This is a genomic window from Streptococcus suis (assembly GCF_016775005.1).
In the GTDB taxonomy this organism is placed as follows: domain Bacteria; phylum Bacillota; class Bacilli; order Lactobacillales; family Streptococcaceae; genus Streptococcus; species Streptococcus suivaginalis.
The window spans coordinates 57,672-115,342 of record NZ_JAEUXI010000002.1; the positions used below are offsets into that span (position 1 = coordinate 57,672).

The window sequence follows — 57,671 nt, forward strand, 5'->3', positions numbered from 1 at the left end:
GTTTTCCTCGGTTGGAACCATACGATCGTTCTTAGCATCGTAGCGAGCTGGGTGGAACTTGCTAGTGATTTTCTTGATGTTGGCACCGCCACGGCCAACGATGGTACCGATGGCATCGACGTTTGGATTGTGGCTTCGTACAGCGACCTTGGTGCGGTCACCTGCCTCACGCGAAACACTCATGATTTCAACCGTTCCATCATAGACTTCTGGAATTTCTTGTTCCATGAGACGCTTGATCATCTCTGGATGGCTACGGCTTACGAAGACATTCACACCACGACCATTGTCCTCGACTTTATAAACATAGACTTCGATACGGTCATGAGATTGGAAAACTTCGCCTGGAATTTGGTCTTGTTTGGACAATTGTGCTTCGATCGTCCCCAAATTTACGTAAATGAAGCGATTGTCAAAACGTTCTACGGTTCCAGACATGATTTCACTTTCGTGTGCCTTATAAGTATTGTAAGTAATGGCACGTTTTTGCTTGCGCATTTTTTCCATAATGGTCTGTTTTGCAGACTGGGCTGCAACACGACCAAATTCAGCTGGAGATTCCGCAAATTTGATTTTATCCCCCAATTCATAGGCTGATGAAATCGCTAGGGCATCTTTCAAACTGATTTCCAAGCGGCTATCAAATACTTCATCAACAACTTCACGAACTGTATAGACTTGGAAGTCTCCTTTTTTCTCATCAAACTCGATGGCTGCTGATTCAGACTGACCATAACGGCGTTTGTAAGCAGAACGCAAAGACTCCATAACAGCTTCGACAATGTCTGCTTTATTAATACCCATGTCTTCCTCGAGAACGCGGAAGGCTTCTAGCATTTCTTTACTCATGATGATTTCCTTTTGTAACAAAAGGTCCTTTCTTACTTAAATTTTTACGGCCAAACGAGCCTTAGCAACAGTTGAATACGGGATGGTCACTTGTTTCTTACGAGTCTTATCTAGGTACTCTAACTCTAGCTGCTCGCCATCAAATGACAGGAGTGTTCCTTCAAAAATCTTAACCTTGTCAATAGCCTGATAAAGTTTGACATGAATATACTTCCCAACAGCCTGCTCAAGAGCAGCAGCTGTTTTTAAGGGACGTTCCAAACCTGGACTGGTCACTTCCAACATATACTGTTCAGGGAAGGGATCTGGTTGGATGGTATCCAAGATGGGACTAATCAACTCTGATAAATCTGCCGTGTCCTGCAAACTAATGCCACCTTCCTTGTCTATAAAGATGGATAGCACATAGTCCCCACCCATCTTACCGTACTCAACATCCACTAGTTCATAGGGCGCCTGAATCACTGGCTCAATGGTTTGGGTAACGATTTCTACAATACTGGTCATCTTTACCTCCTTTTTCTTAACACATAAAGGGCTGACTGACGTCAACCCCTTTCCACTTTATTTCTATCCTAAATTCTACCACAAAAGTGGCAAACTGTAAAGGAAAACGATAAATCACCAACCTGTAAACGTTTTTGCTTGGAATTTTTATTTGCTTATCTAAACAAACTTCCACCCAAAGATGCCCTGCCTTCATTTCCTTTCCAAACAGTTCCTCTTTCCGTTTTCCTCATCCAGCAATAGAAAACAAAAAGGATTCTCTAATGAATCCTTTTATTGAAATTGCGCTTCAACGCGGTAGATGACCTGACCTTTTTTCGAGAATTTCTCTTCGTACTCCGTCATGACATTACCTTCAAAATCACTGGCGTGCAAATCCAACCAAACTTGATTGAGAATCATGCCGTATTGTGAGAAACTTGCTAAACTGTATTCAAACAAGCCTCGGTTATCTGTTTTAAAATGAATTTCACCCTTATCAGGCAGGATTTCCTTATAGGTATCCAAGAAAGACTTGTAAGTCAAACGACGCTTTTCATGGCGTTTCTTGGGCCATGGATCTGAGAAATTCAGATAAAGACGGTCAATCTCTGCAGGACTAAAGTAATTGGTCAAACTTGATCCATCCACCTGTAAGAGTTTGATATTAGGCAAACCTGCTTCTACGACACGGTCCAAGGCATAGGACAAGACCGTCAACTGAATATCAATCCCAATATAGTTGATATCTGGATTTTGAGCAGCCATTCCCGTAATGAAGCGCCCCTTCCCTGAGCCAACTTCAATATGAATCGGATGATCATTGCCAAAAATGTCAGCCCATTTTCCCTTGCAATCCTCTGGATTTAGGATAACATACTGAGGATACTGGGCCAATAATTCCGGTGCCCCTTTGCGGTTTCTAACTCTCATCTTCTATGACAAACCCTTCTTTAAACATACGAAGCGCATAAATTTCCTTGTTGGCCGCTTCCATATTATAACTTTCTACGTGTTTGGTGATTTGATTGAGATAACCCAACTGACCATACCAATACACCTTTGCCAAAACGGTCTTGTTGTATTTATAACCGTAGGACTTCAACCATTCTTTCCAAGCCTGACGTGGCACATAATGGGTCAAGAGATAGGCCACATCCATCATGCGGTCAGTGACACAGGCTGTCTCCCAGTCTGTCAAATAGACCAAGCCACTCGTGGTCTCAACCCAGTTCTTATGATGGAGATCTCCATGAACAAAAGTTGCCACTTCCTGATGGAAGGCTGGTAAATTCGCCAAGAGTTCACGGCAGATAGACTGCAAGTAGGTGTTCTTAGACAGACGGGCTGGCGCCTCCTTCTGCCATTTTTCCACCAAATCTCTCGGACTTTGGTAGCTGTAATTGAGCTGCAAGGCTTGGTTGAGCAAAATGCGTGAATAATGCAAGCGCACCAAAATCTGCCGAACCTGCTTGCTAGACATATCCTGTCTTTCAAGGGTGCGGCCTGTCAACCATTCTTGCTCCACCCGATTCCCAAATCCAACCTCACGATTGGTCGAAATAACGGGTGGAGTAATCTGCTCTCTCGCTAAGGCAGTCACAATGGGAGGCATTTCGTATTTTACAAATACAGGCGTTCCGTCTGACCGAAGGCCCTTAAATGCTTTACCACTATTGCCTGCAATAGATTGTAGTTGAAGACCACTCGTATCAAACTGCATGCCATTCCTCCTTCAAAAATTCTTTACTATTTTACTAGTTTTCATGCTGTTAGTCAATCAATTTCTTCGTTTTTATCGTCAGATAGAAATAGTTTAGGAACAATCCCCCCAAGAGTAAGACAGCAAACATGGTCCAATCTCTTTGTACAAGCAGAAAGACCAAACAATTGATCCCCAGCAAGACATTCAAAACCAAACTCACTAATTGTCGAAAAGCACCAGCTTTTTGGCTATGGTCCAAGGGAAAAAGACTGGTTAAGGGGTGGTAATCGTAACTGTGATAAAGGGCTAGCAGTTGGAACAAAAGGAGATAGTGAAAGAGCAAGGCTAGTCCAACTGCCAACCAAGAAGGACTGACAAAGACCAAAGCCAATACCCCTAGCAAGACTAAGCGCAAGCTAATCACCAGAAAATCACCCTGGCGAACAAAAGCTCTCAAAAAGAGAAAACCCCAACCTGACTGATCTAGACCCGTCCATTTTTTAAGCCAGGTCACCAGTATTTTCCGCGGTTTTACAGAAGATATCAGGCCTTTTACATGGGTAAAGTTTGAGAAAAATGCTAGAACTGCTTGTTTTCTCCCTCTTTCACTGGAGATCGTCGCTGTCCAATCCAAGCCCTGACCTTGCAGCAACCGACTAGCTTGCCAATTGTGATAGCCAACCTTTACCCCTAAAAAGAAAAGAATCCAAAGCACTACAGCCCAGATTGGCCAAAAAATTTTCAATAACAAGGGAACAAGCAACAACTGACCCAGGACAAATACACTTCCCCAAACCAAACTCGCTCGCCGACTTGCTTCTCTGACTTCTTGAACCAAGGTCTCCTCTTCAACCAAGAGATAGTGTCGGTCTGCCGCTTCAATGTAGCTTGCGATTCTACCTGAAAAGAGCAACAAGAGACTGATTCCCAAAATCCCTAAAAAAATCCACAAAGCTGGAACAGCTTCAGACAGCATCAGGCTACGATACTGAAGAGAGGCAAAACCGAGTAAAAACAGTAGAGCTAATACAAAGTGATCATTGAGCACATAAGGGATGTAAGAAGAAATTTGCTTCCAAAATTTCCTCCGTCTCCCAGCAAAGACTTGCTTCATCCTGTCACCCCACTCGCTGTAATGGTCAAATAAATGTCATTCAAGCTAGCGTCTGGCATGTCAAATTGCTGCCGCAGGCTACCCAAATCCCCATCTGCAATTACTTGCCCACTATGGAGCACAACAAATCGATCACACAATCTCTCAGCAGAGTCAAGGACGTGGGTTGACATTAAAATCGACCGCCCTAGCGCCTTCTCTTTTTCCAACAAGCTGACCAAGTCCGAAATCGCCAACGGATCCAAACCTAAAAACGGCTCATCCACAATTAGGAGAGAAGCTTCTAGCAAGAGCGCACAGATAATCATCACCTTCTGCATCATCCCTTTTGAAAAGGTAGATGGGAACCAGTCCAACTTATCCTGTAATCGAAAGAGTTGCAACAAACCATCCGCTTTTTGCCACATAGCTTCTTTATCTAATTCGTAAGCCAAAGCCAGCAGTTCAATATGCTCCCGCAAGGTCAGTTCCTCATACAAAATCGGACTCTCTGGTATATAGGCAATTTGCTTGCGATAGGCTTTTAAATCTGATGACAATTCCAAGTCATTGACCTTGATGGTGCCACCATAGGGTTGCAAGAGGCCTATAATTTCCTTGATCGTCGTTGATTTCCCCGCACCATTTAAGCCAATCAAGCCAACCAATTCACCGTCGCCCACCTGAAAACTAACATCTTTTAAGACTGGAATATTGGCGTAACCGCCCGTGAGATTTTTAACTTCTAACATACATTTCTTCCCGTAATTTGATATAATTATTATACCAAAAATTCCTGAAAGAGGTTTGTTTATGTCAGATTGTATTTTTTGTAAGATTGTTGCTGGAGAGATTCCAGCTGCCAAAGTCTACGAAGACCAAGAGGTACTTGCTTTCTTGGACATCACCCAAGTCACTCCTGGCCATACCCTGGTTATTCCTAAAAAACATTTCCGCAATCTCTTGGACCTGGATGGCCAAACCAGCACAGCCATTTTCAGCAAAATACCTCTCATCGCCAATCAATTGAAGGACAAACTTGGCGCCAATGGCATCAACCTCCTCAATAATAGCGAAGAAGCTGCGGGACAAACCGTCTTCCACACCCATTTCCATCTTCTGCCACGGTTTGATGACCAAGATGGCCTGGCAATCACATTTGCAACCAATCAACCTGATTTCTATGAACTAGGTCGCTTGTCCCAACTCTTACAGATTGGAGAGTAATATGAAACTATCTCACCTTATCGCAGGAATCGGCGCTGCAAGCATCGCCTTCCAAGTTGTGTCCAACCGCAAAAAAATCCAGGCTGAAGCAAAAGAAACCTTGGATTTGGTTACCGAGTTGACACAAGAAAAAGAAGCCATCCAGCAGCACCTAAACACCATTTTATCCTACCGCCAACCCTTGCAAGACATGTCCCAGGACTTAACCTACAAGTTACGGACCTATCAGCAAAGCATTGCCGGAAACCTGGAAGAAATCAAAAAACATCTCCCCGCAACAAGCGAAAACCAAGAAAACCTTGTCCAATGACAAGGTTTTTCTTATTCTGAACTTGATTCTGTCGTCTCTTCGCTACTGCTGGTTTCTGTACCACTTGTCGAGCTAGCTTCCGTCTCAGCAGGAAGTCCGTAGCCCTCCAAGACGATTTCATTGGTATAGGCATCCAGTACAGTTACTGGACTTGGCAACCAATTCATCTCTTCATAGACCTGAATATTGGTCACAACTTCTGTCACCGTTGCAAGCCCCAATGATTTTTTCAGGATATTTTGCATTTCATAGACATGCTCACTGGTTGGAATTTGGTATGAAACACCATCGATCATCGCATCTTGCCCCGTCAACTGGTAGGACTCAATGGTTGTCAGCGAATCCCGATAGCCTAAGAGGCTTGGGATGGTCGCAGTGGAGATTTCAATATCCGTCCGCATGTTGTTGGAAATCGCATCCAAAATCTTCTTATACTGGGTAAAACCTTCCAGCTTAAGTAATTTTTTTACGATTGCCATGATAACTTCCCGCTGGCGTTTCTGCCGACCATAATCACCCTCTGGATCATCATAACGCATTCGAGCATAGACTAAGGCCTGGTCACCATTTACTAACTGAACACCAGGTGCAACTGTCGCAGTATAAGCAGGCTCATACTCATCAATTGAGATGGTAAAACCCAGGGTATTGTTAACTGTGATACCACCGACTGCATCGACTAACTCCACCAAGCCGTCCATATTGATTTCCACGTAGCGATTGATGTTGATGTCCATCATTTTTTCGATGGTCGCCACAGCCATCTCTGCCTGACCATAGCTATAGGAATGGTTGAGTTTTTCAATCGCTCCGCTTGATGTTCCATCACCATTTGCAATTTCAACCATGATATCGCGTGTCAAACTCATCATAGTCGTTGTTTTGGTCTGGGGATTAACTGTCAAGAGAATCATGGAATCACTACGCCCCTCTTCCCAGTTACCTCCTCGAGTGGCCTGATCCATGTCAACCCCCATCAAGAGAATGGTCAATGGTTCAGTCGCTTCAATCACATCATACTCTTCATCTGAGTTATTGAGGGTTTTAAATGTTTTTGAAATGGCATCCGTAGAATAATTTAACAAGGTGGTCCCATAAAGGGCACCTGCTCCAACTGTCAGGGCAATGATCAAGCCCAACATTCCAGCAATTTTGAATCCAATTTTCTTCATAAAGATTTATAGGAGCTTGCCCATGTAATAGAGGTCAAGCCATTCTCCTTCATCAGTTCTGGCACCCCGTTTTTGAGTGCCTTCAATTTCAAAGCCAAATTTTTGATACAAATGGACAGCTGCCTGGTTTCTAACCTGAACGGTCAACTCCAACCGACTCAACAAGCCCACTTCTTTGGCCCATAGGTTAACTTCTTCTAGGAGTATGGAACCAATGCCATGACCCCAATACTCTTTTTTTATCGCAATAAAAATCGTCCCGATATGGCTGACCCGAAACTGACGAAAGGATTTGACAGAAATGGCCCCAATCACTTCTGAGCCAACCTTCGCCAAGAGACATAGCTCTCGAGGATTTTCAATCCCAGCCTCAAAAATAGTCTCCATCTGCTCTTGACTAAATCTAAAGCCCGTCTCATCCATCACCAAGAAATCTGTTTCAAGAGCCACCTGATTCATAAAGTCAATAAAGGCTGCTGCATCTGCAGGTTCCGCCTCGCTAAAATAAATTTCTTTCTTAATCATACTGAACCTCCTCTGCTAGACGCTCACTCTTTGGACCATGTGGTTGGAAGGTTAAACGACGACCGTTCTCTTCTTTCTCGATTCGAATGAAGAGGTAGTCATCCAATAAGCTAGAATCAAGCAAATCCCCCCACTCAATGACCGTCACGCCATTTCCATAGAGAAAGTCATCCAAATCGATTGAATCAGGATCATCACCAATGCGGTAAACATCTAGGTGATAGAGAGGTAGGCGCCCCTCGTACTCCCTCACGATGGTATAGGTTGGACTTTTAATCATCTGTTTGATATCAAGCCCTAGGGCCAACCCCTTGGTAAAGGTTGTTTTTCCTGCCCCCAATTCACCAGATAAAACCAAAACCTGATTAGGCTGAAGGACTCTACCGAGCTTCTCTCCAATTGCCACTAATGTCGCTTCATTTTGACTATACATACCCATCATTATATCATAAGAGGACCTTTTTGTCATTTTCTTCCCAAAAGAAAAACTGGGACAAGCCCAGTTTGTCAAGAATATTGCTTACAAAATTGCAAGGATGATAAAGTTGAGGATAAAGAGACCAGTTGCTCCCCAAAGGATTGGGTGAATTTCTTTAGCCTTACCTGTTGATACTTTCACCAAGCAATAGAAGATAAAGGCAGCTGCAATACCGTATGAGATAGAGAAGCAAAGTGCCATGAAGAAGGCTGCGAAGAAGGCTGGAAGGGCATCTTCAAAGTGGCTCCAGTCAACATCCAAGAAGGATGAAACCATCATCACACCAACGATAATCAAGGCAGGAGAGGTTGCCGCAGCTGGCACAATACCGATAAATGGCAAGATAAGGATAGAAAGTAAGAAGAGCACCGCTGTCGTAACAGCTGTCAAACCAGTACGACCTCCCGCAGAGATACCTGCAGCTGACTCCACATAGGTTGTTGTATTAGAAGTTCCAAAGAGTGCACCGATTGAGGTACCGATTGCATCTGCAAAGAGCGCCTTGTCCATTTTAGAGTTAAAGCCTGTACCATTTTCGAGGGCTTTCTCATCTTCTGCTGAGAAAATTCCAGTCTTACGACCTGTACCGATAAAGGTACCAAGCGTGTCAAAGGTATCTGACAAGCTGAAGGCAAAGATAGTCATCAAAACAAGTGGTAGACGGCTTGAGTCAGCAAAGAGCGAAGATAGACCACCAAAAGCTGCTAAGAAAGTCGTACCTAGCTCCGCAAAGGCTGTACCGATATTATTATTTGCAAAATCAATGGTAGAAAGGTCTACAACACCCGCTGGAATACCAGCCAAAGTTGTTGCGACGATTCCAATCAAAATTGCACCACGTACATTCTTAATAACCAAAACAGCTGTCAAGAGGAGACCGAACACTGTCAAGAGAACACTTGGATCTGTAAAGGTCGAAATCCCTGGTACAACACCACCGCCTGCAAATACTGAAAAGACCCCGTTTGAGAAGGTTTCAGCAGTTGCATCCGCAGGAGCAACTCCGTTAACTGTAATAATGTCAGAACCAGATGTCAAGAAGGTAATCAAGTTTGAATTTTTAAAACCAAGATAGGCAACAAATACCCCGATACCACCACCAATTGCATGTTGCAAACTAACTGGAATAGCCTTGATAATGCTCTTACGAACCTTTGTAACAGTAATAAAAACATTAAACAGACCGCAAAGGAAAACCATTGCTAAAGCTTCTTGCCAAGTAAAATCAAGACCAATAACCACTGTATAGGTAAAGAAGGCATTTAGCCCCATCCCTGGTGCCAATGCATAAGGAACATTAGCAAATAGCCCCATAACTAGTGTAGAAACTGCACTGGCAATAATTGTTGCCAAGAAAACAGCTTGAGATGGCATCCCTGCAACACTTAAGATGCTTGGGTTGACAAACAAGATATATGACATAGCGAAAAAAGTCGTAAGACCGGCCATGATTTCAGTCGAAACGGTCGTACCGTGTTCTTTTAACTTAAAAAATGAATCCATTTTTCAATTTTCTCCTTTAATTTACGAACGATACTTGTATTATAAACAAAAAACGATAGCCTTTCAAGTGGTTTGTTCATGAAAACGTTTGATTTTTATAAAAAATAAGAAAAAACCGAACGTTATTCAACGAAACTGAGATTGAACTGCCAACTTTTGCCCCTAATCTTAAATTTTGATATACTGTTAGGAATGATTTAGAAAGGCAAGCCATATGAAACAGAAACTAATTGCCCTCGATTTAGACGGTACCCTTCTTAACAAAGATAGCCAGTTATCCAATTACACTATTTCTACTATTAAAAAGGTAAAAAAAGCAGGACATAAAGTCCTCATCGCCACAGGTCGTCCCTACCGCATGGCAGTTCACTACTACCAGCAATTGGAATTGGACACCCCAATGATTAATTTCAATGGTTCCCTGATCCATCTTCCACAGCAAAAATGGCAGTGGGAAAAAAATATCCTCATCGACAAGTCCTACCTCTTAACCTTTCTGAAAGAAGAGGAACGGTTCCAGGCAGATTTCATCGCTGGTGAATACAAGAATAAATTTTTTATCACTCAAAGCCACTTGGACAAGATTGATCCAGGACTTCTGGGTGTGGACCAAATCACACCTGAGACCCTTATCAAACCTGAACTCGTCACAGAAGACCCTCATTCTATCCTGATGCAGACCCATGCAGAGGATAAATTTGCCCTAGCTGAAGAGATGAAGGCCTTCTTCAACAACGAACTAGAAATCAATACCTGGGGCGGTCCGCTCAATATCCTTGAAACCTGCGCCAAGGGTGTCAGTAAGGCAACTGCTTTGTCCTACCTGCTCGACCTCTATCAAATGGATCCCAAGGATCTAGTTGCATTCGGGGACGAACACAATGATATTCAAATGCTCCAGCTAGCTGGTAGGGGCTATGCCATGAAAAATTGTAGTCAGACCTTACTTCCTCATGCAGATTATCAAACCAGCTTCACCAACGACCAAGACGGTGTCGCAAGAGAATTGGAAGCTCTATTCCTATAATATAGAAAAAGCAGCTCAGTCACACTCTTGATTCTTTCAAGAATAGGCTGATAGCTGCTTTTTTATTATTCCGTTGTCAAACCTGCAGTCGCTGTAAGGGATTGATCATCAACAAAAACGGTATAAGTTTGCCCCTCTTCCATATCTGCCAAGCTAACTAAAGGCTTGGCTGGCTGTATAAGCCGCCAACTGATTGCCTTCACTATCTAGAACACGAATGTTTGAACCAACAGTACCGTTCAGCTCTTTCACCAAAAGAGATGCCTGACTAGAATCACTGCCAAACCCTTGTGCCATACCGGACCAGCCGACGATGATCGCATCTCCTCCTGTAATAGCCGCATGGCCTTCATAGTCCAAGGCACCATTACCAGGATTCAGTGCTCCACTTACGAAAATCTGCCCGTCATTTATAAGAAGATTACCATTTGAATCTAATCCATCTCCTCCAGCTTGTACGGTCAACTCCCCTCCATCTATAGTCAAGGAAATTCCTGCATAAGCTGAGGCGTTGGCTGCGTTGATGGCATCATCACTGGCTACAAGATTCAAGCTGCCTCCCATGATGTGAATGGTTTTTTCCTTCCATGGCTTCGGTCGATTGGGTAATCGTAATTTCTCCGGTGTTCACAATCAGGGCATTGGAAGCATGAATCCCATCATCTCCTACTTGTGCGGTCAACTGAGCCTGACCCACATAGAGATTACCCAAGTTAACATCCTCTGCATTATTCGAATGCAGACCATCATGGCCTGCTGCAATCGTTACGGTTGCATCTTTGATGTTTAGGGCATCATTTCATTGATTCCATCTCCAACCGCCTCTAACTCCAGATGACTTCCATAGATACAGACATCATCATTGCCCTCGATAGCATTATAGTAACGACCATTGACAATCAAACTGCCGCTACCATTAATGGTCAAATCACTTTTAGAAAAAATAGCCGCATCCAATTTCGTATTGCTGTTTGTCGCAGCATCCGAAATTGTGTTGGTCGTTCCATCTGCTAATGTGAGAATCACCTTATCCGCTTCTTCAACATAGATCGGAGCCGTTTCAGCACTCATCTCGACACCATTTAAGACAAGCTGTACTTGGTCAGCATCTGCTGCCTTAACACTGATCCGGATCGTATCCGAGCTTCCTGAAATAAAATGGGTATCTGCTACCGAAATGGTTAGTTCTTGTCCGTTCAAACTAGCCCCTGTCCCCGAAATCGTCACTGTTTCCCCTTCCAAGTCAATCTTAGTTGCCTGGTCGCTATCGTAACTGGCATCAAGATCCCTATCTGAAAAATACTGGCTAAGATTGGTCGTCGATGAAGCTGTTGAATCGCTTACGCTTGATGACTCTTGACAGGCAGTCAGTAAAAAACCTGAAACTATCAAACTGATCAACCATGCATTTTTTTCATTTTCATTCTCTTTCCTCAACTTCCAAAAAAATTCCCTCAAATACTACTATTTTCAGCTTAAAACAAGCTAAAATTGCACATTTCTAGCGCAACATTTCAGAAAATTTTCCCTCGGATGTCACAAAATTGCTTGACAAATTCATTGAAAACGTTTTATAATGTTACAGTTCGAACATGAAAACCCCTTCAAGGGTTTTTACATGAACAAGAAAAATTTAGGAGGAACAATAATGAGTATTGGAATCATTATTGCAAGTCATGGCGAATTTGCTGCTGGTATCCATCAGTCAGGTTCAATGATCTTTGGCGAACAAGATAAAGTACAGGTTGTTACTTTCATGCCAAGCGAAGGACCAGATGATTTATACGCTAAGCTCAATGCTGCTGTTGACGCATTCGATGCCGATGATGAAGTTTTGGTGTTAGCTGACCTTTGGAGTGGGTCACCATTTAACCAAGCAAGCCGCGTAGCTGGTGAAAACCCAGATCGTAAGTTTGCCATCATCACAGGCCTCAACTTGCCAATGTTGATCCAAGCCTATACAGAGCGTATGATTAACGCTGAAGCAGGCGTGGAAGAAGTTGCGGCAAACATTATCAAAGAAGCCAAGGATGGTGTGAAGGTTCTTCCAGAAGAACTTCAACCCGCAGAAGCTGCTCCAGTAGCTGAAGCAGCACCAACTGCTCCACAAGGTGCGATCCCTCCAGGGACTGTTATCGGAGATGGCAAGCTGAAAATCAACTTGGCTCGTATCGACACTCGTCTCTTGCATGGTCAAGTTGCGACTGGTTGGACCCCTGCTTCTAAGGCAGATCGTATCATCGTTGCTTCAGATACAGTTGCTAAAGATGAATTGCGCAAACAACTCATCAAACAAGCTGCTCCTGGTAACGTGAAAGCGAACGTTGTCCCAATCAAGAAATTGATTGAGGTTTCTAAAGACCCTCGCTTTGGTAACACACATGCCTTGATTCTCTTCGAAACACCACAGGAAGCTCTTGAAGCAATCGAAGGTGGCGTAGAAATCAAAGAATTGAACGTCGGTTCTATGGCTCACTCAACTGGTAAAACAATGGTTAACAACGTATTGTCAATGGACAAAGATGACGTTGCAACCTTTGAAAAATTGCGTGACTTGGGCGTTGAATTTGATGTGCGTAAAGTACCAAACGATACTAAGAAAGACTTGTTTGAGTTGATCAACAAAGCAAACGTTCAATAATACAATCTGATTTAAGAAAGGATTTCAACATGGATATTACACTTATTTCCGCAATTCTTGTTGTCATCGTTGCCTTCTTCGCAGGTCTTGAAGGTATCCTTGACGAATTTCAATTCCATCAACCATTGGTAGCTTGTACCCTTATCGGTCTTGTAACTGGTAACTTGGCTGCAGGCGTTATGCTCGGTGGTTCCCTACAAATGATCGCTCTTGGTTGGGCGAACATCGGTGCAGCCGTTGCACCAGACGCAGCACTTGCATCTGTTGCTGCTGCTATCATCATGATCAAAGGTGGCGACTTCTCAGCAGAAGGTATTGCCGTTGCAACAACAACTGCTATTCCTCTTGCCGTTGCTGGTCTTTTCCTTACAATGATCGTGCGTACTATCTCAGTTGGTTTGGTTCACGGTGCAGACAATGCTGCTAAAGATGCAAACTTTGCTGCGGTAGAACGTTACCACTTGTTCGCTCTTCTTCTTCAAGGATTGCGTATCGCAATCCCTGCAGCACTTCTTCTTGCAATGCCAGCTGAAGCTGTTCAATCTGTTCTTGAAGCAATGCCAGAATGGCTCAAAGGCGGTATGGCTGTCGGCGGTGGTATGGTTGTTGCCGTAGGTTATGCTATGGTTATCAACATGATGGCAACTCGTGAAGTATGGCCATTCTTCGCCCTCGGATTTGCCTTTGCTGCTCTCAGTGAATTGACTCTTATCGCTCTTGGTGTTATCGGTGTAGCAATCGCTCTTATCTACCTCAACTTGTCTAAACAAGGTGGTTCAGGAAACAGCAGCGCTTCTTCAAATGACCCAATCGGCGACATCCTTGAAGACTACTAAGAGAAGGGAGATTTAACCATGTCAGAAAAAATTCAACTTTCCGTAAGCGATCGTAAAAAAGTTTGGTGGCGTTCAACCTTCCTTCAAGGTTCTTGGAACTACGAGCGTATGCAAAACTTAGGTTGGGCATATGCAATGATTCCTGCTATCAAAAAACTCTACACGAAAAAAGAAGACCAAGCAGCTGCTCTTGAGCGTCACTTGGAATTCTTCAACACTCACCCATACGTTGCTTCACCAATCCTTGGTGTAACACTTGCCCTTGAAGAAGAGCGCGCAAACGGTGCTGCTATCGATGACACAGCTATCCAAGGGGTGAAAATCGGTATGATGGGACCTCTTGCTGGTATCGGTGACCCAGTCTTCTGGTTTACTGTTCGCCCAATCCTCGGCGCCCTCGGTGCATCACTTGCACTTTCTGGTAACATCATGGGTCCAATCATCTTCTTCTTTGGTTGGAATGCAATCCGTATGGCTTTCCTATGGTACACACAAGAATTTGGTTACAAAGCTGGTAGCGAAATTACCAAAGACATGTCAGGTGGTATCCTTCAAGATATTACTAAAGGTGCATCTATCCTTGGTATGTTCATCCTTGCAGTTCTTGTTCAACGTTGGGTATCTATCAACTTCACCATTGATCTTCCTGCAAAACAATTGTCAGAAGGTGCTTACATCGTCTTCCCAGAAGGTACTGTAACAGGTACTGAGCTTCAAGGTATCTTGGGCGATGCTCTCAGCGGACTTAGCCTTTACCCAACTCAAGCACAAAGCTTACAAGGCCAGTTGAACAGCTTGATTCCTGGTTTGATGGGACTTCTCCTTACTTTCCTCTGCATGCACTTGCTTAAGAAGAAAGTAACACCAATCACAATGATTATCGGTCTCTTCATCGTAGGTATCATCGCTCGTTTCTTCGGAATTATGTAATCAATAACCCCGCACCCGCGGGGTTTTATGGTATAATAAAGCCTAGAAAAGAGAGAAAAAACTATGGCACAATCCTTAAATTCACGAGTAGAAGTTCAAGCAACCGGTGTTTCTTATATGGGGTTCGGAGGAAAAGTTGGAAAATTCTTAGTCGGAGATAAAGCAATCGAATTTTATCCCGACAGCAATGTCGAGCGCTATATCCAGATTCCCTGGGATTCCATTCAATCCATCGGAGCTAATGTACACCACAATAAAGTCAGTCGGCATTTTGAAATCTATACAGAAAAAAGCCGTTTCCTCTTTGCCTCATCTGACTCAGGGAAAATTTTAAAAGCTGCCCGTCAGCACATTGGTAATGACCGTGTGATCAAACTACCAACCCTAGTCCAGCTCATCGGCAAAAAACTGGCTTCTATATTCAAAAAATAAAAGAAGAATCAAGTTGATTCTTCTTTTATTTTGTATTATTTTTCTTTCCGACGACGAAGAGCTACTGCTGCTCCAAGTGTCATCAATCCCATACCTGTCAACAATAGACTCTCTACACCTGCTGTATTTGGCAGTACCTTCGCAGCTGATTTTTCCTTGTCGGTTCTCTCTGTTGTTTTCGTACTCGGTACTGGCTTCAGACTAGCTGGATTCATACTTGGAAGGTGATGATTTGGTGCATAATTCGGTACCAATCCGCCATCAAAAGTCGGAACTTGATGTGTCAAGCTTTCATTGAGCGTCAAACCACCCTCGAAGCTTGGAACCTCATGCGTCAGGTTTTCGTTCAGACTCACTCCCCCATCGAAGGCTGGAAGTTCGTGGACCAGGTTCTCGTTGAGGGTCAAACCACCGTCAAAGGCTTTCGGACCTTCATTAAGGAGCCCCTTCCCTTTTTCTGTCACTTCAGCTGACTGGTTGCCCTGCTCTGCTTCTGCAAATACACCTCGAAGCAATTCAATCAATTCTTCGCCTTCTGCTAGATGAGATGCCAACTGAGTTGGTGTTCCTGATGCCATGACGCGGTTTGCTTGGTCACGGAATTGATTCAGATAGGCAGGCCATTCTTCCCCAGCCAGTCGCGGAATATAGCCCTCTAACTCACTTACAATGTCACGTAAACGAGCTACTGAGACTGCATCTAGACTTGGTTGTTCAGTTGCAGTTCCAGAAGCATTGTCACTCGTTTGGTTACCTGTGCCTTCATTTTCACCTGAACCTGTTTGGCTGCCTGAGCCCTCACTTGCCCCTGAATCTGTTTGGCTGCTTGTCCCCTCACTTGCGCCTGAATCTGCTGGTCCCTCTGAAGTGGTTAAACCTGATAACCATTCTTCAAACAGGGCAACCACTTCATCTACTTGTTCTTGGTTCTCCGCTGTCCGAGTAGCCGCTGCCGTTTCGAGTAATTCAGCCAGTTGTCCAGCTTGTGCTTCAGATAGTTTTTCCTCCTCCAAGGCTAGGGCAATTGCTAGAACTTCTTCCAAAGCTGCCAGGTCTAATCCAGCACCTTGTCCTTCTTGTTCTGAATTACTGTCACTTGAGCCGGAGTCACCGCCTTCTGCAGGAGCTGGAGTGCTGCTGTCGCCTGAGCCAGTGTCACTGCCTTCTGTTGGAGCTGGAGTGTTGCTGTCACTTGAGCCGGAGTCACCGCCTTCTGCAGGGGCGGGAGTGCTACTGTCACCTGAGCCAGTGTCACCGCCTTCTGCAGGGGCGGGAGTGCTGCTGTCGCCTGAGCCAGTGTCACCGCCTCCTGCAGGGGCGGGAGTGCTGCCGTCACCTGAGCCAGTGTCACTGCCATCTGTAGGAGTTGGAGTATTGCTCTCACCTGAGCCAGTGTCACCGCCTTCTGTAGGAGTTGGAGTGTTGGTGTCGCCTGAGCCAGAGTCACCACCTTCACTTGGCTGATCTGCGGTACCACTACCCCAATTTCGAAACATCTCTACATTGGCTTTGGCTTCTTTATATTGCTCGAGAATATCTTGGTCATTATCATTTGCAGCTAATAAGTCACGTGAAATACCATTAAAATCGAGTAAATAATCAATCCAATCTTGACTAGTTTCGTCTAATAATGCCAAATATCCTTCCAGCTCTTCGGTGTATTCTGCCAAGAGCCTTTTAGCTTCCTCAACAGAAATTGCCTCCTCACTAGCATCGCCCACTGGCGCTGGATCTTCTAGCGCTTTTTCAACAATCAAAGCTGACATATCAGCCAAGGCTTGCTTAATAGCAGGTATAGATGGCACCGACTTAGCTAACTCTGTTTCAAACGCTGTTTGCTTAGAGGCAAAGGCTTCTGCATCACTCACTTTTGTGCTATCAGCAGCAAGTCCCACCAGGCGCTCTTTTTCAATTACAAGGTCTCTAAAATACTCATCCTTGGTCAAGACACGCGCATTTTCGCCAAACAATTCAAAAACATCTAAAAAGAGTTGTTTATTCGCATTGGCAGGATCCACCGACAGGGTTAAGGCGTGCTTGCCTGCTCTTAACTGATCTAGGGTAAAAATGCGCTCCTGTCTTTGTCTGGTTTGATCTGCTGGGATAAAGAGACTGAATTTGCCTTCGCGACCAAGACCGAGCTTCTCATTATAGGCGATCACTTCACCATCCAATTCCACCAGAAAATCGGCATGGGCATTATGGCGCTCCGAATACATATCCACGCCAGTCCCTTCAAAATATAGGGTTACAGATCGATCGTTTGTACCAGAGGTATAACGACCAGTATTTCCAAATTTCCCTTGACCGGTTTCAGAAGTCCAAGAACCTGTAAATACCAGACTTGTATGGTTATCATCCACAGATACCTTATCCAAACGTGGTAAGACACCTGCTAAATGAACCGTTCCCGCGCTTGAGTTGAAGAGAAGATGCTCTCCCTCCTTCTCTCTTAATCCTGTAATTTTTTGCCCGTAGTCCGCATCCTTGACCTGATAAATCGCTGAGTTGTGGCTGGTCTGTGCAATAAACTTAGCATAGCTACCATTTTCCAAAGCTAAATCTGGCTGACCAATTACTGCAACCGCGCGGTTAAAGAAGACCTCAACAAAATTATCCTTGGATTCACCTGCATGTGCCACTCGAGCAATGGTCAGTGGCTGCACAGCTTGTGTTGGATAATTTTTGAAGTAACGAGTTGAAAGCGGATTATCTGTCACACCAGAATTATCCGACACAACATTTGGATTGTTGTAAACAGCCAGATCACCCAGAGTCACTCGTCCCTTGCTGCTATCCCTAGTTCCGAATAACACGCTAGATTGGTCCGAAACCAAAATCAACTTATCAACATTCTGTTGGATGTTACGAGTTGTAGAGTTTCGCCCATTGACAAAGAAGCGGGTGCGATTGCCTGTTTTCAAATAGGTTAGCGAGGACCATTCCCCTAACTGAGGTTTCAAAACCGTTGTCATATAGGCTGCATCAAGGTAAGGGCTTCCGTCTTTTTTCCCCTCCATGCCAAAATGCATCTGTTCTCCGTTCATGAAGGCAAAGATACGGTAAAAGTTATTATCATCTGTGTGGACCTTAAAAACATCCACTTGCTGACCAGCTTCAATCTGGTCAACCTTGACATCGAAGTGGAGAACACCTTGTCCCAGATTTTTCAGAGTAGCAATCTCTTCAGCAGTAAAATCATAGGCGCCAGACTCTGAATAATCCTGAGCTATTTTATGGATGACCCGACGATCAGCTAGCGCCTGCTCATCTCGGTCCACCAAGTAAACTTCTGGAACTGGTAAAGCTGCAAATTCATCGCTTGTTGCGGCTTCTTTGGGTGTTGCTTCCTCCACTGGACCTTCTGCGCCTTCACTGCCTGCACCCTCTCCTATAGTTCCCTCTCCTTCTTCCGGAGAAACTTGCGCCGCTTCCCCAATTTCAGTATTGGATAGAGGTGGTTGGGCATCCACGATTTGTCTAGTACGAGAAATGACCGTTGGTAGATGATTCAAATAGGCATTGATGACTGCATCCTGCCCCGTTTCTAAGGCGCCTTGGGCATTCGCAATTTCATTTTCAACTGCTGTACGTTCTGCCGTATCGCGAATTTGATCCTTCAAATTTCGTAATTCTGCGATTTTTTCTCTCAGGCTCCGACTTACTTCGCTTTCTGAAACAATGCCCGATTCTCCAGTAGCTGCATTAGTTTCAGATGCCAAAACAGCTGGTGCCTGTAGCAAACCGGCCAACAAGACTCCGATAACTACTGAGCCTACGCCAAGCCTTGTCTTCCGTAGAGCATATTGATGATTTCGATTGGTGCGATTCATTTTTTCCTCCTTTTATTTTCTATGAATAGCAATCGACAGGATAATCTCCTTTTGTTTTTACTCACTCAACAATATATTAACATATGCGCAAATCCTTTACAAGAAATTATACTCAAATGGATTTGTCTTTTTTATTAAAAACAACACAAAAAAAGGAGCAACACATTGTGCTCCTTTTCTTTGGCGAATTTCAACAGAACTCGCTTATTTTTCTTCTTTTCTACGAAGACGGGCTGCAGCTGCTAGACTAAGAACTCCTAGACTTGGAAGGAGGAATTCTGCCCCTGTACCAGTATTTGGTAGGGTCTTCTCAGCTTTTTTCTCTGCTAAACCACCTAAAGCAGAAAGAGGAGTGAGTGGCTTCTTGGATTCGTCAGTAACTTTCATTTCTCCAGCTCTTGCCTCTGCAACTGTTATTGCATCTTTGTAGACAATGCCGTATTCACTAAAGTGTTCTGCAACAAATTCAACTTCTCTATTAACAGAACCGTCTTCATTTCTAGTTTCAACTACTGTAAAGTCCAAAACTTCTTCTGATTCTGTATTTGGAAGATAAACCACTCGATCAACTTCTTTACCTTCATCAATCGGTAAGCGAACACGCGTTGGAAGAGTATTGTCAACGACTTCACCTGCTCCATTCACCAACTCGATATCAAATAGATCATAGTCAACCTTAGTAAGAACAACTGGGGTTGTAACAGCATCTGTCTCCTTGTGGCTAATGCGCAATGCTACAATGCCATCTACTTCTCCATCAGCAAGCTGAACGCTTACTTTTGTAGAAGGGTCAACCAAGACAACTGCTCGTGTAATGACATTTGTATCCCCCTTCGGTCCTTGAGCTCCTGTGTCTCCCTTGTCACCTTTTGGTCCCTGTGGGCCGACTGAGCCTGTCTCACCTTGTGGACCTTGAGCTCCTGTATCACCTTTGTCACCTTTTGGTCCTTGTGGGCCAACTGGACCGGACTCACCTTGTGGGCCTTGAACTCCTGTATCGCCTTTGTCACCTTTTGGTCCTTGTGGGCCAACTGGACCGGACTCACCTTGTGGGCCTTGGGCACCTGTATCGCCCTTGTCACCTTTTGGTCCTTGAGCTCCGGTGTCACCTTTGCTTCCTTTCGGTCCTTGTGGACCACGGGGACCTCTTGGACCGGCTGGACCTTGGTCTCCCTTATCGCCTTTCGGACCGGCTTCACCTTGTGGGCCGGTTGGACCGACTTCGCCTTGTGGGCCGGCTGGGCCAGCTTCACCTTGTGGACCGGCTGGACCGACTTCGCCTTGTGGGCCGGCTGGGCCAACTTCACCTTGTGGGCCGGCTGGACCGACTTCGCCTTGTGGGCCGGCTGGACCGACTTCGCCTTGTGGGCCGGCTGGGCCAACCTCACCTTGTGGGCCGGCTGGGCCAACTTCACCTTGTGGGCCGGCCGGGCCGACTTCGCCTTGTGGGCCGGCTGGGCCGGCTGGACCGACTTCACCTTGTGGACCACGCGGACCGACTGGACCTTCATCTCCAGGATCGCCTTTTGGTCCTTGTGGACCAACTTCGCCTCGCTCACCCTGAGCACCTGCTTGACCTGGGTCTCCTTTATCTCCTTTCGGACCTTGCGGGCCAACTTCGCCTCGTTCGCCTTGGACACCTGCTTGACCTGGGTCTCCTTTGTCCCCTTTCGGCCCTTGTGGGCCGGCTTCGCCTCGCTCACCTTGGGCACCCGCTTGACCTGGGTCTCCTTTATCTCCTTTCGGTCCTTGTAGGCCAACCTCACCGCGGTCGCCCTGATCACCTTTTGGTCCTTTCAACCAAGATTGGACATCATTTTCATCAACATCGTCGTCGCTATCTTGGTCACCAATTGTCGTTACGAACCAATCGTAGAATCCACCAGGTATCACGTCGCCATGGACAGTTGTGTAAAGAACTGCGTAATGACTGAAGTGAGTAGCTTCAAATGTGACATAGCTTGTATCAGTTTCTTCTTCATACACCTGTTCGAATTCAACAGCTTCCAGTTCTCCACCCTCAGGTATGAAGACAACACGTGAAACGAGTTTATTAACATCTACTGGCAATTTGACAAGCGCAGAAAATTCACCATCAATGTGTTGTCCGTCCTCATCAATCAACTCAATGTCATAGACAACGGCATCTTTCCCATCCACAGCTTCTGGCAAGTCTTCCATCTGAGAAACCTGAATACCAACAGCTGCATCGGCACCAGTATTTACTGTTACAGAAATATTGGTTGTGTCATCCGTGAAGATTCGAGGGGAATCAGTAACTGGATCTTCAGTGATTGGTTCATCTGTAACCGGATTTTCAGTAACTGGATCTTCGGTGACCGGATCTTCAGTAACTGGGGCTTCGATAACTGGATCCTCTGTAACCGGATCTTCAGTAACTGGGGCTTCGATGACTGGATCTTCAGTAACTGGATTTTCAGTGACTGGTTCCTCTGTAACTGGATCCTCTGTAACCGGATCTTCAGTAACTGGATCCTCTGTAACTGGGTCTTCAGTGACTGGGTCTTCGGTAACCGGATCTTCAGTGACTGGATCCTCTGTAACCGGATCTTCGGTGACTGGTTCCTCAGCGACCGGATTTTCAGTGATCGGATCCTCTGTAACTGGATCTTCGGTGATCGGATCTTCAGTGATTGGTTCCTCTGTAACCGGATCTTCAGTAACTGGATCCTCTGTAACTGGGTCTTCAGTGATTGGTTCCTCTGTAACCGGATCTTCGGTGACTGGGTCTTCGGTGACTGGGTCTTCGGTGACTGGATCCTCTGTAACTGGATCTTCGGTGATTGGATCTTCAGTAACCGGATCTTCAGTAACCGGATCTTCAGTAATTGGATCTTCGGTGACTGGGTCTTCGGTGACTGGCTCCTCTGTAACTGGATCTTCGGTGATTGGATCTTCAGCAACTGGATCTTCTGTAACCGGATCTTCAGTAATTGGATCTTCGGTGACTGGGTCCTCAGCAACTGGATCTTCGGTAACAGGTTTTTCTAGTGGCGCCGCTTGATAAAACTTAACTTCTCGAACTGTTAGGAATTGATTCGTTCTATTCCCAGCATTATCTAGCGCTTCGATAAATGTCAATTCAACACTATCAACCTGGCTGCCATTTAATTCCAAATTACTCAGAGTTGCTGAACGATGAATCGATGAAACGATTTCTTCTTGTACAACTTGACCCTGGAATTTCGTTACGACTTTATACTCTGCAACTGAGCCTTGACGATCCGGACGAGTATAAACTGTAATTCCACTTAAAGCCTTGGGTTCCGTTAAAGTAAAGGTCACTTTTTGTCCCAATCGTTTTTGATGCGAACCTGGACCCCACTTCAATTCCGTTCCGTTTGAATAGCTTCCATCAATCAATCTCTCAACACCGTAGCCAGACTGGAAAGCTGTTGGATCTTCTGCTTGTACTTGAATGTGAGAACGTTCAACTTGAGTTCCACGAATACCTGAATCTTTCTTGAAGAAACTTATACCTTTTACGGTCAAGTCACCCGGTGTCACTTGACCACTTGCATTGACTGCTTGTTTAAAGGTTACTGTAACTTTTTTAATACCACTGAAGCTTCCTAAAGAATATGATGCAGTTGGAGTTTCTTTCTCAACTGTAACATCTTGCTCTTCTCCAATTACCTGGTCATTCTCACCGTATACAGTAACTGAAAATTGGGTCAAAGTACCGTTGTTATTGAGACGTTTGTAAATTTCCAGTTTTTCAAGATCTTGAAGTTCTGTAAACGTAAAATGAACGGATTGAGGCATCCGTTTACTGCCTCCCCAGAGCATTTCTGTCAAAACCGTATTATCTGCACCAGATGATCCGTCACCAATATCTCCATTTGTTAAATTCTGAACTCCACGAGGCCAATCATTCGTATTTTGCCATGCAGTTGAATCTCCCGCCGTCACTTGAATAAACTCTTTAGACAATTCAATTAAGGCATGTTCACCTAATACGTACAACGGATCTTCGGTAACTGGATTTTCAGTAATTGGGGCTTCAGCAACCGGAGCTTCCGTAACAGGTTCTTCAGTGATTGGATCCTCTGTAACTGGATCCTCTGTAACTGGAGATTCTGTAACTGGAGACTCAATCTTAGTACCTGTTAGGTAAACTTCTGCAATCGCTACGATTTTATTATAATTTGCAGTTCCATTCCAATGGTAAGTATTTGTTGCAACAATTCTAAATTTTTGCGCTTCTACAGGTGTAAATGTAACTGTTTTAGTATCATGTGAGCCTCCGAATACAAATTCATTCTGTGGGGTTCCTCCGACAATAGAAACTCTAGTCCAATTCCCTTCTGAATTTAGATACTCAATATACCCACTAATCAAATCTCCCGTATAATGAACTCGGTAATTGTCCCCATCCTGACGTGGTGTAATATCAATGCTGTTAACACGCGCCACTTCAGTCAGACCAACTGTTAAAGCTTGAGGAGCAGTTCTATTCCAATACTCAGATGTATCTGCACTTGCCCAAAGCGTTCTTTTATCACCGTCAGTTGCAAATGAAGCATTGCGGCCTCCGCCATCCGTCGCATTATATGATGGCGCCTCTGTCAAAGACGGATCCAAATAAACTACACTTTCCTGAGGAACTTGTTTCTCGGCATATGGCATGAATTCAGCAGCTGAAACTACCTTATTTTCTTGAGCAGGATCCCAATGTTTCGTCTCTAATGCAACTAGTCGCACATAGAGAGCTTCCACGGGTTCAATCTCAATATACTTCGGTAATCTATTCACATCCAACGTGAATGTATGTGCTGCTCCATCAACTCGACCACTCGTCAGGCCATCTCTAATCCGAGTAACACCAGTTGGAATTGCATCCTCCCAACGCTCTTTGTCTAGGCTATATTGAATTTTTCCTTTTACAACGTTACCAACCGCAGTATCACTTTCAGATCTTGGCGAATATAAAACTTTACTAACCGTTCCAGGTTCAAGCAATTTCACAGTCAACATTTGTCGTGCAGACTCTTGATTAATTTGTGAATGGTTTGAACTCCAAAATGTTGAAGAATTATTATCAATAACATTTGAAGCATTCACCCCAGACTCACTCGTTTGAGTCGAAGTTACCTCAACAAATGATTGATCCACTGCAACCCTTACTCGCACCATCGGTTGAGTTATTTCTGTGAGGTCACTCGCCTCCTCCCCTCTCACCTCTCCCCCTACTTGAGGTGTTACTTGTGGTGCAGCTTGCTCTTCTTCGCCGAGGTCAATTTCTGTTTCATGGTGGTCAGCTTGATTGGTTGGAGATGGAGTTGGAGTTAAGGCGGACACTGCCGGTTGTGCTGTTGAAGGAGCTGCTGCTAAAGGCTCTTCTTCCCCATCAATAACAATGCCATCTTCTGCAGTTGGCTGCACCTGAACGGTGTTTGGTCCTGCCTCTGCTACTTCTGAATTTGCCAAAACTGTTGGAGCTTGTAGCATACCTGCTAGAAAGACGCCAACTACTACTGAACCAACGCCCCAATTTCGCTTACGTATCGAATAATGATACAGTTTTTGATAATTTTTATCTTGTCTATTCATATGTTCCTCCGTTTTTATTTCAAAGATAAAAGTTATTACCAATTATTATAGTTGTTTTAACCTCCCCTTCTACGTTATTTACATATCTTTCTATGATAATTTCAACAATATATTAACATACAATGATAGCGCTTGCAAGAGGGATTTTTTATCGTTTTAAAAAATTTTTTACTTTCGTTTACAAGTCAGCACATTTAGGGTATAATCTAAGAAACGGATAAGTAATATCAGGCGTTTTTCAGAAAGTCTGCGGTCGCTGTGAGCAGATAAACAAGGGATATGAAATTCTACCGTTGTATATAAAAATGACATACTTAAAGTGCACAGAATGTGAAGCTGGATGGAACCGCGGTAAATATCGCTCCAGCATCTCTCATTCTGTGTTTTTTATTCTAAAGGAGACATCTATGCTAGATATCAAACGTATTCGTACAGATTTTGACGGAGTGGCTGCCAAATTAGCTACTCGTGGTGTGGCTGCTGAAACCTTGGCAAACATCAAGGACTTGGATGCAAAGCGCCGTGAAATCTTGGTTACTGTAGAAGAATTAAAAGCAGAACGTAACACTGTTTCTGCGGAGATTGCCCAAGCAAAACGCAACAAGGAAAATGCGGACGACAAGATTGCTGCCATGCAAAAATTGTCTGCCGATGTAAAAAACTTGGATGCTGAACTCTTGGAAATTGATGAAAAACTAAATGCCATCCTTGCAGTTCTTCCAAATACGCCGCACGATTCTGTTCCTGTTGGTGCAGATGAAGAAGAAAACGTGGAGGTTCGTCGTTGGGGAACACCTCGTGAATTCACTTTCGAGCCAAAAGCTCACTGGGATTTGGGCGAAGACCTCGATATTCTGGACTGGGAACGTGGAGCAAAAGTAACTGGTGCCCGCTTCCTCTTCTACAAGAACTTAGGTGCTCGTTTGGAGCGTGCCCTCTACAACTTCATGTTGGACGAGCATATCGCAGAAGGCTATCAGGAAATCATCACACCTTACATGGTCAACCACGACTCTATGTTCGGTACTGGTCAATATCCTAAGTTCAAGGAAGATACTTTTGAGTTGGCAGATACCAACTTCGTCCTCATCCCAACTGCGGAAGTACCATTGACCAACTACTACCGCAACGAGATTTTGGAAGAAAAAGACCTGCCAATCTACTTCACAGCCATGAGCCCATCTTTCCGTTCTGAAGCAGGTTCTGCTGGTCGTGACACCCGTGGTCTGATCCGCCTTCACCAATTCCACAAGGTTGAAATGGTCAAATTTGCCACACCAGAACAGTCTTATGATGAATTGGAAAAAATGACCGCAAACGCAGAGAATATTCTCCAAAAACTAGGCTTGCCTTACCGCGTTTTGGCCCTCTGTACAGGCGATATGGGCTTCTCAGCTGCTAAGACCTATGACTTGGAAGTCTGGATTCCTGCCCAAAATGCCTACCGTGAAATCTCAAGCTGTTCAAACACAGAAGATTTCCAAGCCCGTCGTGCCCAAATCCGCTACCGCGATGCTGCTGACGGCAAGGTTAAATTGCTCCATACCCTCAACGGTTCCGGTCTAGCAGTTGGTCGTACAGTGGCTGCCATTCTTGAAAACTACCAAAATGAAGACGGCTCTGTCACCATTCCAGAAGTTCTCCGTCCATACATGGGTGGGGCGGAAGTTATCAAACCTTAGCATTAGGAGGACAAGAGTATGAAAAAGAAATTGTACAAAGATAAAAGTCGCAAGGAGCTTTCTGGTGTCATCGCTGGCCTTTATGATTATTTTGATCTCTATGGAAACTATGGCTGGAAGCTGGAAAATGTTCGGTGGGTTGTTGTCATCTTAGCAATTGTGACCAATTTACCCTTTTTAACCACCTATATCATCTTAGCCCTACTCTTACCCGACAAATCCGAAATCAACTAAAACATGCAAAAAGCGACTCCTAGAAGGAGTCGCTTTTTTAGAGATAATAGAAAATAGTGGCAATCAGATTGTTTACCAAGTGCACTGCAATCGGGTAAATCAAATAGCCTGTTTTATGATAGAGAGTTGACAAAATGATACCACTACCCGCATAAATCAACCATGAACCGATGTCCGTTGGTCCATGAAGCAAGCCAAAAAGAAGGCTTGAGGCGATAATCCCAAACACAACATAGGAACCAAATAACTTTTTGAAAAAATATCCCCTCAAGATGACCTCTTCTCCAACTGCCGGTAGTAGAGCAGTGGTCAGGGTTGCTAGCCAAAACGGGACCCCTTTCAAGGATTCCATAATCAAGGTCTCATTGGCAGTTGTCTCTGCCCCTTGTAGCTCCAATAGAAACAAACCAAACATATCCATCAACTGCATAACTGCAAAGGCTAGGATGACGAGGGCAAATCCATCCCAAGAAAGAATCTTGGAATCCCAGACGGGAAGGCCATTTTTTTCAGCTCGCCACCAGAAAAAGACCACAATTCCCACTGTCGCAAGCCCTGTAAGCAGCAGAAAAACCTGCGATTTGGACTGCTCCAGGATCAAATCTGGGATGACAAAAATCAATAAAAAACCAAAAGCTCTCAAGATGACCCAAATCTTTCTGCCTATCCATTCCATACCTTGACTTATTTTTTTCACTCTTTTCTCCTATTCTTTTTCATATGGTTTAAGCCCCGTCCTCTTCTTCAGGCTTTTTTGTTTTATAGTTATAAGCGAATCCTTGCTCCGCTAATTCCGTCTAAAAATAGTAAAATGCCACCACCGACCAGGCATTATTGATAAAATGCACTGCCATGGGATAGATGAGGTAATCTGTCTTGTAGTAGAGGTAAGCCATTAAAAATCCTGGGCTGGCATAAATGATCCAAGATCCCAAATCTGTCGGTCCATGCAAGAAGGCAAAAATCAAACCAGATACTACCATTCCCAAAATCTTATACTTTGCAAATAACTTTTTGAACAGATAGCCTCTGACAATGATCTCCTCGGTAATGGCTGCCTGACAGGCTATTCTGACAAAGGCTAACCAAAAAGGAATAATCTGTAGCATCTTTTCAATACCAATCTGATTTGCAGTATCTTCAATCCCTTGAAGGTCCATGATAGTATGCCCTAAGGCAGTAGAAAGGCTGGTGAATAGTACGGTCAAGGCAACCAGGCCAAGTCCCTTCCAAGTCAGGAATTTTCTATCCCAAATGGCGATCCCTTTCCTTTCTGCCAACCAACACATAAAGACCATAATAGCAATAGAAAATAGGCCGGCAGTCCATTGAGCGACTTGCGAGGTGGATTTTTGCAATATGAAAGTTGGAATGAGTTCAAGAAGCAATAATAGAAAGGCCTGCAATAAAATCCAGATTTTCCGACAAATCCATTCCAATCGTTGACTGAATGTTTCTAGCATTTCCAAACTCCTATCCTAGCCACTTCTCCATATAGACCATATCCATCCCCTCCTGCTCAGGCTCGGTTTTGATAGCCTTGTAGCCGAGTTTTTCGTAGAAAGCGACCAATCTAGGCTCCTTTCTCAAACCAGAGCCATTTCTCAGAGTTCGTGTCAACATCTCAGCGCAGTGGTTGATTGGCAGATTTGTTCGTGTTTCACACTCCAAATCTGACCTAATCAACTGTGCGGGGGTGGGAAGACGAACTCCTTTTTGTTCGGTCGAGTTCTTTCCCACTCCCCACCGTTTAACCGTCGGATAAAGACTTTCTAATTCTAGCATTGCCTTATGACCATAGCCTTTTCCTCTGTGGTCTGGATCAATGCCAATCAGACCTAGCCAGCCCTGATCTGCATCTTCAGCGACCGTTGTTCGTACCAGTCCGACTGTATGACCCTCTTCGACAATCTTGTAGTAGCTGCAATTTGGTCGTGCAAAGCGTGATTGGAAATAGTCCATGCTTTCAATGGCAGGGTTGTATTGGTCCTGATAGGTTTCATACAAGGCTGCAAATGCTCGGTGTTGAATAGGCAATAATTCTTCTGCATTTGATAGTTCTGCTTTTACTAACATGGAAAAACTTCTGAAAACTATTTTATCCATTGTATCAAATCTAGCGAAAAAATACTAGGTCTTCCTAGTATTTTCTAAAGCGTTGATAACGGTTTTCGAGTAGTTGATCAAGGGGCAAGGCTTGTAGTTGAGCCAACTGGCTGACCAGGTTTTCCTTGAGGTCAGCCAAGACTTCCTTAGTCGCTCTGCCATTTTCCAAAACAACCCGATCGACCACTTGGAGTTTCTCCAACTCATAAGAAGTGATCTTCATCAGTTCTGCCGCTTCCATGGCACGACTACCGTCTTTCCAGAGGATAGAGGCGAAGCCTTCAGGGCTGAGGACGGCGTACATGGAGTTTTCCAGCATCCAGACCTGGTCTGCGACTGCTAGGGCAAGTGCGCCGCCAGAGCCTCCCTCACCGATGATAATGGCGATAATAGGCACCTTGAGGTCGCTCATCTCCATAAGGTTGCGGGCAATGGCCTCGCCCTGTCCACGCTCCTCGGCACCGACACCTGGATAGGCTCCAGCGGTATTGATAAAGGTGACAACTGGACGACCAAACTTCTCCGCCTGCTTCATGAGGCGAAGGGCCTTGCGGTAGCCTTCTGGGTGAGGCTGACCAAAGTTGCGTTTAAGGTTGTCCTGAAGATTCTTCCCTTTTTGGATACCGATAACTGTCACTGGCTGACCTGCTAGAAAGCCGATACCACCCACAACTGCTCCGTCATCACGGAAATTTCGATCGCCGTGCAATTCGATAAAATCATCAAAGAGCTGTGTGGCATAGTCCAAGGTCGTCAGGCGAGCCTGGTCACGTGCCAAACGGATCATACGTGCTACATCACTGGTCATCTGACACCTCCATGCATTCTCAACAAGCGACTAATGGTCGCTGGCAAGTCCTGGCGTTTGACAATAGCATCGACAAAGCCGTGTTCTTGTAAAAATTCAGCCTTCTGGAAATCGTCTGGCAGATTTTCCCGCACAGTTGATTCAATAACCCTACGACCTGCAAAGCCAACCAAGGTCTGCGGCTCAGCCAGGATAATATCGCCTTCCATGGCAAAACTAGCCGTCACACCTCCTGTTGTCGGGTCTGTCAAGACCGTCAGGTAAAAGAGGCCAGCATTGGAATGGCGTTTCACAGCCGCCGAAATCTTAGCCATTTGCATCAGGCTCATAATGCCTTCCTGCATCCGAGCACCGCCAGATGCGGTAAAGAGGACGACTGGCAATTTCTCTTCAATAGCCAGTTCAAAGAGGCGAGTGATTTTCTCACCGACCACCGTTCCCATTGAAGCCATGATAAAGTGAGAGTCCATGATTCCAAGGGCAACTGGTTGTCCGCCGATTGTCGCCTTTCCTGTCAAAATAGCCTCGTCCAAGCCTGTCTTTTGACGGGTAGCTGCCAGTTTTTCGAGATAATTAGGGAAGTCCAAGGGATTTTTGGTTTCAATCCCTGTAAACAATTCCTCGAACGAGCCTTTATCGACTGTCAAAGCCAAGCGTTCCTGGGCTGTAATCCGGAAATTATAGGAACAGTGTTGACAGGTTTTCTCCGGTCCCAGGTCTTTCTTGTAGAGGATTTCCTTACAAGCTGGACATTTGGAAAAGAGTTCATCTGGCACCTCTGGCTTTGCTTGAGGTGCTGACTCTATCCGCGAACGATTGGGGTTGATGCGGATATATTTGTCCTTTTTGCGAAACAAAGCCATAGCATTCTCCTAGTTTACTTTTTTATCGTCATTTAGTTTTTCTTTTATTACTTCAACGTATGAGGAAACTTCGTTTCCCTATTTCCAACTTCAAACACTCCACTGGAGTGTTTGAACTCGCCTTGCCTAACTCCAGTTATGCCTGCGGCTGTTGATGCGAACTTTGTTCGCTCTATTTCCAACCTCCAACTATCCACCAGATAGTTGGAGCGAGTACTAAAAGACTATAGTTCTTCTTGATAGCGGGGTAAAAATTCTTCCATGAGGTAGGCAGTGTCGTAATCACCAGCCACCACTCGCTTGTCGGAAATCAAGTCCAGCTGGAAGTCAGTATTGGTCACCACTCCGTCAATTTCCAATTCATAGAGGGCTCGCTGCATCTTCATCAGGGCTTCAAAGCGATTTTCCCCATGCACGATAACCTTGGCAATCATGGAATCATAGTACGGCGGAATGGTGTAGCCTGGATAAACTGCCGAATCCACACGCAAACCAACGCCGCCACTTGGCAGGTAGAGATTGGAAATCTTACCTGGACTTGGGGCGAAATTGAAGGCTGGATTTTCAGCATTGATACGACATTCAATGGCATGGCCTGTAATCCGCACATCTTCTTGGCGGACGCTGAGTTCCTGACCAGCCGCAATCTTGATTTGTTCCTTGACAATATCCACACCGGTGACAAATTCGGTAACTGGATGTTCCACCTGTACCCGTGTGTTCATTTCCATGAAGTAAAATTCGCCCTTGGCTTCGTCCAAAAGGAACTCAATGGTTCCCGCATTTTCATAGCCAACTGACTGGGCAGCCCGTACCGCTGCTTGACCGATACGGTCCCGCATGGTTTGACCAATGGCGATAGACGGAGCTTCTTCCAAAACCTTCTGGTTGTTGCGTTGAAGGGAACAATCCCGTTCGCCCAGATGAATGACATGACCGTGCTGATCTGCCAAAATCTGTACTTCGATGTGGCGGGCTGGATAGACGACACGCTCCATATACATGGCTCCGTTACCAAAGGCTGCCTTGGCTTCGCTGGAAGCTGATTCAAAGGCAGGCACTAGGTCTTCGGCTTTTTCCACCTTACGAATCCCCTTACCGCCACCACCAGCCGATGCCTTGAGCATGACAGGGTAGCCAATCTTTTCAGCGATTTCAAGGGCTTCTTGGCTGGTCATGACCTCGCCGTCTGAGCCTGGAATGACAGGCACTTGAGCCTTAATCATCTCCGCCCGAGCATTGATTTTATCCCCCATGGTATCCATAACCGTCCCAGAAGGACCGATAAATTTGATACCAACCTCTTCACAGAGGGTGGCGAATTTGGAGTTTTCACTCAAAAATCCAAAGCCGGGATGAATGGCCTGGGCACCTGTCACAACAGCCGCCGAGATGACCGCCTGCATATTGAGATAGGAGTCTGTCGAACGGGCAGGTCCGATACAGATAGCCTCATCTGCCAACATGGTGTGGAGGGCTTCCTTGTCAACTTCTGAATAGACAGCCACCGTCGCAATCCCCAACTCCCTGGCCGCACGAATAATCCGCACCGCAATCTCACCACGATTGGCAATCAAAATCTTCTCAAACATGATGAATCCTATCTCCTTTTAGATATTATTTACCAATAGCAAAAGTCAACACCCCCGACGCAGCCAGTTTTCCGTCCACCTCTGCCTTTGCCTCAACGACCGCAATGGTTCCACGGCGTTTGACAAATTTAGCTGTCATGATCAACTGGTCACCAGGTACAACTTGCTTCTTAAATTTAACCTTGTCCATGCCGGCATAAAAAACCAGCTTGCCCTTATTTTCTTCCTTGGACAACTCCAAGACACCTGCGGTTTGTGCCAAAGCCTCCATGATAAGAACACCTGGCATGACAGGATAGTCTGGGAAATGCCCGTTAAAGAAGGGCTCGTTAATGGTCACATTTTTGAGGGCGACAATCTCATCTTCCGATACTTCAAGGACTCGATCGACCAAGAGCATAGGATAGCGATGAGGAAGAGCCTCTTTAATTTTCAAAATATCGATCATTTGATGCGTACCAATCCTTGTCCAAATTCTACAACATCCTGGTTGGCCACCAAAATTTCTGTGACCACACCGTCACGATCAGCAGGCACTTCGTTCATGACCTTCATGGCTTCGATAATCATGAGAGTCTGCCCTTTTTTGACCGTATCGCCAACTGCTACAAAGGCTGGCTTGTCAGGGGCTGGTGACAAATAAGCCACGCCGACCAAAGGACTTTCCACCACTGCACCTTCTGCCACAGGGCTTGAACTGGCTTCTGCTGGAGCCGGCTCACTGGTTTCAACTGATGGCACAGGGGCTGGGCTTGCAGGAGTTACTGGAACAAGCGGAGCTTCTACGATTGTAGTCGGAGCCGCTGTCGCCTGCTGATTTTTACTGAAATGCAAGGTTTCCCCAGCATTGCTATATGAAAATTCTCGCAAACTTGACTGGTCAAACTGACTCATCAAGTCCTTTATTTCTGTAATATTCACTTAAGCCTCCCAACGTTTGAAAGCAATCACCGAGTTGTGACCTCCAAAGCCAAATGTATTTGAAATGGCATGGCGGATTTCCATGTCACGACCTTGACCGTAGATGACATCCGCCTCAATGTAATCAGACAATTCCGTCGTACCAGCTGTCTTTGGCGCATGAGAATGACGCATAGCCTCAATGACAGCTGCCGCCTCAACTGCACCCGCTGCCCCCAACAAGTGACCCGTGAAGGACTTGGTAGACGAAACTGGCGTGTTCTTGCCGAAAACGGATACGATAGCTTGACTTTCCCCTTTTTCATTAGCCGGTGTCGAAGTTCCATGGGCATTGATGTAGTCAATATCAGCTGGCTCTAAACCTGCTTCTGAAATAGCTAACTTCATAGCCTTAATAGCACCCAAACCTTCTGGATGTGGAGAAGTCATGTGATGGGCATCGCAGGTATTTCCATAGCCAACGATTTCAGCCAAGATAGTTGCCCCACGTACTTCTGCGTGTTCCAAGCTTTCCAAGACTAAGACAGCAGCCCCTTCTCCCATAACAAAACCATTGCGGTCCTTGTCAAATGGAATAGACGCACGTTCTGGATCCTCAGTAGTCGACATAGCTGTCAAAGCTTGGAAACCACCGATTGCAAATGGAGTAATGGCTGCTTCTGCTCCACCTGCCAACATGACATCTTGGAAACCAAACTTGATTTCACGGAAGGCTTCTCCTAAGGCATCATTTGACGAAGCACAGGCTGTGATGACACACTTGCAGACACCATTTGCTCCGACCTGCATGGCAATATTTCCAGCCGCCATGTTTGGAAGAGCCTTTGGAAGAGCCATGGGACGAATGCGTTTTGGACCTTTTTCGTTCATCCGAGCCACTTGCTCTTCAATTTCCAAAATACCACCGATACCAGTTGACAAGATAACACCGAAGCGGTCGCTGTCAACGGATTCTGTATCAAGATTAGCATTAGCTACTGCCTCACGAGCTGCATAGAGAGCATAGAGGGAATAATTGTCATAGCGGTTGGTATCTTTTTTAACGAAGTATTTGTCAAAAGGAAAATCCTTGATTTCCGCAGCATTATGGACCGAGTATTCACTGGTATCAAACTTGGTAATCTTTCCAATCCCAATCTTACCATTGACCAGGCTATCCCAGAATTCCTCTGGCGTATTTCCGATTGGCGATGTCAGACCATAGCCTGTCACTACTACACGATTTAATTTTGTCATTTTCAAACCTCTCTTAAAACAACACACAAAACAACATTGAATTTACAGTGCGTTATTGCAGTCTTTCAGTTTGCTTTTAGTACTAGGCAACGAGCTGCAGACAGTACTGGAGTACGGCAAAGCGAGTTAACGAAGTAATAAAAGATAAACTGGAAGACTGGATTACTGCATGGTCAAGCCGCCGTCAACAGCAATCACCTGACCTGTCAGATATTCTTGCTTGGCAAGGAATACAGCAACATCGGCTACTTCTTCCGTCAAACCAAAGCGTTTCATAGGAATTTGTGCAGTCATAGCTTCTTTAATCTTGTCAGATAAAACATCTGTCATATCAGACTGGATAAAGCCTGGCGCAATCGCATTGACACGGACATTTCGCCCAGCAACTTCACGAGCAATGGCTTTAGTAAATCCAATCACACCTGCCTTAGAAGCAGAATAGTTGGCCTGTCCAGCATTTCCAATCAAGCCAGATACACTTGATAAATTGATAATAGCACCCTCACGAGCCTTTGTCATGGGCTTCAAGACTGCCTGAGTCATGTTAAAAGTTCCTGTTAGGTTAACACTCAAAACGCTCTCGAAATCCTCTTCCGTCATCCGAAGAGTCATACCGTCTTTGGTAATCCCTGCATTATTGACCAAGATATCGACGCTACCGAGGGCTTCGATAGCTTCTGCCACCATCCGTTTGGCATCTGCCGAGCTTGAAATATCTCCTGAAATCGCCACTACTTTGATACCGTAGCCTGAAAAGCTGTCCAGTAAATCCTGTCCCAGCTGACCGCGACCGTTCAGTACCACATTGGCACCAAGACTGGCAAATTTATGGGCAATGGCCAAGCCGATTCCTCGACTTGAACCTGTTACAAAAACATTTTTATTTGTTAATTCCATGATTTCTCCTTATTGGCTATTCAACAAGCTTTCTAGGCTTGTTACATCTTCCACCGTCACAACCTCAGCCGTCTTATCGATTTTCTTGACAAATCCTGATAAGACTTTACCTGGACCGATTTCAATAAAGTTAGTCACACCAGCCGCCTGCATGGTTGCGATTGACTCATAAAAACGAACTGGCTCCATGACCTGACGGGTCAAGAGGGACTTGATGTCCTCTTTTTTCATGACCTTTGCTTCCGTATTGCCAACCAACTCTACTTGGAAGTCCGCAAATTCCACCTGCTCCAAGGCCTGAGCCAGTTGCTCCGATGCTGGACGCAGGAGAGCCGTGTGAAAGGGACCAGATACATTGAGCGGAATCATGCGTTTGACACCTGCTTTCCTCAGCAATTCAACCGCCTCATCCACAGCAGCCACCTCGCCTCCGATGACGATTTGGGCTGGTGTGTTGTAGTTGGCTGGGGAAACAATCCCAGAGGTAACAGTCGAACAGATTTCTTCTATCAAGTTGACATCTGCATTGAGGACAGCGACCATCTTACCAGTTCCTGCTGGCGCAGCCGTTTCCATAAACTCACCCCGTTTGGCAATCAGGGAAATGGCATCTTCAAAGGCCAAAGCCCCTGAGGCAACCAAGGCTGCGTATTCTCCCAAGGACAAACCAGCTACCATGTCGGGTTTAATCCCCTTTTCTGCCAACAAACGATAAACAGCTAGGGATGTTGCCAAAATTGCCGGCTGGGTATAGCGAGTCTGGTTGAGCTTGTCTTCCTGGTGGTCAATCAAGTCCCGCACATTATAGCCCAAAATCTGACTAGCTTGATCATAGGTTTCCTTGACAATAGGATAAGTGTCATAGAGGTCACGAGCCATACCAAGTGTCTGAGCCCCTTGACCTGCAAATAGAAAGGCTGTTTTTGTCATCTTATTCTCCAACAGATGCCCAGCGATTCGCCTCTTCACGAATCACCTTGGCAGCTCCAAAATATAAATCTTTCAGAATTTCTTCACAGGTTTCTTCCTTGGTCACCAAGCCAGCTATCTGACCTGCCATGACCGAACCATTGACCACATCACCGTCCACAACGGCATTGCGAAGGGCACCTGCCCCAAGTTCTTCAATAGATTCTGCAGAAATTTTCCCTGCTAGGAAGTCTTTTTCCGCAGCAGCATAGGCTGTGGAAAGTTTGTTCTTAATGGCACGCACCGAATGTCCGACAACGGAGGCAGAAACAGTCGTGTCAATATCCTTGGCCTTGAGGACCTTTTCCTTGTAGGCTGGATGGGCATTTGACTCCTTGGCAACAACAAAACGTGTCCCCACTTGAATAGCTTCTGCTCCCAACATAAAGGCCGCGGCAGCACCTGCACCGTCTGCGATACCGCCCGCTGCGATAACAGGAATGGATACGGCTTCAACAACCTGACGGACTAGGGTCATGGTGGTCAATTTACCGATGTGGCCACCTGCTTCCATTCCTTCTGCGATGACGGCATCCACACCCAGTTTTTCCATACGTTTGGCAAGAGCCACACTAGGAACTACTGGAATCACAATAATACCAGCAGCGTGCAAGCGTTCCATGTATTTACCAGGGTTACCCGCACCTGTCGTCACCACCTTAACCCCTTCTTCGATGACCAAGTCAACAATGTCATCCGCAAAAGGAGACAAAAGCATGATATTGACACCGAAAGGCTTGTCCGTGATAGATTTAACCTTGTCAATATTTGCCTTGACCACCTCTTTGGGAGCATTTCCTCCGCCGATGATTCCTAGACCACCTGCATTAGATACGGCACCTGCCAAATCTCCATCAGCTACCCAAGCCATACCACCTTGAAAAATTGGATACTGAATATTGAGCAATTCTGTTATTTTCGTCTTCATAATTCCCTCATCTGTTTTTCTTGCTTACCTAATCATTTGAATATCAAACAATTAGCTAAACAAGCGAGGGCAAAGCCCTCACTTAATAATTAGTTTGATTCTTCAATGTTTTGAATATCAAACTATCTACCCAAAGAAAAATGCTCACTAGCACTTTTCTTAGCTATCCTCTTCCTTATATTATCTTTGAAATAAGGAGAGGAATACTATAGTCTTTCAGTTTGCTTTTAGTACTAGGCAACGAGCTGTAGACAGTACTGGAGTACGGCAAAGCGAGTTAACGACGTAATAAAAGATAAACTGAATGACTATAATTATTTTGTTTTTTCTTCAACATAAGCAACCAAGTCGCCTACAGTTGTCAAACCTTCTTCAGTATCGATTTGAATGTCGAATGCATCTTCGATTTCAGAGATAACTTGGAAAAGATCCAATGAATCTGCATCCAAATCTTCAAAGGTTGTTGTAAGGGTTACTTCTTCAGCATCCTTACCCAATTCTTCAACGATGATTTCTTGTACTTTTTCAAATACTGCCATGATAGTGCTCCTTTTTGATAAAAAAATTTTTAAAATCTTGCCTAAGGCAAGGAATTAACTAAAGTTTCAGTAGTAGCGTTCCCCAAGTCAGGCCGCCACCAAAGCCTGCCAACACAACCGTTTGGCTACCATCCAAGCGCAAGCTGCCTGCTTCCACACATTCTGATAAAAGAATGGGAATGCTGGCTGCGCTGGTATTGCCATAGTGCATCATATTGGCTGGAAATTTCTCAATACCAATACCTAGCTTGCGTGCCATCTTATCCAAAATCCGACTATTTGCCTGATGAAGCAGGAAGTAATCCACCTCATCACCAGTCAGACCCTGACTGTCTAACAGCTCTGCAATGGTCTTGGTCACGTCGCGAACAGCAAACTCAAAAATCGCTCGACCATCCATCTGCAAGTAAGGTTGGTTGCTCCCTTCTTTTGAAAAGGGAGAGTGCAAACCTGTTTGACCAGAGGTCAAACCTAGACCACGACTGCCATCCGTTCGGTTGATTTCTGCTAGAAAGTGTTGCTCAGGACTGGCCTCCAACAAAACCCCACCAGCACCATCTCCAAACAAGACTGCCGTTCCACGATCTGTCCAGTCAAGAGTCTTGGACAAGACCTCTGCTCCAATCACGATTCCCTTTTGGTAGATACCAGAGGAGATCAGTTTGTCGGCGGTGGACAGGGCGAAAACGAAGCCCGAACAAGCTGCCACCAGGTCATAGGCAAAAGCTTTCTTGGCACCGATTGCCGCCTGGACCCGAGCTGCCGTTGACGGCATGGCTGAATCTGGTGTGATGGTTGCGATGATGATAAAATCAATTTCATCAGCAGCCACACCCGACTTGTCTAGCAAGGATTGGGCAACCTGACTAGCTAAATCGCTGGTATTTTCATCTACAACAATCCGTCTTTGACGAATACCCGTCCGAGAAGCAATCCAGTCGTCGCTGGTATCCATGATCTGTGCTAAATCATCATTGCTCACAAGCTGTTCAGGAACATAGTGGGCAACCTGACTGATTTTAGCGAAGGTTCTCATTTCAAATCCTCCAAGAAATTATAGAGTTTGTAGAGCCCTTTTTTCATCACTTGGTATTCTGCCTCGTCCATCCCATCTGTAATCTGCTTGACCATTTCATTATGGAAACGTTGGTGCAAGCGATAGACCAGACGACCCTTCTTGGTCAGATAGAGATGAACCACCCGTCTGTCCTTGGTAGAGCGCACGCGTTCGATATAGCCCTTTCTCTCCAAGTTGTTGAGACTGGTTGTCACCGTTCCAAGTGTCACCATCAAAGCCCGAGCAATATCACTCGGTGTCGCTCCCTTCTTATCACCAATTTCATCAATGGTGTGCATTTCCTTTATGGAAATGTCGTTGAAACGACTCTTTCGGAGGCTATTCTCCTGAATGACCAGGACATTATTAAAAATTGCCGTTAGATATTCATTGATTTTTGGATCTTCCAAAATCAGCCTCCTTTACTTTGATAGCCAAAGTATACTCCAGAATAATTTGATTGTCAAATATTTTTTTAGAAAATGCTATTTATTTTCCTTTGAAAACGGGTCTCCTCCGCTCTGCATGTGCACGTACACCTTCTTTGAAGTCTTCTTTGAAGGCTAGACTTTCTTGTAGGTCTAACTCCAAGCGGCGATAGGATTCCCAGCCCTTGAACTGACTCTCCCAGACCAATTGCTTAATCGCCACATAGGAATTGATGGAACCACGCATGAGCTTCTTAAGGACCTGTTGAACCGTTTTTTCCAACCTTTCTGGCTCAACCAGTTTATAAATAATGCCGTATTCTAAAGCTTTCTCCGCAGACAAACCTTCTCCCGTCATAGCCAAATGACTGGCACGATTGGTACCAATGGCACGGCTGAGCAGGAAAATACCACCCGCATCTGGCGCCAACCCGACGCCAACAAAGGCCTGGATGAATTTTGTTTTGGTTGAAGCGATGACAAAATCGGCTGCAACAGCCATATTGGCCGCGGCGCCAGCTACTGCTCCATCGGTGACCATAATGACAACCTTTGGTAGTTGCTTGAGAGCGAAGGAGATGTCATTAACCAGCTCTGCTATGCGCACAAGAGAAGGAATATCGTCCTCATCCACCGCTCGCTTCATCTCCACCAAATCTCCTCCGACAGAGAAGATTGAACCCGCTGCTTCAATTTTTAGAAACTGCACCTGATCATTTTGAGCTGTCTCCTCAATAGCAGCCAGCATCTCTTCGCACATGGGAATATTAAAGCCGTTTGCCACATCAGGACGGTTAAGGGTTAGGGTCGCAAGACCTTCTGTCACCTGATAGCGAATCGTTGAATAAGGCATGATTTCCTCCTATACTGATCTCCTAAAAAACTTTGAACATCAAACTATAAAGTTAAATTTATCCTATTCTACCATACTTTTGACAGGTGATTGGCTTTCAAACCAAAAAAACTGTCACGTCCGAAAAAAAGAGCCTAAGCTCTTTTCATGCATTCTTTCAATTGACTCAGGCTTTCAATCTTTCGATCTGCCTGACTTTGGTCCAAGCCAATTTGCTTGTCCTCAATCGCCCAAACTTGCAATCCAGCAGCCTTTCCTGCCTGAATACCCTTTGGACTGTCTTCAATAACCAAAAGTTCAGCTTTTGAAAATCCAAGTGCTGCCGCAGCTTTTTCATAGACCTCTGGATCGGGTTTACCTGCCTTGCAGTCCATCCCTGAAAATACAGCCGTAAAATAGGGCGCCAGACCACTCTCTGACAAGGCCCGGTCAATATCCTGTCGATCCGTGTTTGAGGCAAGCGCCAGTTTGATTCCCTCTTCTGTCAACCAGTGCAAGACTGCTTGAGCATCTGAAAACACAAGGCGATCATAAGGAACTGGATGTTGATCCTTGTAAGTCCGATACTCCTTCTCGAGTTCAGCAACATCCCACTGATCAAGCTGTTCTCCCAAAATCAGCTGCCAAACTTGATGAACCCGGCCTCCGACAAAAATAGCTGGTTCCAAGTGAGCAACTGACAAGCCCTTGGTTGCCAAAAAATCTACCCGACGTTGGTAGTAGTATGGTTCTGTATCAAACAGAACACCGTCCATATCAAAAATAATGCCCTTCATTCCTTCCTCCAATCCAGACTACATTGTACCATATTTTTCTCCCAGACCCGTTAATGGGAAGTTTTCAAAAAGGATTACTGACAAGATACCCTCTTTTTGCTATAATAAAAAAAATAAGATTGAGGAGTAGAGATGAAAGTTACAAAATTTGGGGGGAGCTCCCTCGCTTCTGCAAGCCAATTAGAAAAAGTATTTAACATTGTCCAGGCGGATCCTGAACGACGCTTTGTCGTAGTTTCAGCACCTGGTAAGCGGGATGCTGCTGATACAAAGGTAACAGATGCCCTGATTCAATACTACAAACGCTACATCAAGGGGGACGATGTTACTGCTAGTCAGGATTGGATTATTGACCGTTACCAAGCAATGGTGGACGAATTGGGCTTCACTGCCAAGAGCATGAAAAAGATTGCTCAAAGCATCAAAGACCTTGCAACCCTTCCGATTGAAAACAACGATTTCCTCTATGATAGCTTTCTGGCCGCTGGCGAAGATAACAATGCCAAGTTAATCGCTGAATACTTCACCTACCGTGGCTTGCCAGCCCGCTACGTCCATCCTAAAAAAGCCGGTATCATCGTTTCTTCTGAACCAGGAAATGCCCGTATCTTGCCTTCTAGCTATGACAAGATTGAAGAATTGCGAGAAGCAGATGAGGTCTTGGTTATCCCTGGTTTCTTCGGTGTGACCATCGACAATCAAATCTGTACCTTTTCCCGTGGTGGCTCTGACATCACTGGTTCGATTGTTGCTGCTGGTGTTAAGGCAGACCTCTATGAAAACTTCACGGATGTTGACGGCATTTTTGCTGCCCACCCTGGCATCATTAAGAACCCACATTCAATCAAGGAATTGACCTATCGTGAAATGCGGGAATTGGCTTACGCTGGCTTCTCCGTCCTCCATGACGAAGCCTTGCTACCAGCCTATCGCGGCCGTATTCCTCTGGTTATTAAGAATACCAACAACCCCGACCATCCAGGTACACAGATTGTCTTGGAACACAGCAGCGAAACCCTGCCAGTCGTCGGAATTGCTGCAGATGATGATTTTGTAAGCATCAACATGTCCAAGTATTTGATGAACCGAGAAGTTGGATTTGGCCGCAAGGTTCTTCAAATCTTAGAAGACTTGAACATCCGCTTTGAACACATGCCAACTGGTATCGATGATTTATCCATCGTACTCCGTGAGCGTGAATTGACTCCGATTAAGGAAGAAGAAATCCTCCGTCAATTGAAGACAAAATTGGAAGTGGATAAGGCTGAAATCGAGCACGGTCTATCCATCATTATGATTGTCGGTGAAAACATGAAGAGCCATGTAGGGGTAACAGCTACTGCAACTGCCGCTCTCTCTCAACAAAACGTCAACTTGGCCATGATTTCACAAGGTGCTAGCGAGGTTTCAGTCATGTTCGTTATCAAAACCGAAGAAAAAGAAAAGGCCCTCAAGGCCCTTTACCAAGCATTCTTTGCAGAATAAAAAAGTTTGAGGAAAACTCCTCAAACTTTTTATTTTACTTCAACTTTTTCAGTCCAAGGACGAGCAGTTGTTGCCAGAACTTCGTTGAGTTCTTCTACGTTGCGGCGACCTTGGTCTGCCAACCAAGCTTTAGCTGCTTCTTCCCCTTCACTTGCAAAGATAGCTACTGCATCCTTCCAAGTTGCGCGTCCACAAAGAACACCGTTAAAGCTTGAACCGGCTTCTTTAGCAAAGACAAGGGTTTCTTGGAAGAGTTTGGCAGATACACCCGCACTCAAATAGATGAATGGCAAGTGGGTACTATCTGTTTGCTCCTTGAAGAAGGCCTTGGCTTCCTCAACTGTATAGACTGGCTCTTCATCTGTGTAGCCTTCTACAAAGTTCATGTTAACTGGTACTTCTACCTTAAGCACATCTGCATTGTAGCGTGGCTTACTGAATTCACGCATGGCACCATTGACCTTGTGTGGCTTGAGGGCTGCGTATTCGCGAGATGTTACATCCATGTCGCTGGCATCGTAGGTCAAGATTTCAACGAAGTAAGGAATATCTTCTGCGATACACTCGCTACCAATACGTTCTACCCAAGCATGCTTGATGTCATTGATTTCTGGCTTGTCATCTACATCATAGTAAAGCAAGATTTTTACGGCATCTGCACCCAATTCTTTGATGCGTTTTGCTGACCAGTTTGGCAAAAGGTCTGGCAAACGACCTGGTGTGGAAGCATCGTAACCTGTTTTTTCATAAGCTGCAATGAAACCGCAGTCTGCATGGCGCAATTCTGAAGCTGGCACACCATACTCAGCATCTAAAAGAATGGAGCTTGCATAAGGGGTCAAATCGCTTGAAATGACTTTTTTGAAGTCAATCAAAATGTCATCTCCAAATTCGCCACCACCTGCTGCCGCAGCCAACAGGCGTTTCAATGCACCACGTTGGTCAATCGCCAAGGCCGCAATCACCTGATCACTGTTTGACAAGCGGGTCATGTGGTCAAATTTAGCCTGAGAAAGTTGTAATTTTGTCATTCTTTTCCTCCTAAGGATTTTTTAACCGAATCGTTTCACTCCATCGAGGTAGGTAGCTTTCAAACGTCCCGCATCATCTACAACGATAAAGTCTGCTGCCCGTCCTTCTGCAATCTGACCACAAACATGGTCGATGTTGACAGAACGAGCTGGTGCCAAAGATGCCATTCGAAGGGCATCAGGCAGAGAAACCAACCCCCATTCAACCACATGCTGAACAGCTTGGATCAATTCGAGGATTGATCCTGCCAAGCTTCCATTGTGCTTGAGGCGGGCTGTGCCGTCTTTTACAACGACTTCAAATTCTCCAAGTCGAGAATCACCTTCACCCATTCCTCCAGCTCGCATACAGTCTGTAATCAATACCGTTTCTTCTGCGCCACGCGCTTTAATAACGACTTCTGCTGCCGCTGGATGAACATGGTGACCATCACAAATCATTTCTGCATAAACATTTTTTAAGTTCAGGGCCGCGCCAACCATTCCTGGCTCACGATGATGTAGCCCACTCATACCATTGTAAACATGGACAAAAATATTTGCACCAGCCTTTACAGCCGCTTCTGCTTGCGCATAGGTCGCATCACTATGAGCGAGAGCTGTATGAATGGCCTTGCTGTTGGCAAATTCGATAAATTCTGTCACACCTTCTCTTTCTGGCGCAATGGCAATTTTATTAACCAAGCCCTTGGAGAGCTGGTGCCATTTGTCCAATTTCTCAATAGATGGATCGCTCATATACTTGGGATTTTGAGCTCCCTTGTATTTTTCTGTAAAGAAGGGACCTTCTAAGAAAATTCCCTGGATCTTGGCACCTGTTTCCTGACCTGCATAGGTTCCGATTGTTTTACAGACTGCATCTAAATTTTCTGTGGAATCTGTCAGGGTTGTTGGAAGCCAAGAGGTCACCCCACAAGACAAGAGCCCCTCTGAAATCACCTTGATTCCTTCGAAATCATTGTCCATGACATCGTGAGATGCATAGCCATGAATATGGGTGTCCACCAAACCTGGTGCCAGATGATAGTTGGAATAATCGATGATATCCCCTTCTGGTTTTTTTGTCAGAATCTGTCCAAAGGTACCTGCTTCTGTTAATTCTAGATAGGCATTTTCTACTTCTGAATCTGACAAGATGACTGATTTTGCATGAATATACTGCGCCATGCCATCCCTCCTTTTATCAATATATTATATTGGACAACTGGTTATATCCACCTGTTTCTATTGTAATCTCATTGCTGGATTCTGTCAAGCTATTTCCTTATAAGATGTGAAATCCCTAGACAAGGGCTAGGGATTTCACATTTTCCTTTTTTATTCTAATCCCTTTTCCTTCTCATCCAACTAGCCATTCCTAGACTTGCTAGCCCCATAAACAGGAGGGCACTAGCTTCTTGACCAGTTTTTGGAAGAACGGAATCAACAGGTTTTGTATTTGCCTGATTGGTTGGCCGTATAGACTGGTCTTTTTCATGAAGACTAGCAATCGTCAAGACATATTCGCCACCGTATGCACTAGTCAACCGTATGCCTTCCTCCTCCAACTGGAAGGGCAACTCACGTGGTCCCTCCGCTGTCAGCAACCGAATGCTCTCAACTTCAGCTACAACTGGCAAGAGCAACTGAACTGGACCATATGGATGTACTTCTTGCCCCTCTTGATCGAGAAAAACAAGTTTGTAATGTAGCGAATCCGATACAGTCTCTAAACGTCCAAGGACACGCTCAATTCCGTATAAGTACAAGACTGGCCCCTCTACCTTAACCCCAGACTCCCGATCCATCAAGGTCACTCGAGCTTCCCAATCATAAGCCGGTACTTGATGGCTGGTGGGAGCGACAAATTGACCTTCAATAACTACCGGATCTTCCGAATCGCTCGGATCAGTAGTCGGTGGTGTTGGAACAACTGGTGTGCTTGGTTCGTCAACTGGCGGAGTGGGAACAACTGGTGTGCTTGGTTCGTCAACTGGCGGAGTGGGAACAACTGGTGTGCCTGGCTCGTCAACCGGTTGTGTTGGAACAACTGGTGTGCTTGGCTCGTCAACCGGTGGAGTTGGAACAGCTGGTGTACTTAGCTCGTCAACCGGTGAAGTTGGTACGACCGGTGTACTTGGCTCGTCAACTGGCGAAGTGGGAACAACTGGTGTACTTGGCTCGTCAACCGAAGGAGTTGGAACAACTGGTGTGCTTGCCTCGTCAACCGGTGGAGTTGAAACGACTGGGGAACTTGGTTCAGCTGGTTCGTCTGGCCTATCAACTAGAGTAGAAACCAGTGCGAGCATTTGTCGGACAGTATTAGCAGAGGCATATTTATTATGTAGGACGGTGTGGACGGTCAACCAATCTTGGTTGTCGTAATCCACTAATTTTTCTGCAAACTGTCTCGCCAGCTCTGCTTTTTCCGCCTGAGCCAAATCCTGATAAACCCGAAGCTCTCTCACGGCAATTTCATTTTTTCCAGCCTGACGCTTCAGGCTTTCAAATTTGACATAGCGCGCCTTAGTTGGTTGAATGGCGATAACTAACTTGGCCTGTGTATTGCCACTGCTGGTATGAATGGCGCGGAATTCCTCTAAATCATCTGAAACAAGGATCTTAAAATCCGTTGCCAGACGGTTCGCATCAAATAGAACCTCAATAGAAGACATATCCTGCGAACTGCCTAGATCGACGATAAAGAAATCCGTATCCCTATCACTCGAATTCCAGCGGCCTTCACTGGCTTCTGTATCTCCATCTGTAATATTTCCCTTATGGTATGGACGGATATGCTGGTTCCAGAAATTGGAATGGTGACGATAGTCATAAACAGGCTTATGCAGGGCAATGTTGACCTTGGCCAAAGCTTCTGTCGTCACCTCTTCGGCACTACTGGTTCGGTTGTAAACCTTGATGTCTTTTATATAGCCCTTAAATCCTTTAGCAATTTCCTTGAACGGCAGGTTAAAACTGGTCCGGAAATTCTTGTCTGTGCCAGTCGGAGCGTTTTCATCATGTGAAAGGGTGACAATTTTTTGACCATCTAGGTACAGGGTCAATACCTGACGGGTTCCAGCCAGAGTTAGCCTATAATCACGACCTGCCTCCAGCTGAGGATGAAGGAACTGACTATAAAAATATCGGTTGAGCATCAGGCCGCTCGCTACGGTGCCATCCTGTTTTCGACCAGTCCCATTGAGATAAACCGCTCCATCTTCACTGAAGAGCAGACTTCCCTGGTCAATCGCTGTTGGTCTAAAGGTCATCTCAATCGTGTATGGAAGAGAAATGGTCTCAATGTCTGTCAAGAGATAGTTGTCCCCTGTAAACTTGAACCATTTTTCCCCATCCAATTCTTCCACAGTTAGGTCTCCAACAGACTGAATCTTGCGGTTGTTGTTGCTCAAATCCACGACGGAGCCATCATGAACATGGTCTGCATCAATGTGAACCAAGACATCCGATTTACTCTCAAGCGGCATGTAATTTTTGCGCAACTTTGTCGCTTCCATTGACGTCTGATAGTCTAAGTAGGAGCGGTTGGTCTGGTCATTCCAAGTTTTAAATCCAATCATAGCCAAGGATTTTTCCAGACGGTAGTAGAGATCACTCTCTTCAATCCCTTCTGCATGTTCATCCCCCCACATGGCTCCCTTAGCTCCCAACAGATTTGGTTCACCTGCTAAGGCATTGGCATAATCAAAGTTGAAAATGGTTGGATTCCAATGTTCAAAAACGTACTGCTCATTGATGATGTCCTTGTGATTACGTCCTGGTGTCACATAGGTAAATGGCTGCGGAACATTGACAACCTTAAAGCCTTCATTGATTCGGTCAACAGAAACCGACTCGTACTGGGCCCACTCATCAAAGATGATGTCCTTATCTACTGGTGTAGTGCCATTGAATTTTGAAAGTGCTCCCCAAGTTCGCAAGGTTTTTCCTTTTGACTTAGCAAGGGCATTGAGTTCGTTTAGATAGGTACGGAAACTCTCTACGTTACCTTCTTTTTGCCAATATTCATCAACCCCCAGATGAATATGATCATAATCAAAAATTTCTTCATCCAAATATCCTGTAATCAGATCTGTTATAAAGCGTTTGGCACGCGCCGTCCGTTCTGGCAGGACTTCTTCGTTAATAGCCAAAGCCTCTAAGTCCCTAGGGTGATGGATTGGCTGTCCTAGATAATCAATATTATCAGGATTGTCAAGAGCGTAAATACTATAAACGGACGAATGCCCTGGACTGTCAATTTCAGCTAGAATCTGGATACCAGCTGCCTTGTTTTCTGCCTGAAAAGCACGAAATTCATCCAAACTATAGGTTGGGTTGCCATAGATCGTTCGGTAAAAATCATATTCCCCTTCATAGCGATCATGCTTGAAATCACCTTGATTCAAGGATGGGAATGTTGGAGACTCCAAGCGATGGGCTTTCTCCGTTTTTCTCCAGGCCTCAACATCCGCCCTATTACCACTTGCCGGCCATTGGGTGTCATTGAGATGGAGGTGCAGTTCATTGAGTTTATACCAGCGGAACAGACGAGAAACTTCTTTCAGGAAGTCCATCCGCATGGGAATCCGCGCCACGTCTAACAACATACCTCGAATGGCATAGTTTGGATAATCTCGATAGACACCCTGGGTCAAGTGCCCATCTTTTTGCAACATTTGAGCCAGGGTCACTGCTGCATAGTTGATGGCCTTTTCACTACCTGCAAAGATTTCTATTTTTTCTCCTACTCGCAAGAGATAGCCTTCATCCTTCAGGTTATACTGGTCGGACAATTGGAAGACAATGGTCGCTTCTTCTCGACTAGACTGGCTGAGCGAGAAGCCCAGAATATCTGATAAGTCCTGGTTAAAGAGGTCAAACTGCTTCTTGAAGGCTGGATCGATATAGACCTTATCCGACTCGCTTAACTGACGAATGCCTTGTCCAGCTAAAAATTCTTGAATCTCTAAAGCTAGACTTGGCTTTTGATTGCTTCCAGTAACCTCTTCCTGATGGCTGGCAGCGATTCGTATGGTCTTATTGGTCTTGCTGGCTGGCAAAATCGACTGGTCGGATTTCCGTCGTGCTGCAACCAGCATAACCACATCTTGGTCATTGAGAATGTAGGAAGAAATACGGCCATCGTTTTCAACGACATACTCCTTGGCTGATCCGATGATGTCATAGCTATATTCATCATCTTCTTGGATATTGGTCAAGACAACCCGTCCATCTTCCACAGCTAAACTGGCATTGGCTAGCTTGGCAATCGGATCGACTGGTGTTTTAACCTCTTCTGTCAACATCCCCTTGATGCGAATATCGGTCACCGAAACAGCCTTGCCTCCCGCAAAACGATTGACCCGGTCAAAGCGAAAACGTACAAAGCGTTTAGCTTCAAGCGGACTCTCAAATTGAATGCGGTCCGTTTGATTTTCAAGTGTCTGACTGTCCTGCAACTCTCTACGGCGGACTAAACTAGTCCACTGACTGGCATTTTCTTCATCCGCTGTCAGAATTTCATAATCCGTAGCATACACTTTTTTAAAGAAATCAATTTCGATCGAGCTGATGCGCGATGCTGCGCCAAGGTCGACCTGTAACCACTGGGATGTTTGTTTATAATCAGCCGCCACCTGTCCATTCGGTTTCATATCTTGAGCAGCATAGCGACTGGCTGCATCGGTATCAAAGGCAAACTCTGGTCTAGTTCCTGTCCCAGCTTCCACACCTGAAGAAGTGGCTGGGCGATTGCGTGAAATCAAACTTTCTACAAAAGGCTGATTCTGTCCAGTAGTAGGAGCTGCTTCCTCTCCCAACATGCGCCCCATGACCCTTACTTCTTTGATGGAAACTGAGTTGCCATGCGCATAAGGATTGACCTGGTTAAAAGTAAAACGTAGATACCGCTCAACTACCTTTGCTGTTTCGAATTGGATTAAATCAGTCGGATTAACCGTAGAAGGACTGGCTTCCAAGTGCCTAGTAGCAACTTCCTGCCAACTTTCTTTATTGGCAGATGTCACAACCTGATAGTTGCTTGCATAAACCTTTTGGAAGAAATCAATCGCAATCGAGTCCACACTTGCCTGGTCACCCAAATCAACTTCCAACCATTGGCTTGTTTGAGGAGCAGCTGGATCGACAGGCCCATTTGCCTTCATACGCGCTCCTGAAAAGCGTGTAGCTGAGTCTTGATCCACAACATAGCTAGCCAAAAAGCTAGTCCCTTCTTCAATACCTGAAGAGGTCACCTCTTTTCCAGCTACAAGGTTGCTTGAGATAGGCTCTAAGACGTCTCCTGCCTCAGCTAGAGCTACCTCACCTGCGGGGTGAAGATTCACCTCAACTGGAGGCAGTTCAGAGGGAGTTTCTACCTCTTCGCTTAAGGCACTTTCCTCGTCAATCAGTATCTCTATCGAATGGACTGGTACTTCTTCTGCCAAGACCTGAGACGATTTTGTCCCCATTAAAAAAATGCCGACAACAGCGATTCCTACTCCAAGAGTAGATTTTCGAATCGCATAACGATAGCGACGTTCGAGATGAGTATGATTGGTCCGCCTCATCACTTTTCCTCCTTAGTGAGCATTTACATTTTTGGTTAAAGTTTTTATCAACTATATATTAACATAGTTTGTTTGCGCTTTCAAGCAAGATTTACACAAACAAAAAAGCCCTTTCGGACTTTTTAATCGATTTTTCGAGGCAATCTATCGGATAGCATACAAGTGATTTCATAGTTAATCGTTCCCAGATAGTCTGCCCAATCCTGAACAGAGATGGTCGCTTCTTGGTCCTGACCAATCAAGGTCACTCGTGTTCCTAATGGATAGACCCGTGGGAGTTTAATGGTAATTTGATCCATTGAGACACGCCCCACAATCGGGCAAATCTGTCCATCTACCAAGACATGAAAACCTTGCAGCGAACGGCGCAATCCATCCGCATAACCGATTGGAACAGTGGCGATAATCTCTTCTGCCTGACTGGTGTAGGTGTGACCATAGCCAACCGTTGCACCAGCTTCAAGGCGTTTAACATGGACAATTTCAGAATAGAGACTGAGTGCTGGACGAATGGAGAAGGGCAATTCCAAGGCCCGTCCACTTGGGTTCAAACCATAGAGAACATCTCCTAGACGGACCATATTGAAGAGCGCTTGGTCCTGCCAGAGACTTGCTGCAGAATTGCTAGCATGTACAAGAGCTGGCAAGGTTTCCAGCTGGTCCAAAAATTCTTGGAAGCGAGCCAATTGATCATGGAACCGTCGGTCATCTTGCTCGTCTGCACTCGCAAAATGGGTATAGATTCCTTCAAAATACGCACCAGCTTGGTCCAAAATCTCCAAAGCCTCCAACATTTCTGCAGGTTGTCTAAAGCCCAATCGCCCCATACCAGAATCAATCTTGATGTGAACAGCCACTTGGTCAAAGCTCACCTGCCCAGCAAGGGCCAACTGCAACCACTCCAAGCTGGTCACGGTAATGGAGATGCTTAACTGCCCAGCTTGCTCTACCTGATCAATCGGAATGACTCCCAGCACCAAAATACGGGACTCAATTCCTGCCTGTCTCAGCTCCAAGGCTTCATCAAATGTGGCAACGCAAAATCCATTTACCTGACTAGCCAGTTGCTTGGCAACCGCTAAGGCGCCATGCCCGTAAGCATCTGCTTTGACAACCGCAAAAACCTGTTGACGAACTGGCAAGTGAGCCTTCATTTGCTCTAGATTATAGGAAATATTTTCTAAATCGATTTGGGCCCAACTGGGCCTACTACTGCTTGCTTTCATGGTTTTCCTCCAAAATGACACTAGCTTGGGCAAAATTTCCAGAATGACTGATGGAAACCCACACTTTCCCCTCAAATGGTGAGCGGCTGACATAAGGTGCCCCTAGTCGGTCTGACAAAATCTCAATGTCCAGAAAGCCCAGTGTTCCAATTCCAGTTCCCATGGCCTTGGAAAATGCCTCCTTAGCAGCCCATCGCCCAGCTAAATAAGCCAGCCGCCGCTTTGTCGGCAATTCCCTGTACCGAACCATCTCCTCTTCTGTCAGAATCCGCTGGGGAAATCTGGGGTGCTTGTCCACCGCTGCCTGAACAGCTGAAATCTCCTGCAAATCAATGCCATATCCAATAATCATCTTGCTTCCAAAAAAGGTCTGGAATGGTATCCAAGACCTCTTTTTATCCTTTGTTTCTTATTTGCGACCGTGACAGTTTTTAAACTTCTTACCAGACTGGCAAGGACATGGGTCATTACGATGAACACCCTCAAATGCCACTTCTGCCACATGAGCAGGCTGGTCTGGAATAATGTTCTTAACAGCTGTCGTATGCGCTTCTTGAGCTGCACGTTCACGTTCAATGTTGTCGTGAATTTGCGCTTTCATCATCAAGCGTGTCACATCAAACTCAATAGCACCAATCATGTCATTAAACATAGTGAAAGCTTCTGATTGGTACTCCACAATCGGGTTGTTTTGTGCATAACCACGCAAGCTAACTGCATTTCGCAATTGATCCATAGAATCAATGTGATCCGTCCACTTGTTATCTACCACACGCAAGATCAAGACTTTTTGGAATTCTTGAATGCGCTCTGCATCCTTCAACTTGTCAACCTGACTTTGGTAAACCTCCATCGAACGGTTGTAGAGTTCCTCAACAATTTCCTCTTCTGAAAGATTCTCCAAGTCCTCGATGTGGATAGAATACTCATCCACCAGGTTCATCTGTGCAAATTTCAAGATGCCTTCGATAGCTTCTTCGTGCTCAGATTGGTGGTGGGCAGCAACTTGACGCTCGATGGTCCGCTTGATCATACTCTTGATTTCCGGTGCAAGGTCACGATCTGCTGTGATGACATCATAACGTTGGCTGTAGATAATCTCACGTTGCTCACGCATGACATCATCGTATTGAAGAACTTGCTTACGGGAATCGTAGTTATTTCCTTCAACACGCTTCTGAGCCGCTTCAACTTGGCGTGTCAACATACCTGATTTGATTACTGACTCTTCTTCTGTCAGGTTCATTCGATCCATAAAGGCCTTAATGCGTTCTGAACCAAAGCGTTTCATCAAGTCATCTTCCAAAGAAAGGTAGAATTGAGACTCACCTGGGTCACCTTGACGACCAGAACGACCACGAAGCTGGTTATCAATACGACGGCTCTCATGGCGCTCTGTACCGATGACGCAAAGACCACCAAGCTCACGAACACCAGGGCCCAACTTGATATCTGTACCACGCCCTGCCATGTTGGTAGCGATCGTCACAGCACCACGTTGACCTGCATTCATGATGATCTGCGCTTCACGGTAGTGGTTTTTCGCATTCAACACTTCATGAGGAATGCCTGCCGCTACCAAACGTTGTGAAAGGTAGTCAGAAGTTTCAACCGCAACGGTACCAACCAGAACTGGCTGGCCTTTTTCATAACGCGCTTTAACATCTGCCACAACGGCATTGAACTTGTATTCCAAACTTGGATACAACAAGTCTTCATGGTCAATACGAGCAATCGGACGGTTGGTTGGAATTGGAACAATGCGAATGTTATAGATTTCACGGAATTCTTCTTCTTCCGTCTTACCAGTACCAGTCATACCAGAGAGCTTTTTATACATCCGGAAGAGGTTTTGGTAGGTGATCGAAGCACTTGTCTTGGATTCGTTTTGAACTGGGACTCCTTCCTTGGCTTCAATGGCCTGGTGAAGACCATCCGAGTAACGACGTCCTTCCATGGTACGACCTGTAAACGGATCGATAATCATGACTTCTTGTTCGTCATTGACCAGGTAATCCACATCATAGGTCATAATGTAGTTGGCACGAAGGGCATTATCCAAGAAGTGGGTAATTGCTACGTTTTCAATATCATACAAGTTGTCTAACTTGAAGAACTTCTCTGCCTTGTCAATTCCTGAATCCGCCAAACCAATTGTCTTAGATGGCACATCGATGATATAGTCATCCTGATCTAGTGATTTGACCAATTTGTCTGCCAAGAAGTAGAGTTGGTTAGTTTCTGAACCTTGCGGACCTGATACAATCAATGGCGTCCGTGCTTCGTCAATCAAGATAGAGTCAACCTCATCGACCAAGGCATAGTTCAAAGGACGCTGTACCATCTCTTCTGCACGAACCACCATGTTATCACGGAGATAGTCGAAACCAATCTCAGCATTGGTTGAATAGGTGATATCGCAATTATAGGCTTCACGTTTTTCAAACGGTGATTTGGCTGCCAAGTTAATACCGACAGACAAGCCCAACCAAGAGTACAATTCACCCATCTCTGTAGCGTCACGTGTTGACAGGTATTCATTGACCGTTACAACGTGAACCCCTTTTCCAGATAAGGCATTGAGGTATACAGGCATAGTCGCAGTCAGGGTTTTACCTTCACCCGTACGCATCTCTGGCACATCCCCGTTGTGGAGGACAATACCACCCATGACCTGTACCTTATAAGGGTACAAGCCCAAAACTCGTCTTGCAGCTTCACGGACTACCGCAAAGGCTTCAAAGAGCAAATCATCTAAGGACTCGCCATCCATGTGACGCTTTTTAAACTCGACGGTCTTTGCCTTGAGCTCCTCGTCAGAGAGGGCTTCCATCTGTTCTGCATAAGAAAAGACTTTATCAGCCATTTTCTCCAGTTTTCGTAATTCGCCCTTCTCATTTTCGATGAGGGAGCGAAGCATATTTCTTACCATAAATTTTATACCTACTTTTGTTTCAGTTCAATTAATAATTGTATCATAATTATAGCTTGATTTCAAGGTTTTGATCAGACCAATCCAGAATCAATATATCCAATATTTTTAAGGATGGCTAGCTATCAAATGCAATTGCCCATCAAATTTCCAGGATGCTACAGTACTTGGCAAAATGAAATGCTGCCCTTTTTGCAATGGATAGGTTTGCTCCCCCACGGTCACCTGTCCTTGCCCATCAAGTACACTCACCAAGTAATAATCCGCTACTTTTTTCATCTCTACAGGACCCGTTACTTCCCATTGGTAAACCGTAAAGAAGGGATTGCTGACAAAGGTCGTTGTTGCCAAATTGCCGATGAATTGTCGGTCTGGATGACTATTAGCTGGCTGGCCAATCGTCGTCACATCAATCGATTGCTGAATATGCAGTTCACGCAGATTGCCTTGATCATCCCGACGATCGAAATCATAAACACGATAGGTTGTGTCGCTAGATTGTTGGGTTTCTAAAATCAAAATTCCCTTGCCAATCGCATGCATGGTACCGCTTGGAACGAAGAAAAAGTCCCCTGCCTTCACTGGCACTCGAGTCAGCAAGTCTTCCCAATTGCCAGCTTGGATTTGTGCTGCCAAGTCTTCTTTGGACTGGGCTTGGTGGCCATAGATAATCTCCGCACCCTCATCGGCTGCAATCACATACCAACATTCTGTTTTTCCTAATTCTCCTTCATGAGCTAGACCGTAAGTATCATCTGGATGCACCTGTACACTCAGCCAATCATTGGCATCTAAAATCTTGGTCAACAAAGGAAAAACTGGACTTTCGCTATTTCCAAACAATTCTCTATGTTGGGCATAGAGTTGATCCAAGCCCCAACCAGCAAAAGCTCCGTTAACAACGGTAGATACTCCATTGGGATGGGCTGAAATTGCCCAGCACTCTCCAGTCGTTTCACTGGGAATTACATAGTCAAATTCTTCCCGAAGGCGTGTCCCTCCCCAAATTTTTTCCTGCATAACCGGATGTAAAAATAATGGTTCCATGATTACTACCTCATTCATTCTATGTTCCCATCATACCAAATTTTACATGAAAATTCCAAGCAAAGATGAAAACTGTTCAACTGCATGTAAAAACAGCCCCAAAGGGCTGTTCCTTACTTCGCAATCTTTTTGGCCAAGGCAAAGTTACCAAGTGTAGCAGAGCCATTTTCAGCAACAGCTGGCGTTACAATGTAGTCTTTGACATCTGGCGTTGGCAGGTAATCATTCATGAGACCAACAAATTTCTCACGAACGCGGTTGAGCATGTGTTCTTGCGCCATGACACCACCACCAAATACAATAACTTGTGGACGGTAGAGCAGGGTCGCCTGAACAGCCGCTTGAGCGATGTAGTAGGCTTGAACATCCCAGACATCTGAGTTGAGTTCAATCAACTCACCACGAATACCGGTACGACCTTCAAGAGAAGGACCAGCTGCCAAACCTTCCAAACATCCATTGTGGAATGGACAGGTTCCGTTGAACTCATGCTTGACATCATAAGGATGTAGGGCAACATAGGTATGCCCCGCTTCCGTATGGCCCAGTCCACCGATGAATTCACCGTTTTGAATAGCACCAGCTCCGATACCTGTACCGATTGTGTAGTAAACCAAGCTTTTAACACCCTTGCGAACCAAGGTCTCGCCATAAGCAGAAGAATTCACATCCGTAGTGAAATAAAAAGGTACATTAAATTCCTTAGCAATCAAACCGAGCAAGTCGATGTTGGACCAATGTGGTTTTGGTGTTGAAGTAATGTAGCCATAAGTCTGTGAGTTTTGGTCAATATCAATCGGACCAAAGGAACCGATGGCAATACCTGCTAGGCGATCTTCATAGCGTTTGAAAAATTCAACTGTACGCTCAATAGTTTCATAAGGTGTCGTTGTGGGAAACTGTGTTTTTTCAACGATTTGAAAATCCTCATCTCCAATCGCACAAACAAATTTTGTTCCACCAGCTTCCAAGCTACCGTATAATTTCGTCATGTTTGTTTCTCCAATGTTTTATCTTATCTATTATACCATAGATAGAAACAGAAGAAAAAGGCTAGCGCCTTTTTCTTGGTATTTTCCTAAGTAGTAACTTGACTTTCAAAAAGATGAAGGGAGGTGCTTGGCGGGTCGATTTTGATCGAGTTGACCAAGCAGGTTATGAAAGCTCTGCTATTCTTAGAATTATTTAGCGACTTTAAGGAAATCAGCTCCGTGAGCAATTGTTCCTGAAGCCAAGGCATCAACTGCTGTAAAGTCAGCTGTGTTGGTAACGATGACCATTGTTGTGTCATCCAATCCAGCTGCAGCAATTTTACCTGCATCAAATTTAGCAATTGGTGTACCTGCGGCAACCTTGTCACCTGCAGCAACCAATTTTTCAAATCCTTCACCGTTCATTGAAACCGTATCAATACCAATGTGGATCAAGATTTCAGCACCTGAAGCTGTTTTCAAACCATAGGCATGGCCTGTTTCAAATGCGATTGTTACCTCTGCATCTGCTGGTGCGTAAACAACACCCTCAGTCGGCTTAACCGCCAAACCTTTACCCATAGCTCCTGATGAAAAAACTGGGTCATTAACATTTTCAAGGGCAACAACGTCACCTGAAAGTGGAGATACAAGAGTTTCTTCAGCTACAAGTCCTGTCTCTGCTTCTTCAAGCGTTTTTGCTGTTTCTTGTGCTGAAGCGCTAGGCTTTTTTACATCTTTCTCCTCGTCTTCATAACCGAAGAAGTAAGTCAAAGCGAAACCTGCTGCGAATGACACAGCTACCATGAGCAAGTATTGTGGCAATTGACCGTCAACATAAAGAAGTGTACCTGGGATGATGGTGATACCAAAACCAGTACCTGCAAGACCAAGAAGAGATGCTACTGCACCACCAAGGGCACCAGCTGCCAATGACAAGAAGAATGGCTTACGGAATCGCAAGTTGACACCGAAGATAGCTGGCTCAGTAATACCGAGGAAGGCTGCAAGAGCTGCCGGGAAAGCAAGAGCTTTCAATTTGGCGTTCTTAGTTTTCACACCAACCGCTACAGTTGCCGCACCTTGTGCTGTCATCGCTGCAGTGATGATCGCGTTGAATGGGTTAGCACCAGTATTTGCTACCAATTGTGACTCAAGCAAGTTGAAGATATGGTGAACACCTGATACCACGATGATTTGGTGAACACCACCGATAAGGAGACCACCAAGACCAAATGGCAAGCTCAAGATTGCTTGTGTTGCCAACAAGATGTAGTTTTCAACTACGTGGAAGACTGGACCAATCACGAAGAGACCGAGGATAGACATTACCAAGAGGGTAATGAATGGAGTTACCAAGAGATCAAGTACTTCTGGAACAACCTTACGGACTGCTTTTTCGAATTGAGCACCAACGATACCGATGATGAAGGCTGGCAATACTGAACCTTGCAAACCAACAACTGGAATGAAACCAAAGAAGATTTGTGGTGTCACATCGCCACCTGAAGCAACTGCCCAAGCGTTTGGCAATGAGCCAGAAATCAACATCATACCAAGAACAAGACCGATTGTTTGGTTACCACCGAATACACGGAAAGTTGACCATACAACCAAGGCTGGCAAGATGATGAAGGCTGTATCTGTTAAGATTTGAGTATAAGTGATGAAGTCAGCGTTCCATTCTGTAACACCAAGAGCTCCCATGATTGCTTCTTGTGTCAAAAGACCACGAAGACCCATGAAAAGACCAGTTGCTACGATAGCAGGAATGATTGGAACGAATACGTCACCGAAGGTACGGATCGCACGTTGGAAAGCATTACCTTGTGCAGCTGCTTCTGCTTTTTGCTCACCAGTTGTTGCTGTTGGCAAACCAAGGGCAACTACTTCATCATAGATTTTGTTAACTGTACCA

51 protein-coding genes (2 of these 51 cut by a window edge) are annotated in these 57,671 nt (G+C 45.2%); 10 read left to right on the forward strand and 41 right to left on the reverse strand.

The window, feature by feature from the left end; all coding sequences use genetic code 11:
- From nusA to JNG37_RS02495, 6 genes are all read right to left on the reverse strand, one after another.
- On the reverse strand, positions 1-849 hold the 5' portion of the coding sequence (gene nusA / locus JNG37_RS02470; RefSeq protein WP_158455664.1) for a transcription termination factor NusA. It extends 297 nt beyond the left edge of the window; the window shows 849 of its 1,146 coding nt (coding positions 1-849); its start codon is at positions 847-849; the stop codon falls past the left edge of the window.
- Between the two features lie 36 nt (positions 850-885).
- Positions 886-1,356: a ribosome maturation factor RimP gene (gene rimP / locus JNG37_RS02475; RefSeq protein WP_158455666.1), complete on the reverse strand. Its 471-nt coding sequence runs from the start codon at positions 1,354-1,356 to the stop codon at positions 886-888.
- A gap of 273 nt (positions 1,357-1,629) precedes the next feature.
- Positions 1,630-2,268 carry a tRNA (guanosine(46)-N7)-methyltransferase TrmB gene (gene trmB, locus JNG37_RS02480; protein WP_158455668.1) on the reverse strand — a complete coding sequence of 213 codons (639 nt, stop codon included), beginning with the start codon at positions 2,266-2,268 and terminating at the stop codon, positions 1,630-1,632.
- Positions 2,258-3,058 carry a cell cycle regulator CcrZ gene (gene ccrZ, locus JNG37_RS02485; protein ID WP_158455670.1) on the reverse strand — a complete coding sequence of 267 codons (801 nt, stop codon included), beginning with the start codon at positions 3,056-3,058 and terminating at the stop codon, positions 2,258-2,260. The genes trmB and ccrZ overlap by 11 nt, the downstream gene beginning before the upstream one ends.
- 49 nt (positions 3,059-3,107) lie before the next feature.
- Positions 3,108-4,154, reverse strand: a complete 1,047-nt coding sequence (locus JNG37_RS02490; protein ID WP_158455672.1) for an ABC transporter permease — start codon at positions 4,152-4,154, stop codon at positions 3,108-3,110.
- The gene (locus JNG37_RS02495; RefSeq protein WP_158455674.1) at positions 4,151-4,885 is read right to left on the reverse strand and encodes an ABC transporter ATP-binding protein; all 735 of its coding nucleotides are present in this window, start codon (positions 4,883-4,885) and stop codon (positions 4,151-4,153) included. The genes JNG37_RS02490 and JNG37_RS02495 overlap by 4 nt, the downstream gene beginning before the upstream one ends.
- A gap of 61 nt (positions 4,886-4,946) precedes the next feature.
- Between JNG37_RS02495 and JNG37_RS02500 the strand changes: the two genes are divergently transcribed.
- Both JNG37_RS02500 and JNG37_RS02505 read left to right on the forward strand, forming a co-directional pair.
- Positions 4,947-5,360 carry an HIT family protein gene (locus tag JNG37_RS02500; RefSeq protein WP_158455676.1) on the forward strand — a complete coding sequence of 138 codons (414 nt, stop codon included), beginning with the start codon at positions 4,947-4,949 and terminating at the stop codon, positions 5,358-5,360.
- Between the two features lies 1 nt (position 5,361).
- Positions 5,362-5,670: a chemotaxis protein gene (locus JNG37_RS02505; RefSeq protein ID WP_158455678.1), complete on the forward strand. Its 309-nt coding sequence runs from the start codon at positions 5,362-5,364 to the stop codon at positions 5,668-5,670.
- Positions 5,671-5,681: 11 nt separating this feature from the next.
- Here JNG37_RS02505 and lytR read toward each other — a convergent pair whose 3' ends face one another.
- The 4 genes from lytR to JNG37_RS02525 all read right to left on the reverse strand — a co-directional run bounded on the left by lytR (position 5,682) and on the right by JNG37_RS02525 (position 9,348).
- Positions 5,682-6,842, reverse strand: coding sequence for a glycopolymer--peptidoglycan transferase LytR (lytR, locus tag JNG37_RS02510; RefSeq protein ID WP_238336230.1), 1,161 nt, complete (start codon positions 6,840-6,842; stop codon positions 5,682-5,684).
- Between the two features lie 6 nt (positions 6,843-6,848).
- Positions 6,849-7,367 carry a GNAT family N-acetyltransferase gene (locus JNG37_RS02515; RefSeq protein WP_158455680.1) on the reverse strand — a complete coding sequence of 173 codons (519 nt, stop codon included), beginning with the start codon at positions 7,365-7,367 and terminating at the stop codon, positions 6,849-6,851.
- Positions 7,360-7,800, reverse strand: a complete 441-nt coding sequence (gene tsaE / locus JNG37_RS02520; protein WP_158455683.1) for a tRNA (adenosine(37)-N6)-threonylcarbamoyltransferase complex ATPase subunit type 1 TsaE — start codon at positions 7,798-7,800, stop codon at positions 7,360-7,362. The genes JNG37_RS02515 and tsaE overlap by 8 nt, the downstream gene beginning before the upstream one ends.
- Positions 7,801-7,887: 87 nt before the next feature.
- Entirely contained in the window at positions 7,888-9,348 is a 1,461-nt protein-coding gene (locus tag JNG37_RS02525; RefSeq protein ID WP_158455685.1) for an NCS2 family permease, read from the reverse strand.
- A 214-nt stretch (positions 9,349-9,562) separates the two neighbouring features.
- Between JNG37_RS02525 and JNG37_RS02530 the strand changes: the two genes are divergently transcribed.
- The gene (locus tag JNG37_RS02530) at positions 9,563-10,375 is read left to right on the forward strand and encodes a Cof-type HAD-IIB family hydrolase (protein WP_158455687.1); all 813 of its coding nucleotides are present in this window, start codon (positions 9,563-9,565) and stop codon (positions 10,373-10,375) included.
- Positions 10,376-10,528: 153 nt separating this feature from the next.
- Here the strand turns inward: JNG37_RS02530 and JNG37_RS02535 are convergent, their stop codons facing one another.
- Genes JNG37_RS02535 through JNG37_RS02545 form a run of 3 tightly spaced genes read right to left on the reverse strand, consistent with a single transcriptional unit; the run spans position 10,529 to position 11,776 of the window.
- On the reverse strand, positions 10,529-10,927 hold the full coding sequence (locus JNG37_RS02535) for a carbohydrate-binding domain-containing protein (RefSeq protein ID WP_187321607.1): 399 nt from the start codon (positions 10,925-10,927) through the stop codon (positions 10,529-10,531).
- Complete coding sequence (locus JNG37_RS02540) at positions 10,908-11,159, reverse strand: carbohydrate-binding domain-containing protein (protein WP_158455691.1); 252 nt, start codon at positions 11,157-11,159, stop codon at positions 10,908-10,910. Before JNG37_RS02540 ends, JNG37_RS02535 begins: the two co-directional genes overlap by 20 nt.
- 2 nt (positions 11,160-11,161) lie before the next feature.
- The gene (locus tag JNG37_RS02545) at positions 11,162-11,776 is read right to left on the reverse strand and encodes a carbohydrate-binding domain-containing protein (RefSeq protein WP_187321608.1); all 615 of its coding nucleotides are present in this window, start codon (positions 11,774-11,776) and stop codon (positions 11,162-11,164) included.
- Positions 11,777-12,023: 247 nt separating this feature from the next.
- Between JNG37_RS02545 and JNG37_RS02550 the strand changes: the two genes are divergently transcribed.
- The 4 genes from JNG37_RS02550 to JNG37_RS02565 all read left to right on the forward strand — a co-directional run bounded on the left by JNG37_RS02550 (position 12,024) and on the right by JNG37_RS02565 (position 15,214).
- Positions 12,024-13,016 carry a PTS sugar transporter subunit IIB gene (locus JNG37_RS02550; RefSeq protein ID WP_158455695.1) on the forward strand — a complete coding sequence of 331 codons (993 nt, stop codon included), beginning with the start codon at positions 12,024-12,026 and terminating at the stop codon, positions 13,014-13,016.
- 29 nt (positions 13,017-13,045) lie between these two features.
- Complete coding sequence (locus tag JNG37_RS02555; protein ID WP_105207081.1) at positions 13,046-13,852, forward strand: PTS mannose/fructose/sorbose transporter subunit IIC; 807 nt, start codon at positions 13,046-13,048, stop codon at positions 13,850-13,852.
- A gap of 18 nt (positions 13,853-13,870) precedes the next feature.
- Positions 13,871-14,782 carry a PTS system mannose/fructose/sorbose family transporter subunit IID gene (locus tag JNG37_RS02560; protein ID WP_158455697.1) on the forward strand — a complete coding sequence of 304 codons (912 nt, stop codon included), beginning with the start codon at positions 13,871-13,873 and terminating at the stop codon, positions 14,780-14,782.
- Positions 14,783-14,845: 63 nt separating this feature from the next.
- Positions 14,846-15,214: a DUF956 family protein gene (locus tag JNG37_RS02565; protein WP_158455699.1), complete on the forward strand. Its 369-nt coding sequence runs from the start codon at positions 14,846-14,848 to the stop codon at positions 15,212-15,214.
- Positions 15,215-15,249: 35 nt separating this feature from the next.
- Here JNG37_RS02565 and JNG37_RS02570 read toward each other — a convergent pair whose 3' ends face one another.
- Together JNG37_RS02570 and JNG37_RS09960 are read right to left on the reverse strand one after the other, a co-directional pair.
- A complete protein-coding gene (locus JNG37_RS02570) occupies positions 15,250-19,047 on the reverse strand; it encodes an LPXTG cell wall anchor domain-containing protein (protein WP_158455701.1) in 3,798 nt (1,265 codons plus the stop codon).
- A 204-nt stretch (positions 19,048-19,251) separates the two neighbouring features.
- Positions 19,252-24,621: a discoidin domain-containing protein gene (locus JNG37_RS09960; protein ID WP_187321609.1), complete on the reverse strand. Its 5,370-nt coding sequence runs from the start codon at positions 24,619-24,621 to the stop codon at positions 19,252-19,254.
- A 407-nt stretch (positions 24,622-25,028) separates the two neighbouring features.
- Here JNG37_RS09960 and serS point away from each other — a divergent pair, with 407 nt between their 5' ends.
- Positions 25,029-26,303, forward strand: coding sequence for a serine--tRNA ligase (serS, locus tag JNG37_RS02580; RefSeq protein WP_158455703.1), 1,275 nt, complete (start codon positions 25,029-25,031; stop codon positions 26,301-26,303).
- Between the two features lie 18 nt (positions 26,304-26,321).
- Positions 26,322-26,537, forward strand: coding sequence for a PspC domain-containing protein (locus JNG37_RS02585; RefSeq protein WP_158455705.1), 216 nt, complete (start codon positions 26,322-26,324; stop codon positions 26,535-26,537).
- Between the two features lie 37 nt (positions 26,538-26,574).
- Here JNG37_RS02585 and JNG37_RS09810 read toward each other — a convergent pair whose 3' ends face one another.
- The 17 genes from JNG37_RS09810 to JNG37_RS02675 form a co-directional block, all read right to left on the reverse strand.
- Positions 26,575-27,234, reverse strand: a complete 660-nt coding sequence (locus tag JNG37_RS09810; RefSeq protein WP_261979821.1) for a type II CAAX endopeptidase family protein — start codon at positions 27,232-27,234, stop codon at positions 26,575-26,577.
- Positions 27,235-27,334: 100 nt separating this feature from the next.
- Positions 27,335-28,000, reverse strand: coding sequence for a CPBP family intramembrane glutamic endopeptidase (locus JNG37_RS02600; RefSeq protein WP_158455707.1), 666 nt, complete (start codon positions 27,998-28,000; stop codon positions 27,335-27,337).
- A gap of 10 nt (positions 28,001-28,010) precedes the next feature.
- Positions 28,011-28,613, reverse strand: coding sequence for a GNAT family N-acetyltransferase (locus JNG37_RS10035; RefSeq protein ID WP_158455709.1), 603 nt, complete (start codon positions 28,611-28,613; stop codon positions 28,011-28,013).
- A gap of 64 nt (positions 28,614-28,677) precedes the next feature.
- Positions 28,678-29,451 (reverse strand): acetyl-CoA carboxylase carboxyl transferase subunit alpha, encoded by a 774-nt coding sequence (locus JNG37_RS02610; protein WP_158455711.1) that lies wholly within the window; start codon positions 29,449-29,451, stop codon positions 28,678-28,680.
- Positions 29,448-30,314 carry an acetyl-CoA carboxylase, carboxyltransferase subunit beta gene (gene accD, locus JNG37_RS02615; protein WP_158455713.1) on the reverse strand — a complete coding sequence of 289 codons (867 nt, stop codon included), beginning with the start codon at positions 30,312-30,314 and terminating at the stop codon, positions 29,448-29,450. Before accD ends, JNG37_RS02610 begins: the two co-directional genes overlap by 4 nt.
- Before the next feature lie 224 nt (positions 30,315-30,538).
- Positions 30,539-31,906, reverse strand: coding sequence for an acetyl-CoA carboxylase biotin carboxylase subunit (locus JNG37_RS02620; RefSeq protein WP_158455715.1), 1,368 nt, complete (start codon positions 31,904-31,906; stop codon positions 30,539-30,541).
- 25 nt (positions 31,907-31,931) lie between these two features.
- Positions 31,932-32,354 carry a 3-hydroxyacyl-ACP dehydratase FabZ gene (fabZ, locus tag JNG37_RS02625; RefSeq protein WP_024378919.1) on the reverse strand — a complete coding sequence of 141 codons (423 nt, stop codon included), beginning with the start codon at positions 32,352-32,354 and terminating at the stop codon, positions 31,932-31,934.
- Positions 32,351-32,827 (reverse strand): acetyl-CoA carboxylase biotin carboxyl carrier protein, encoded by a 477-nt coding sequence (gene accB / locus JNG37_RS02630; protein WP_158455717.1) that lies wholly within the window; start codon positions 32,825-32,827, stop codon positions 32,351-32,353. Before accB ends, fabZ begins: the two co-directional genes overlap by 4 nt.
- Positions 32,828-34,063, reverse strand: a complete 1,236-nt coding sequence (gene fabF / locus JNG37_RS02635; RefSeq protein WP_158455719.1) for a beta-ketoacyl-ACP synthase II — start codon at positions 34,061-34,063, stop codon at positions 32,828-32,830.
- A gap of 162 nt (positions 34,064-34,225) precedes the next feature.
- The gene (fabG, locus tag JNG37_RS02640; RefSeq protein WP_158455721.1) at positions 34,226-34,960 is read right to left on the reverse strand and encodes a 3-oxoacyl-[acyl-carrier-protein] reductase; all 735 of its coding nucleotides are present in this window, start codon (positions 34,958-34,960) and stop codon (positions 34,226-34,228) included.
- A 9-nt stretch (positions 34,961-34,969) separates the two neighbouring features.
- Positions 34,970-35,890, reverse strand: coding sequence for an ACP S-malonyltransferase (gene fabD, locus JNG37_RS02645; protein ID WP_158455723.1), 921 nt, complete (start codon positions 35,888-35,890; stop codon positions 34,970-34,972).
- A gap of 1 nt (position 35,891) precedes the next feature.
- Positions 35,892-36,857, reverse strand: a complete 966-nt coding sequence (fabK, locus tag JNG37_RS02650; protein ID WP_158455725.1) for an enoyl-[acyl-carrier-protein] reductase FabK — start codon at positions 36,855-36,857, stop codon at positions 35,892-35,894.
- A gap of 314 nt (positions 36,858-37,171) precedes the next feature.
- A complete protein-coding gene (locus JNG37_RS02655) occupies positions 37,172-37,396 on the reverse strand; it encodes an acyl carrier protein (RefSeq protein WP_002938891.1) in 225 nt (74 codons plus the stop codon).
- 58 nt (positions 37,397-37,454) lie between these two features.
- A complete protein-coding gene (locus tag JNG37_RS02660) occupies positions 37,455-38,432 on the reverse strand; it encodes a beta-ketoacyl-ACP synthase III (protein WP_158455727.1) in 978 nt (325 codons plus the stop codon).
- The gene (gene fabT, locus JNG37_RS02665; RefSeq protein ID WP_158455729.1) at positions 38,429-38,863 is read right to left on the reverse strand and encodes a fatty acid biosynthesis transcriptional regulator FabT; all 435 of its coding nucleotides are present in this window, start codon (positions 38,861-38,863) and stop codon (positions 38,429-38,431) included. The genes JNG37_RS02660 and fabT overlap by 4 nt, the downstream gene beginning before the upstream one ends.
- Before the next feature lie 79 nt (positions 38,864-38,942).
- Entirely contained in the window at positions 38,943-39,734 is a 792-nt protein-coding gene (locus JNG37_RS02670; RefSeq protein WP_158455731.1) for an enoyl-CoA hydratase, read from the reverse strand.
- Positions 39,735-39,868: 134 nt separating this feature from the next.
- Positions 39,869-40,510 carry an HAD family hydrolase gene (locus JNG37_RS02675; RefSeq protein ID WP_158455733.1) on the reverse strand — a complete coding sequence of 214 codons (642 nt, stop codon included), beginning with the start codon at positions 40,508-40,510 and terminating at the stop codon, positions 39,869-39,871.
- 132 nt (positions 40,511-40,642) lie between these two features.
- On the opposite strand from JNG37_RS02675, the gene JNG37_RS02680 reads away from it, so the two are divergent.
- Positions 40,643-41,995 carry an aspartate kinase gene (locus tag JNG37_RS02680; RefSeq protein WP_158455735.1) on the forward strand — a complete coding sequence of 451 codons (1,353 nt, stop codon included), beginning with the start codon at positions 40,643-40,645 and terminating at the stop codon, positions 41,993-41,995.
- 29 nt (positions 41,996-42,024) lie between these two features.
- Here the strand turns inward: JNG37_RS02680 and lacD are convergent, their stop codons facing one another.
- The 9 genes from lacD to JNG37_RS02725 all read right to left on the reverse strand — a co-directional run.
- The gene (gene lacD, locus JNG37_RS02685; protein WP_105209352.1) at positions 42,025-43,026 is read right to left on the reverse strand and encodes a tagatose-bisphosphate aldolase; all 1,002 of its coding nucleotides are present in this window, start codon (positions 43,024-43,026) and stop codon (positions 42,025-42,027) included.
- A 21-nt stretch (positions 43,027-43,047) separates the two neighbouring features.
- On the reverse strand, positions 43,048-44,193 hold the full coding sequence (gene nagA, locus JNG37_RS02690) for an N-acetylglucosamine-6-phosphate deacetylase (RefSeq protein WP_158455737.1): 1,146 nt from the start codon (positions 44,191-44,193) through the stop codon (positions 43,048-43,050).
- Positions 44,194-44,348: 155 nt separating this feature from the next.
- Positions 44,349-49,577: a discoidin domain-containing protein gene (locus JNG37_RS02695; protein ID WP_158455739.1), complete on the reverse strand. Its 5,229-nt coding sequence runs from the start codon at positions 49,575-49,577 to the stop codon at positions 44,349-44,351.
- Positions 49,578-49,699: 122 nt separating this feature from the next.
- On the reverse strand, positions 49,700-50,803 hold the full coding sequence (alr, locus tag JNG37_RS02700; protein ID WP_158455741.1) for an alanine racemase: 1,104 nt from the start codon (positions 50,801-50,803) through the stop codon (positions 49,700-49,702).
- Positions 50,787-51,155, reverse strand: a complete 369-nt coding sequence (gene acpS / locus JNG37_RS02705; protein ID WP_158455743.1) for a holo-ACP synthase — start codon at positions 51,153-51,155, stop codon at positions 50,787-50,789. The genes alr and acpS overlap by 17 nt, the downstream gene beginning before the upstream one ends.
- Before the next feature lie 57 nt (positions 51,156-51,212).
- Positions 51,213-53,735 (reverse strand): preprotein translocase subunit SecA, encoded by a 2,523-nt coding sequence (secA, locus tag JNG37_RS02710; protein WP_158455745.1) that lies wholly within the window; start codon positions 53,733-53,735, stop codon positions 51,213-51,215.
- Between the two features lie 108 nt (positions 53,736-53,843).
- Complete coding sequence (gene manA, locus JNG37_RS02715; RefSeq protein ID WP_158456084.1) at positions 53,844-54,785, reverse strand: mannose-6-phosphate isomerase, class I; 942 nt, start codon at positions 54,783-54,785, stop codon at positions 53,844-53,846.
- 110 nt (positions 54,786-54,895) lie between these two features.
- Positions 54,896-55,774 (reverse strand): fructokinase ScrK, encoded by an 879-nt coding sequence (scrK, locus tag JNG37_RS02720; protein ID WP_158455747.1) that lies wholly within the window; start codon positions 55,772-55,774, stop codon positions 54,896-54,898.
- A gap of 189 nt (positions 55,775-55,963) precedes the next feature.
- Positions 55,964-57,671: the 3' portion of a sucrose-specific PTS transporter subunit IIBC gene (locus JNG37_RS02725; protein ID WP_158455749.1), read on the reverse strand. It continues 200 nt past the right edge of the window; 1,708 of the gene's 1,908 nt are visible here — the last part of the coding sequence; its start codon lies beyond the right edge, outside the window; the stop codon is at positions 55,964-55,966.

Excerpts from the sequence above, each read along its gene's own strand:
- fabD (WP_158455723.1), bottom strand. The coding sequence starts at position 35,890 with ATGACAAAAACAGCCTTTCTATTTGCAGGTCAAGGGGCTCAGACACTT.
- fabF (WP_158455719.1), bottom strand. The coding sequence starts at position 34,063 with ATGACAAAATTAAATCGTGTAGTAGTGACAGGCTATGGTCTGACATCG.
- fabG (WP_158455721.1), bottom strand. The coding sequence starts at position 34,960 with ATGGAATTAACAAATAAAAATGTTTTTGTAACAGGTTCAAGTCGAGGA.
- JNG37_RS02570 (WP_158455701.1), bottom strand. The coding sequence starts at position 19,047 with ATGAATCGCACCAATCGAAATCATCAATATGCTCTACGGAAGACAAGG.
- JNG37_RS02600 (WP_158455707.1), bottom strand. The coding sequence starts at position 28,000 with ATGCTAGAAACATTCAGTCAACGATTGGAATGGATTTGTCGGAAAATC.
- JNG37_RS02620 (WP_158455715.1), bottom strand. The coding sequence starts at position 31,906 with ATGTTTGAGAAGATTTTGATTGCCAATCGTGGTGAGATTGCGGTGCGG.
- secA (WP_158455745.1), bottom strand. The coding sequence starts at position 53,735 with ATGGTAAGAAATATGCTTCGCTCCCTCATCGAAAATGAGAAGGGCGAA.
- serS (WP_158455703.1), top strand. The coding sequence starts at position 25,029 with ATGCTAGATATCAAACGTATTCGTACAGATTTTGACGGAGTGGCTGCC.
- JNG37_RS02675 (WP_158455733.1), bottom strand. The coding sequence starts at position 40,510 with ATGAAGGGCATTATTTTTGATATGGACGGTGTTCTGTTTGATACAGAA.
- ccrZ (WP_158455670.1), bottom strand. The coding sequence starts at position 3,058 with ATGCAGTTTGATACGAGTGGTCTTCAACTACAATCTATTGCAGGCAAT.
- nagA (WP_158455737.1), bottom strand. The coding sequence starts at position 44,193 with ATGGCGCAGTATATTCATGCAAAATCAGTCATCTTGTCAGATTCAGAA.
- acpS (WP_158455743.1), bottom strand. The coding sequence starts at position 51,155 with ATGATTATTGGATATGGCATTGATTTGCAGGAGATTTCAGCTGTTCAG.
- JNG37_RS02555 (WP_105207081.1), top strand. The coding sequence starts at position 13,046 with ATGGATATTACACTTATTTCCGCAATTCTTGTTGTCATCGTTGCCTTC.
- JNG37_RS02680 (WP_158455735.1), top strand. The coding sequence starts at position 40,643 with ATGAAAGTTACAAAATTTGGGGGGAGCTCCCTCGCTTCTGCAAGCCAA.
- JNG37_RS02695 (WP_158455739.1), bottom strand. The coding sequence starts at position 49,577 with ATGAGGCGGACCAATCATACTCATCTCGAACGTCGCTATCGTTATGCG.
- JNG37_RS02660 (WP_158455727.1), bottom strand. The coding sequence starts at position 38,432 with ATGAGAACCTTCGCTAAAATCAGTCAGGTTGCCCACTATGTTCCTGAA.
- JNG37_RS02560 (WP_158455697.1), top strand. The coding sequence starts at position 13,871 with ATGTCAGAAAAAATTCAACTTTCCGTAAGCGATCGTAAAAAAGTTTGG.
- alr (WP_158455741.1), bottom strand. The coding sequence starts at position 50,803 with ATGAAAGCAAGCAGTAGTAGGCCCAGTTGGGCCCAAATCGATTTAGAA.
- scrK (WP_158455747.1), bottom strand. The coding sequence starts at position 55,774 with ATGACGAAATTATACGGTAGCTTGGAAGCTGGTGGAACAAAATTTGTT.
- JNG37_RS02585 (WP_158455705.1), top strand. The coding sequence starts at position 26,322 with ATGAAAAAGAAATTGTACAAAGATAAAAGTCGCAAGGAGCTTTCTGGT.
- JNG37_RS02550 (WP_158455695.1), top strand. The coding sequence starts at position 12,024 with ATGAGTATTGGAATCATTATTGCAAGTCATGGCGAATTTGCTGCTGGT.
- JNG37_RS09960 (WP_187321609.1), bottom strand. The coding sequence starts at position 24,621 with ATGAATAGACAAGATAAAAATTATCAAAAACTGTATCATTATTCGATA.
- lytR (WP_238336230.1), bottom strand. The coding sequence starts at position 6,842 with ATGAAGAAAATTGGATTCAAAATTGCTGGAATGTTGGGCTTGATCATT.
- JNG37_RS02565 (WP_158455699.1), top strand. The coding sequence starts at position 14,846 with ATGGCACAATCCTTAAATTCACGAGTAGAAGTTCAAGCAACCGGTGTT.
- JNG37_RS02655 (WP_002938891.1), bottom strand. The coding sequence starts at position 37,396 with ATGGCAGTATTTGAAAAAGTACAAGAAATCATCGTTGAAGAATTGGGT.
- fabZ (WP_024378919.1), bottom strand. The coding sequence starts at position 32,354 with ATGATCGATATTTTGAAAATTAAAGAGGCTCTTCCTCATCGCTATCCT.
- JNG37_RS02525 (WP_158455685.1), bottom strand. The coding sequence starts at position 9,348 with ATGGATTCATTTTTTAAGTTAAAAGAACACGGTACGACCGTTTCGACT.
- lacD (WP_105209352.1), bottom strand. The coding sequence starts at position 43,026 with ATGACAAAATTACAACTTTCTCAGGCTAAATTTGACCACATGACCCGC.
- JNG37_RS02670 (WP_158455731.1), bottom strand. The coding sequence starts at position 39,734 with ATGCCTTATTCAACGATTCGCTATCAGGTGACAGAAGGTCTTGCGACC.
- accD (WP_158455713.1), bottom strand. The coding sequence starts at position 30,314 with ATGGCTTTGTTTCGCAAAAAGGACAAATATATCCGCATCAACCCCAAT.
- JNG37_RS02505 (WP_158455678.1), top strand. The coding sequence starts at position 5,362 with ATGAAACTATCTCACCTTATCGCAGGAATCGGCGCTGCAAGCATCGCC.
- trmB (WP_158455668.1), bottom strand. The coding sequence starts at position 2,268 with ATGAGAGTTAGAAACCGCAAAGGGGCACCGGAATTATTGGCCCAGTAT.
- JNG37_RS10035 (WP_158455709.1), bottom strand. The coding sequence starts at position 28,613 with ATGTTAGTAAAAGCAGAACTATCAAATGCAGAAGAATTATTGCCTATT.
- JNG37_RS02610 (WP_158455711.1), bottom strand. The coding sequence starts at position 29,451 with ATGACCAGTGATGTAGCACGTATGATCCGTTTGGCACGTGACCAGGCT.
- JNG37_RS02490 (WP_158455672.1), bottom strand. The coding sequence starts at position 4,154 with ATGAAGCAAGTCTTTGCTGGGAGACGGAGGAAATTTTGGAAGCAAATT.
- JNG37_RS02515 (WP_158455680.1), bottom strand. The coding sequence starts at position 7,367 with ATGATTAAGAAAGAAATTTATTTTAGCGAGGCGGAACCTGCAGATGCA.
- JNG37_RS02500 (WP_158455676.1), top strand. The coding sequence starts at position 4,947 with ATGTCAGATTGTATTTTTTGTAAGATTGTTGCTGGAGAGATTCCAGCT.
- fabK (WP_158455725.1), bottom strand. The coding sequence starts at position 36,857 with ATGAAGACGAAAATAACAGAATTGCTCAATATTCAGTATCCAATTTTT.
- JNG37_RS02530 (WP_158455687.1), top strand. The coding sequence starts at position 9,563 with ATGAAACAGAAACTAATTGCCCTCGATTTAGACGGTACCCTTCTTAAC.
- tsaE (WP_158455683.1), bottom strand. The coding sequence starts at position 7,800 with ATGTATAGTCAAAATGAAGCGACATTAGTGGCAATTGGAGAGAAGCTC.
- rimP (WP_158455666.1), bottom strand. The coding sequence starts at position 1,356 with ATGACCAGTATTGTAGAAATCGTTACCCAAACCATTGAGCCAGTGATT.
- JNG37_RS02495 (WP_158455674.1), bottom strand. The coding sequence starts at position 4,885 with ATGTTAGAAGTTAAAAATCTCACGGGCGGTTACGCCAATATTCCAGTC.